The organism is Mixta hanseatica, assembly GCF_023517775.1.
GTDB lineage: Bacteria > Pseudomonadota > Gammaproteobacteria > Enterobacterales > Enterobacteriaceae > Mixta > Mixta hanseatica.
On record NZ_CP082904.1, the window covers coordinates 57672 to 114137 of the forward strand.

Genomic DNA, 56466 nt, shown 5'->3' on the forward strand with positions numbered 1-56466 from the left:
GCGTTAAGCAATCAGCCGCCGGTTCCTACCTCCGCACCGATTGATCAGCCGCCAGCAACAGATAAACCACAGGCAGGCGCGGATGGCGCGGCGATACCGACCCTGCCCTTTAGTCGACAAAAAGATGAAACCACTAACTACGAGCTGAACCGTACGCTTATCCATACCAAGCGCAGCCCCGGCACCATTGAACGCCTCTCCGTAGCGGTAGTGGTGAACTATCAGCCGGACGAAGAAGGCAAGCCGGTCGCGCTGAGTAAAGAGCAAATGGAACAGATTCAGGCGCTGGTGAAGGAAGCGATGGGCTATTCCAGCGAACGTGGCGATAGTTTAAACGTGGTGAACTCCCTGTTTAACGCCGATCCGTCCGAACCTGAAATTCCGTTCTGGCAACGTCCTGCCTTTATCGATCTGATGTTAGCGGCAGGCCGGTATCTGCTGGTGGCGCTGGTGGCGCTGATGCTGTGGCGCAAAATGCTACAACCGTTCTGGATAAAGCATCAAGAACTGGCGCTACAGCGTCTCGAACTGGAAAAAGAGGCGCGCCAGGCCGCGCGGGATGCCCAGCTGCGTAAAGCGGAAATGCGTGAACAGGCGAAAGCGCAGCAGCGTGTGGAAACTGAGGTTAATGTTCAGCAGCTGCGCAGTATGGCCGAGCAGGATCCGCAGGTTATCGCGCTGGTACTCCGTCAGTGGTTGAATAAGGAACAGTCATCATGAATGCATACGACAAAAGCGCAATCATCATGCTAACGCTCGGAGAAGAGCGCGCTGCGGAAGTATTTCGCCATCTTAATACCCATGAAGTAACACAAATCAGTAGCGCGATGGTCAGCATGAGTGGCTTTACCCATGAGCAACTGGCTGAAACGCTAAAAGAGTTCCAACACGATGCGAGCGATTTCGCCGCGCTCACCGTGAATACCAACGATTATCTGCGCAATGTGCTGGTGCAGGCACTGGGTGAAGAACGCGCCTCCAGCCTGCTGGAAGACTTGCTGGATACCCAGGGTAATAACAGCGGCATAGAAACCCTGAACTTTATGGAACCGCTGGCGGTATTCGAACTGATCCATGAAGAGCATCCGCAAATTATCGCCACCATTCTGGTGCATCTGAAACGTGCCCAGGCGGCGGACGTGCTGACCCGCTTTGATGAGCGCGATCGCAACGACATCATGCTGCGTATCGCCACCTTTGGCGGCGTACAGCCAGCGGCGCTGCAGGAACTGACGGAAGTGCTCAATAACCTGCTGCACGGCCAGAATCTCAAGCGCAGCAAAATGGGCGGCGTACGTCCGGCTGCAGAGATCCTTAACCTGATGAAATCGCAGCAGGAAGAAGCCGCTATCGAGGCAGTACGTGAATTTGACCATGAGCTGGCGCAGAAAATCATCGACGAGATGTTCCTGTTCGAAAACTTGCTGGAAACCGACGACCGCAGCATCCAGCGCCTTCTGCAGGATGTGGATAACGAAACGCTGATTATTGCGCTGAAAGGGGCTGAGCCGCCGCTGCGCGATAAATTCTTCAAAAATATGTCGAAACGTCAGGCCGATATTATGCGTGAAGATCTTAGCGCACGCGGACCGGTACGTATGTCGCAGGTGGAGGCCGAACAGAAAACCATTCTGCAAATTGTCCGTCGCTTAGCGGAGAGCGGTGAAATCAATATTGGCGGCAGCGAGGATGTGTATGTCTGATCTCCAGCAGTTAACCGGCTGGCAGGTTTGGCAGCCGGAAGATCTTTGCAAGGCAGATATGCTGCCTGACGATTTACACGTTATGAATGACGATGCGACGCCGGAGCAGCAGCAGGCGGAGCTACAGCGGCTGCGGCGCCAGGCAGAGCAAAAAGGCCTGGCGCAGGGACTGGCGCAGGGTATTGAAGAGGGGCGTAAACAGGGATACGACGAAGGCTATCAGCAGGGGCATCAGACTGGTATTGAACAGGCTTTGACGGAGGCCAAAGAGCGCCAGCAGCAAGCTATCATGCAGTTTGAAAACCTGTTACAAGCCTTTCAGACGGCGATTGATAACCTTGAAAAGGTCATCCCTTCGCGCCTGGTACAGTTAGCGCTAATGGCGGCTCGCGCCACGCTGGGAACCCATGTCGCTTTCGATAATAGCCTGCTGCTGGAAAAAATTCAGTCGCTGTTGCAACAGGAACCGCTGTTTCAGGGACCGGCTCAGCTCTGGGTAAGCGCCGACGAGTTTGCAGCGGTGCAGGAACAGCTCAGCGACGTGCTGGCCAAACATCAATGGGAGCTGCGTGCCGATGAGGCGATATTGCCCGGCGGCTGCCGCATTACCTCGGCGGAATGTGAACTGGACGCTACCGTTTCCAGTAGCTGGCAGGCGCTGTGCCAGCTCAGCCGCGAGGAATATAGCGCATGAGCCAGCGACTTTCACGGTGGCTTCAGGCCATTGACGATAAAGAGCAACAGATGGCGTCGTTGCCCGGCATACGCCGCTACGGCAGGCTAACGCGCGCCACCGGCCTGGTGTTGGAGGCGGTGGGCTTAACGCTGCCGATCGGCACGCTGTGCCGAATAGAGCGTGATGGCGCGCACGGCGGTGACTGCGTAGAAAGCGAGGTGGTCGGTTTCAACGGACAGATGCTTTATCTGATGCCGCTGGAAAATACGGACGGCGTTCTGCCGGGCGCGCGGATCTATGCGCCCGATACCGGCGAGACGAAAGGTAAAATGCTGCCGCTGGGCCGTACATTATTGGGCCGGGTGCTGGATGCGCGCGCCCGGCCGCTGGACAACCTGCCTGCCCCGGAGACGCGCCAGCGCGGCGCACTTTTTTCCATGCCTTACAATCCCTTGCTGCGCGAGCCGATCAAATCGGTGCTGGACGTTGGCGTATGCGCCATCAACGGCCTGTTAACGGTAGGACGCGGCCAGCGTATGGGGTTGTTTGCTGGCTCCGGCGTAGGGAAGTCAGTGCTGCTTGGCATGATGGCGCGCTACACCAAAGCGGATGTGATTGTGGTGGGGCTGATTGGCGAGCGTGGCCGTGAAGTAAAAGATTTTATTGAAAATATCCTGGGCAAAGAGGGACTAAGCCGCGCCGTGGTGATTGCTGCGCCGGCCGATGTTTCACCGATTCTGCGTATGCAGGGCGCCGACTACGCGACGCGTATCGCAGAGGATTTTCGCGACCAGGGTCTGAATGTATTGCTGATTATGGATTCTCTCACCCGCTATGCGATGGCGCAGCGTGAAATTGCGCTGGCAATTGGCGAACCTCCGGCCACCAAAGGCTATCCGCCGTCGGTTTTCGCCCGGTTGCCTGCGCTGGTCGAGCGTGCCGGAAATGGCGTGCAGGGCGGCGGGTCGATTACTGCCTTTTATACCGTCCTGACCGAAGGGGACGACCAGCAGGACCCGATTGCCGACTCGGCGCGAGCGATTCTCGATGGCCATATCGTGTTGTCACGTCGGCTGGCGGAAGCGGGGCACTATCCAGCCATCGATATTGAAGCCTCTATCAGCCGCGCCATGACCGAGCTGATTCCACCAACGCACTATAAAAAAGTACAGCGTTTTAAACAGCTGCTGTCCGCCTGGCAGCGCAACCGCGATTTAATCAGCGTCGGCGCCTATGCCGCTGGCAGCGATCCCCTGTTGGACCAGGCCATTGAACGCTATCCGCAAATGGCGCGTTTTTTACAGCAGGGAATCAACGATCGCAGCGAATATGAAACCTCGTTCGCCGCGCTTTCCGCGCTGTTTCCTGATTTACCTGACCACCAGAAGGAGAGTAGCGAATGACCCAGCGTTCCCCTATGAAGGTGCTGTGCGAGCTGGCGGAGCAGACCTTAAGCGATACCACCCAACAGCTTGGTCAGGTCCGCCAGGTTTACGCCAGCGCTGCCGCGCAGCTTGAACAGCTCACCCGCTATGAACAGGAGTATGGTCGACAGCTGCAAACTACCATGTCGGCCACCGGTATGCCGGTTATCAATCTGCTGAGCCACCAGTTTTTTATTTCGTCGCTTAGCCGCGTGGTGAAACAGCATACCGGTCATGTCGCGGCCTGCCAGCAGTCGGTTGACCATGCGTTGGATCGCTGGAAGAACGATAAGCGGCGGCTGAATGCCTTTGAAACATTGGTTAGTCGGGCCGATACGATACAGCAGGCAAAAGAGAATCGCCTGGAACAGAAGTTAATGGATGAATTCGCGCAGCGTGCAAGCTTAAGGAATAGCGCTTTATGATGATTAACGTAATCGCCGCCCAGCCGGGCACAGCTCCTGTGGGAGCCGCATCGGCGCATCAGGGTGAAAATACCGGTTTTGCCAACCTGTTAGGAACGCAACTCGCCGCCGTCACCGGCAGGGTGGTTACCCCGGCAATGCCGACAAAAGAGGACGACGCCGACAAGCTCTCCGAAGAGGAAATGGATGCGGCTGCGGCAGGATTAATACCGGTTGGCCTGGCGGAAGCCATGATTGCCCCGCTGCCGCCTGAAGCCGTTACAACCTCGCAATCGGCCGCCGTCGACCTGACTACAGCGGCGCCGCAAATAGCGGTATCTGGCAATGTGTACGGCATGCTCAATAACGAAGCCGATGCGCTCGTATCAGAGAATGATGCGGCGCAAAACGTGCGCCACAGCGCTACCGATGGCATGTTGCGGATGATCGCCAGCCCGCAGAGCGCTCATCACGCCGGAAAGGCTGCTACACCGCAAGAACAGTTTATGCCTGCGCCAATGGAGTTTATTAAGCCAGCCATCAACGTCGCCCCGGCGCTGGAAAGTGAGCCTGAGAGCGCCGTTCTGCCGGTTGACAACCATTCACCAGCGATGCCGCTTACCGCCTCGCCGGCCTTTTCACCGGCATCGCTGGCCGCACCGTCGACCGCTGCGCCGTCAGCCGCTAATGCCGCGCTACCGGTTGCTCACGGCATGCTGGAGCCGGAAGTCGGATCGCCAGCCTGGCAGCAGGCGCTTGGGCAGAAACTTAGCGCCTTTACCCGCAACGGCATTCATCATGCGGAGCTGCGTTTGCACCCGGAACATCTGGGGCCGCTGCATATTAAGCTACGTCTGGAACAGGATCAGGTTCAGCTGCACTTTGTTACCGATCAACAGCCGGTACGCGCCGCGTTGGAAGCAGCAATGCCCCACCTGCGTACCTCGCTGGCCGATGCCGGCATTCAACTGGATCAGGGCAGCGTTGGGCGTGATGCCTCTGCCTGGGGCTCTTCAGCCGATTCCCATTCAGGGCAATCCTCCCATTCACAGAACGGGGCTAATGGCTCACCGTTAATTGAAGTGGAAGAGGAAATTACACCACAGCGCATCCATTCTCCGCTGGGAATAAGTATTTTTGCCTGAAAATGAGAATTGACGATTTACCATCAGTAATTTCATCTTCTTGGCGCATTGTCCAGAGGCTCGCTTGTAATAGAATTTGCTATTCAATGGATCTGTATAATTGAACGCCAGGTAGCTTATAACAGGAATTGTTAATTCGATGTCAAATAAAAAAAGTCGACGACGACAGGGAAAAGTAAATTACGTACGCTATTTATACTTGTCATTTTGCTACTGGCGATAGCCGCCTGCGGCATTGCCGCCTGGACCCTGTATGAAATGAAAAATATGCAGGCGCGCTTGCTGTCAGAGAATGGCCTGCCTGAAGTCACGGAAGTTGTCGAGCCGATAGCGCCCGTTTATGTCCCACTGGATACCTTTACCGTCAGCCTGAAGCCCGGTAGTGAAGAATACGACCGGGTACTTTATATCGGCTTAACGCTGCGTGTGGGTAATGAAGAAGATAAATCGAGAATCGAAAAGTATTTGCCGGAAGTCCGCAGCCGTTTATTAATGTTGTTTTCCGGCCGCAGTGCGGAAGAGTTATCGGTTAACGAAGGCAAGTCGCAATTAATCCAGGATATTAAACAGATACTAAGCACGCCTCTTGATGAAAAATCGGGAGTGACGGTGACGGATGTTTTGTTTAACGCCTTTATATTACGGTAACGCTTATGTCTGACAGCATATTATCGCAGGCTGAAATCGATCGCTTGCTAAACGGTGGCGGCAGTAGTGAAGCTGAAAAGCCTGATGAAGAGTTGGTTGATAAAAACACCATCAAGCCTTACGACCCTAATACCCAGCGCCGCGTGGTGCGCGAACGTCTGCATTCGCTGGAGATCATTAACGAACGTTTCGCACGGCAGTTCCGTATGGGGTTGTTTAATTTGCTACGACGTAGCCCGGATATCACTGCCGGCAATATAAAAATTCAGCCCTATCACGACTTTGCCCGCAATCTTCCGGTGCCGACCAATCTTAATTTAGTGCATATGAATCCGCTACGCGGAACGGCGCTGTTTGTTTTCTCACCCAGCCTGGTCTTTATGGCGGTTGATAATTTGTTTGGCGGCGACGGTCGCTTTCTGACCAAGGCGGAAGGGCGTGAATTTACGCCTACCGAGCAGCGTATTATTAAACGCATGCTGTCGATGGCGCTGGAAGCTTATGACTACGCCTGGAGCACGATTTTCAAATTGGAAACCGAATACGTCCGCGCCGAAATTCAGGTTAAATTTACCAATATCACCTCATCTCCCAACGATATTGTGGTGACCACGCCTTTTTATGTGGAAATCGGCTCGCAAAGCGGTGAGTTTGATATCTGTATTCCTTTCAGCATTATCGAGCCGCTACGTGAGCTATTAAGTAATCCGCCGTTGGAAAACTCACAGCAGGAGGACGACCAGTGGCGTACGGTGCTGGCTTCGCAGGTAAAAGATACCGAACTGGAGCTGGTGGCGAACTTCACCGATATGCAAACGCGCCTGTCAAAAATTCTCGCGCTGCAAAAGGGCGATGTTATTCCGTTAGACAAGCCGGAAAGTATTGAAGCATGCGTGGATGGTTTCCCGGTGCTGTCGGGCAGCTATGGTTGTGTTAACGGGCAATACGCCCTCAAAATCGAGAAATTATTAAACCCTACATTACCGTCATTAAATAAGGAGCAATATCCCCATGAGTGACGCAAAACAACCGTCTGAGGCAGACGATCAGTCTGCAGACAGCCTTTGGGGGGAAGCGTTGGCCGAGCAGCAGACTATGGAAAGTCAGGCCAGTGCACCGGTTATAACAAAAGAGACCCAGGTCGCTGCCTTTAGCGAAGATCTTAAGCTTATCCTTGATATCCCGGTAAAAATGACCGTGGAGCTGGGCCGTACCAAAATGACGATTAAAGAGCTGCTGCGGCTGAGCCAGGGCTCGGTGGTCACGCTGGATGGCCTCGCTGGTGAGCCGCTGGATATCTTGATTAACGGCTATCTTATCGCTCAGGGCGAAGTGGTGGTGGTTTCCGACAAATTCGGCATCCGCATTACCGATATTATTACGCCCTCTGAGCGTATGCAGCGTTTAAGTCGATGATGGCTAAACGGAACGCAGAGCTGTTATGAATGATGCCTCTATGACCCTCTCACTGGTCACCCAGGTGAGCGGCGCGTTGGCGGTAGTGGTCCTGCTGATTATCTCCTGCGCCTGGCTGGCGCGCCGTTGCGGATTAGCCGGGCATGCCCGCGCGCATGGGTCATCGATTAAAGTGGAAAGCAGCTATTCGCTCGGCCAGCGTGAACGACTAGTCGTGGTTGAGGTTGATGGTCAGCGACTGCTGCTGGGCGTTACGCCCGGCGCGATTAGCCGCCTTGGCCGCCTTTCCCAACCCACCGAGACGCAGAGCGCAGCTGCGTCAGATTTTCAACTAACCCTGAAGCGCCTGCTAAAACGCCGCAAAGCGGAACCTGAACAATGAGTTTTCTATTGCACGCCGTACGGCGTTATCGGCTGGCGGCTTTGCTGCTGCCTTTACTTTTTCTGCCGCACGGTGTCTGGGCCGCCAATGGCGATATCCTGTTGACGCGGGGCGGCGGCGGTGAAAGCTGGTCATTGCCGATCCAAACGCTGGTCCTGCTCACCTCCCTGACGTTTCTGCCCGCCATTTTGCTGATGATGACCGGCTTTACCCGCATCATTATCGTGCTGGGGCTGCTGCGTAATGCATTGGGAACGCCCTCCACGCCGCCTAATCAAGTACTGTTGGGGCTGGCGCTGTTTATTACCTTTTTTGTGATGTCGCCGGTGTTCAACCAGGTGTATGAGAACGCCTGGCTGCCGCTATCGCAGGATAAGATCACGATGGAAGAGGCGTTGCCGCAGGCGGCGAAGCCGATGCGCGAGTTTATGCTGAGCCACACGCGAGAAGCCGATCTGGCGCTTTATACCCGCATGGCGAAACTGGATAACTACGCCAGCCAGGAAGAGGTGCCGCTGCGTGTCTTGCTGCCCGCGTTTGTCACCAGCGAGCTAAAAACGGGTTTCCAAATCGGCTTCGCGGTATTTATTCCCTTCCTGATTATCGATCTGGTAATCGCCAGCGTGCTGATGGCGCTGGGGATGATGATGCTGCCGCCTGCCACTATCTCCCTGCCTTTTAAGCTGATCCTGTTTGTGCTGGTGGATGGCTGGCAGCTGATTATGGGGTCGCTGGCCCAAACTTTTATCAACTGACGGAATAACAGATGACGCCAGAAAGCGTAATGGCGATGGGATTTCAGGCCATCCGGGTAGGGTTGATGCTGGCGGCGCCGCTGCTGCTGGCGGCGCTGGTCACCGGCCTGATCGTCAGTATTTTGCAGGCCTCCACGCAAATTAACGAAATGACGCTGAGCTTTATCCCGAAAATCCTGATGATTGTCGCAGTAGTGATCGCGCTGGGACCGAGCATGCTTTCGACCATGCTTGATTATATGCGGGCGCTCTATACCAATTTGCCTCAGATGATCGGCTAAGATGCAAAGCCTGCCGCTGGACTCGCTGCCGCTGTTGGTCAGCCACTACTTTTGGCCTTTTATGCGCGTGCTGGCGCTGTTCAGTACCGCGCCGGTATTTAATGACAAAGCGATCGGCAACCGGGTCAAGGTAGGGCTGGCGGCGATTATCGCCCTGTTGCTGGGGCAGAATCTGCCGGAAAATACCATTCCGCTGATTTCCATTATGGGATTATGGGTCGGCTGCCAGCAGCTGCTGATCGGGGCGGCGATGGGGCTGACTATTCAGTTTCTGTTTGTTGCCGTGCGCTACGCCGGTGAGCTTATCGGTTTACAGATGGGGCTCTCTTTCGCCATGTTTTACGATCCTAACGGCGGCGACAACATGCCGGTAGTTTCCCGCATCCTCAATTTGCTGGCGATTCTGCTGTTTTTGCTGTTTAACGGTCATTTGGTCATGCTGGACGCGCTGGGAGAAAGCTTTCAAATGCTGCCGGTCAGCGCCGCGCCCCTGAACCGCGATGCGTTTAACGCCATTGCCAATACCGGCAGCCTGATTTTTCACTACGGTATTGCGCTGGGGCTGCCGGTGATTACGCTGTTGCTGGCGATCAATCTGACGCTGGGATTACTGAACCGTCTAACGCCGCAGCTGTCCATTTTTGTGGTGGGCTTCCCGCTCACGCTTAGCGTCGGGATCCTGGCGCTGCTGCTGATGATGCATCATTTTGCGCCTTACTTTTATCATCTGATGGAAGTGGTTTTTACCCGCCTCTCGCAAATTATGCTGCTGTTTAGTGTGAGCTAAACAAGGCCGCAACGTTAACCGCTGCGGCGCTAATAACCTGTTTATTAACCCGTGGGGTCAGAGGCGGGCTTCACCTCTTTCTTGCCGCGCGTACGCAGCGCTGTCAGCGGCCCTTCTCCGCTGAGGGTAAAAACCGAGAGCAGCGTAAAGGAGAGCGCCACCAGTCCCAGCACCAGATAAGCGCCGTGGAAGCCCATGCTGTCATACATATAGCCCGCAAACAGCGACATAAAAATCATCGACAGCTGCTTAAAGAAGCAGAAGCAGACCAGATAGATGGTGGCGGAGAAACGGACCTCAAACTGGCTGGTGATATATTTAAAGCAGCCAACAATCAGGAACGGCACCTCAAACATATGCAGGGTTTTCAGCACCACCACTTCCAGCGCCGAGGTGGCGAAAGAAGAGCCGATAATGCGTACCGACATAATCAGGCCCGCCAATAGCAGCGCGTTTTTCCCACCGATGCGGTTCACAATCAAAGGCGCAAAGAACATGATGCTGGCATTCAGCAACTCGCCCATGGTGGTAACGTAGCCAAAGACGCGCGTACCCTGCTCGCCGGAGGTAAAAAACGAGGTAAAAAAGTTGGCGAACTGTTGATCAAACACATCATACGTACAGGACACGCCGACAACATACAGCGACAGAAACCAGAGCTTACGGTCTTTAAACAGCTCCAGCGCCAGGCGCAGATTAAAAGGTGAATGGTTAGCGCCCAGCGAGTCGGCGACCTCTGCGGAGGGTTGCGCCTGCGGTTTAGCGATAAACAGCAGAATCGCCAGGATCACTGCACAGCCAGAGCCGAGCCAGAAAACAAACTGGTTATTAATGGTAAACATGATGCCGACAATCGAAGCGCACAGCGCCCAGCCCACACAGCCGAACATGCGCGCGCGCCCAAACTCGAACTGGCTACGCCGGCTGACTTTTTCGATATAGGCTTCGATAGCGGGCGCGCCGCCGTTGTAAATAAAACCGAGATAGATACCGCCCACGATCGCGCCGAGTAAAATGTGGCTTTGTAACAGCGGGCCAAGCACGTAGATAAAAAAGGGTGCGAACATCACCAGCATGCCGGTAATAATCCACAGCAGATGTTTTTTCAAGCCCAGCTTATCGGAAAGCAGGCCGAAAATCGGCTGGAAAAGCAGGGAAAACAAGGATATGGAGGCGAAAACGATACCGGTATCGCTTTTACTGAGATGATTGATGTCATGCAACCAGATCGGGAAAAACGGGAAGTAAGCCCCCATAATGAAAAAGTAAAAGAAGAAGAACAGCCCGAACATCCAGAAGTTGGTATTTTTTAGGTAGTACATAACGTTTTCCTTAAGGTCATCGCGGGGCAGACTAGCCAGACCTGCCCCGGTTAACGCTCAGCGCGTGTTAATCACGTACCCAGCTCACTTCGTAGTGATAATGGTTGTCCTGTAACAGATACTCCGACGAGACGCTGGGGCTCCAGGAGTCATCACCGCCTACGCCCATATGGAATCCGTCCAGGTTCAGCCAGCTTCCCGGCTCCTCCTGCAGTAAATGGCGGTGCGTCGCCTTATGTAGCTGCGCCTGGCTATAGCGGCTGAGATTAAAGTGGAAGCGGCCGCGCCACTGGCTGTCGCCATACTGTAACCACTCGCTATCGCAGCGCAGGCCGTTCTCACTGGGGAAAACGTATGGCGTATAGAGCGCCGCCAACGGCAGCTGCCAGCGATCGTAGCGGGCGGACTGTTTACGATCCGGGTAGTTTTCATGCGGGCCAAGGCCAAGCCAACTGACCTGCGGCTGCACCTGCGCCAGCTGGCAGGTAAGACCAATGCGCGCCGGGGCGGGAATACCGGAAGCGATATCCACGTCCACGCTGATATGCAGTTCGCCGTTATGGTCAATGCGATAGTCCTTACGGCTGATAAACAGGATCTGGTTCCGATAACGCCAGCTGTGTACCGTACGCAGCGTGACTTCACTGCTGAGACGCTCCGCTTCGCACAGTTCCAGTCGCGGCTCCATCTGATAAAAACCCGCCGCTTTCCAGCGTTCAACCCAGGCATTAGGATCGATGCGCGCGGCTTCGCTAACCCCGATATCATTATCCAGCGGCGCACGCGTAAATTGATCCTGCAACGGCTGCAGCAGCGCCGCTTCATCGCCTTTCCACCACTGGGTCAGCAGACCGCTTTCACGGTTAAACTGCCAGCGATGCTCACCAAGCTGAATGTCAAAGGCCTGCTCGCTTACGCTGAGCGCTGGCGCCTTGTCCGCGCGATGCGCCATAGCTGGCAACGCTAATGGCGAGGCCAGCCGCCACTGCTGCCAGGCGCAGATATGACCCGCTGCGGACCAGGCGGTGGCGGCAGGCTGCTGCACCTGTACCGTCAGCCATGCCTGACCGCTGGCGGTAATGGCCGGCAAATTGTCCAGCGTAATCAACTGCGAGCCTTCAGGCGCGATATCCAGCGTAACCGTGCCGCTGGCCAAAGTGCGGCCTTCCTGCGCCAGCGTCCAGATCAGCCGTTCGTTATCGCTGTGGCGGAACAGGTATTCGCTGCTGACTTCCAGCTGTACCGGCGATCTGTTTTTTAGCGTAAAGCGGAAAAACTGCTGCGCCTGCTGCGCTTCAAATAACGCCGGATGCGGTGTGCGATCGGCAAACACCAGGCCGTTCATACAGAACTGACGATCGTTCGGCTTATCACCAAAGTCACCACCGTAAGCGGCATAGGGTTGGCCGTTATCGTCATAGCGGGTCAGCGATTGATCGACCCAGTCCCAGACAAAGCCGCCCTGCAAACGGGGATACTGACGAAACGCCTGCCAGTATTTATGGAAGCCGCCAAAGCTATTGCCCATGGCGTGCGCGTATTCGCACAGGATCAGCGGACGATGCTCATCTGGCATGCCGATCCACTTCTTAATCGACCACTTAGGCACCTGAGGGAAAGGCTGGTCCTGATCGACGCGTGCATACATCGGGCAGATAATATCGGTCGCCGTGCTGTTGGCGCCGCCGCCTTCGTACTGCACCGGGCGGGTTGGATCGTTAGATTTAATCCAGCGGTAGAGCGCGTCGTGATTGACGCCGTGCCCCGACTCATTGCCCAGCGACCAGATAATGATCGAGGGATGGTTACGGTCGCGCTGCACCATACGCGTCACGCGCTCGCTCATTGCCGACAGCCAGACCGGATCGCTGGAAAGGCGATTCATTGGCTCCATGCCGTGCGTTTCGATATTGGCTTCGTCTACGACATACAGTCCGTAGCGATCGCACAGGCGATACCAGAGCGGATGATTTGGGTAATGTGAGCAACGCACCGCATTAAAATTATGCTGCTTCATCAGCAGGATATCGCGGCGCATGGTCTCTTCATCCATTACCTGTCCGTTTTCAGGATGATGCTCATGGCGGTTCGTGCCGCGGATCAGCAGCGGTTTGCCATTCAGCTTCAGCAGGCCCTGCGAGATTTCTACCTTACGGAAGCCCACATCACAGGCTTCCGCCTCCAGTAGCGTGCCGTTAGCGTCATGCAATAGCACCACCAGGCGATAAAGCGTGGGCGTTTCGGCGCTCCAAAGCTGCGGCGCGGTAACCGGCAGACGCAGCGTAGTGCGATCTTTCCAGGCGCCGCGCTCATCAACGATCTCGCTACCCAGCGGCTGCTGGCGCTCGCCCAGCATTTCTGCGCCGAACCAGAGCTGCGCGGTGACCTGTACATCCTGCAACGCTTCGCCGTTAACCACCACCAGCGCATTCAATTCAGCCTGGCTGAAACTTTCATTTAGCTGGGTCACCACCTGGAGATCGCTAATGCTGGTATGCGGCTTATGCAGCAGTGACACATCGCGGAAGATGCCGCTCATGCGCCACATGTCCTGATCTTCCAGATAGCTGCCGTCACTCCAGCGCAACACCATCACCGCCAGACGGTTAGCGCCCGGCAGCAGCACCGCGCTGAGGTCAAATTCAGAGGGTAGACGGCTATCCTGGGCGTAGCCGATCCAGTGACCGTTGCACCACAAATGGAAGGCAGAGTTCACGCCGTCAAAAACGATGCGCGTCTGGCCAGATACCAGCCAGCTCTCATCGGCATTGAATGTGAGCGAGTAACATCCGGTTGGGTTGTCCGCCGGAACAAAGGGCGGATTAACCGGGATAGGATAAGTAACGTTGGTATAAATGGGCGCGTCGTAGCCTGCCATTTGCCAGTTTGACGGTACCTGAATTTCATCTGCGTCGGGGAGATCCTGTTGCAGCCAGCTTTCCGGCACCGCTTCCGGGCGAGAAAAATAGCTGAAAGCCCAGCGCCCGTTCAGGTTCTGCAGACGATCGGAGGGCATATCTTTCCGCGCCGCTTCCGGCGATCGCCAGCTGCAAAATGGTGGGTGGGCGGGCAGCTGATTAAGTTGGGTTACCGCCGGGTTCTCCCAGTCGCGACGTGCCAAAATGGCGCTTAGCGTGGCGGCAGAGGTACCTGCTTTTACGATCATGTCCTTTTTCCTTTTAAAATTGCGATGCGCTCACATTTATTGGCAATATGGTTTTGCCCGCAGGCGTTGTAAAGGCGCGTAACCGGAATCGGTGATGGATTTCACAAATAATCGCGGAAGGCAGTCTGTCACAACGATCACTTTGCGCAGGGAGCGATAGCCTTGTAAAGAAGCATTAAAAGGGTTAATTGACCAGAAAATTGCAGTGAAATAAGCATGAACAGACATAGGGTTAATTTTATGATATTGCTGGCGCAATCAGGGAAAATTAACGCCTATGGCTGTTTTTTTATTAGACTATTGTAGGGTGTCACCCGGTTGTAAACCGCTTCAGTTAATATATTTTCTTTGGAGCAGCAACATGCCGCATGCGAAAATTAGCGTGGAGATAAACGCATGAATAACAGATTTAGCGATTGTCTGTTGATCCCACATATAGATATTCCCCAGCAGCACCAATATAAAAAATATCAGGCTGCCAACGCTAATTCTGGCATATTTTTTACCACCAGCACGTTGCGCCATAACCGGCAGCTCCTCCTAAGCTACCCAGGAATGCGCCAGCCGCCCAGCCAGGAACTGAACCGATGCCAGGGATAGCAACCGCGCCAGATAAAGCTCCGCCAATGCCGCCGCCAATCCCTCCGCTGACGGCCGCCTGCCCCGCGCCTTTCCATGTGCAACCCGCGCCGGCTACTTCTTTTAATTCCCTATAACTTAATTCTTTCATAATTTAAGCTCCATGCTAATTATTTAAAATTAAAATGACGCTGTTTCACTGCGGCTTCATTTAAACAGATAAGAAAAATTGTTTTGTGATACATATTGCAAATATTAAAATTTTTTAATGGAAGTAAAGTTGTAGCTTGGCAAGTTAAAATTAAGCAGGTTATTAATAATTAACTGATATCTATACTAAACAAATAAAACCAACGCTTAATTATGTTGGTCATTTATGATTATATTAATCAACCTTAACTGCTCTGTCTTATTACGGTTAAGGTTTTTCTCTTCATGGTTATTTCAGACGTGCCGCCTGGCGTGCCAGCTGCATTAACGCCTCCGACAGTGCCTGCGGTGAAAGCGTTTCTTTTCCTGGCGCGGCGGTGGTTTTACGTATGACCAGGCTAACCGGCAGCAGATCGGAGCGCATGGGCACGTCCGGCTGTTGGATCATCTCTATCAGCCGCGCGACGCTGTTTTTACCCAGCGTTCTGAAATCCTGTCTGATGGTGGTCAGCGGGGGAATAAAGCAGGCGCTGTCGGCAGTATCGTCATAGCCAATAACCGATATATCATGCGGCACCTTAAGGCCCGCTTCAGTAATCGCCCTTAGCGCGCCTAACGCCATCTGATCGTTAGCCACCAGAAGCGCACCAGGCTGAGTGCCCTCATTCAGCAGCCGGGTTACCTGCTGATAGCCGGAAAGCGCGCTCCAGTCTCCTTCTATTACCGCTATGGGCTGTAGCTGCTGTTGCGCCAACGCCTGCTGCCAGCCTTCAAAGCGCAGGCGCGCCGAAACAGAGCTTTGCGGCCCGGCCAGCAGCGCAATGGCGCGGTGGCCAAGCGCCAGCAAATGGTTCACACCCAAACGCGCGCCTTCATCGGGATCGAAAATGACGCTATTGGCGTCCAGCTGCGGCGAAACGTCAAGAAACAGGAGCGGTACCTCCTGACATAGCGTCATCAGGCTTTGTGCTTCCTCATCCTGTAGGGGAATATTCACAATCAGCCCATCTACGCGCTGCGCCAGCAGATTATTGATTGCCGCTCTGGCAGCCGACGCGCCGCTCTGCTCGGTCATGGAGATCACTACGTTAAAACGTTCTTCACCCGCGCGGGATTTAATGGCAGCGGCAATCTGCGACGGCGCATGCAGCGAAAGGTCAGAGGTGGCAAGCCCGATGGTGTGCCCGGGTTTGCCTGCCAGCTGCTGGGCAACGCGGTTAGGCACATAATTCAGCGCAGCCATCGCCGACTCAACTTTTTGTCGGGTCTTCTCTGATACGTTTCCCGCCTGGTTTATTACTCGTGAAACGGTCTGGTAAGAGACGCCAGCAGATTGCGCCACATCATATAGGGTTGTCGACTTCGCTTTCATCCCGGCTTCCTTAGTACATTCGCGCGGACCGATCGGCCGCTAATGGCGGAATAGTATGCCGGGCAACGGATAAAGTAAAAAAACAGGGGGAGGAAAACAGAGGCAACACCGGGCCCGTGTTGCCTGTATGGCGGCGGCGGTCATCAGGCTCCAGAACGGTTCAGCAACGCCTGCAGTAACGCCCGCTGTGAAGCGGACAAACGCGTTTCGTTGACGCCGCAAAGATCGCAATAGTGACGTACCGTTTTTGCGCTCCAGCTAAACCCGCGATCCTGCCGCATTCGCTGGCGTAGCTGGCGAAAGATACCTTCTATTTCAAAGGCGGCAAGCAGCTGGCGCAGGCTGGTATTTTTGCCGGGCGTTAGCTGGTGGGAAAGTATTTTGCCTACCGTGCGGACATCCGCATGCAGCAGCGCAACTTCCCGACCTTCATAGTCAGGGTGCAGGCGGCTTTCTCCCAACTGCTTGAAAAAAAGCAGGTCCTGATAAAAGCGCGCCTTACGCTTCTCTACCTGAATAAACAGCGTTTCGATCTGCCGATCAAAAATGGCGTATAGCATCATCCATGCATAGAGCGTTCTTAACAGGCTGCTGCCGCGGTAACGCGCATCAATACACAGCGAGCCGATCTCGGCGGTTTTTTCCGGACGGCAATGCGTAGCCGTGATGACATCGGCAAAGATTTTTTCCGCCGGTAATCCCTGCTCGCTTTGCTTAATAAAACCAATGGTGCCGATCACTTCATCCGCGATACGCGCGATAAACAGGCGATTGCCCGGCGAAAAAAACCAGGGAGAGAAAAGCATATCGCCCTGCTGGCGCTTAACCAGTCCGAGACGGAGGTATTCGGTATGAAGCTTTTGCATACTGATATAAAACTCCTGCAGGGTAGTGACCTGAGAAATATCAACGTCATTGAATGCATGTCGTTTATTAAAACGCAGCGTGCGGTGTAACCCGGCCTTATCGCCTGGTTGAGCAACGGTCTTAACGGCTGAACGTAACACGATGAATTTTCCTCGCTGTAGGGGGTAAAAATGCCTGCAGCAAGTATTGATCAATAAATTTATCTAAACAATGGTTTCATTAAAAAGTCATAAATCGTGATTGATACGCCATTTTCATAATGAAACTGGCATCTCTGTGAAATTTTTTTATTAAAATATTTAATGTTTCGGTGGGTGCGACGGGCGGTCTGTTGCCTGGGCTACTATCTGTCCCGGTAGTAAAGGAGCACTGAGGCAGATGAATGTTCGTTGTCACTTCCCAATAGCACCTTTTACTTCATTGACCGGACTAACTGTAAAAACAGATAGATTTATCCTATTGGTTATTTGAATTTAATAGCGAAACACTTGCATGGAATGCTGCCCGCCGAATAAATTTAAATCAACTATGACGCGGGTCAATATCGAGCGCGCCGGTACGCAATAAATTATCGCCAATGTGAGTTTCATCATCCCGCCAGCCTGTAAAGCGTAACATCAAAACTTAAGGCAAATAAAAAGGATTATCTGCCCGATTTTTTGGGCTTATATATGGCAAAGATACTATTTCATTGTTTTAACGATGAGGTTTATTAATTCTCCATCCTGTTTCCAATTACAAATAATGATAATTTTCACTAAATAACTATCAGCAACAAAATAGTTTGATTAAAATGCGCAGGAAATTTTAATGGCCTGAGTGGCAGCATCTAACCCGTAATTTTAACTGTTATAAATAAGGGCGTCAGGCCAAAAGTTTCCATTTATCAATCTATTACTTAAAATGGAGTTCTTATGAAAAAGGTTGTCAGGTTATTAGCCGTATGCGCGGTTATGGGTGCTTTAGCGGGCTGCGCGCGTACTGCGCCGGTTGATAATGTTCATACCACCCTTAGCGCGGGTCATACGCAGACGCAGGTTAAAAACGCAATTTTAAAAGCGGGCGCGCAGCGTCAGTGGATTATGAGCGAAGCGGGTCCGAACGTTATCAAAGCGCGCCAGCAATCACGAGACCATATGGCTGAAGTCCTGATTAATTACTCTGCTACCGGCTACGCCATTAATTATGAAACCAGCAATAATTTATTGGCGTCCGGCGGTAAAATCCACAAAAACTATAACCGTTGGGTGCGCAACTTAGATAAAGATATTCAGGTCAATCTCGCTACCAGCGCCATGTAATAAAAAAATTATCCTAAAGTCGGGCCAGCAATGGTCCGATAACCCTGGTTTACCCAAGACAGGATTGCTCTTCATGTACGAAACGGACACGCTCAGCGCACTGGATGCTATCACTGAAGCGCAACGAATTGCTTTTGCACCCATGCTGTTTCAAACAGCGTTATGTCTGCGCAATGCGGGCGTGCTGGCCTTGCTGGATGTGAAAGGAAAGCAGGGCGCGACGCTGGATGAAATTGTCGCCAACTGTCATCTGAGCGAATACGCTATTAGCGTCTTGCTGGATATGGGATTAAGCGGCCGTATCGTGACCTGCCAGGATGAATATTACCGTCTGGCGAAAGTAGGGCATTTCTTGCTGCATGACACCATGACGCGCGTAAATATGGATTTCACACAGGATGTCTGTTATCAGGGGTTATTCTTTTTAGCGCAGGCGCTAAAAGAATCCAAACCCGCTGGGCTGCAAGTGTTTAGCGACGCCGAAACAATCTATCCGGTGCTGTCGCAGCTGCCTTCCCCCGCGCGCGAAAGTTGGTTTGCATTCGATCATTACTATTCCGATGTCGCCTTTAACGCGGCGCTACCTTATATTTTCGCCAGCGGCCCAAAAAAATTATATGATATTGGCGGCAATACCGGAAAATGGGCGCTGAAATGTTGCCAGTACGATGAAAATATCGCAGTTACGCTTCTTGATCTGCCACAACAAATTGAACTTGCTCGCCAGAATATCGAAAATGCAGGTCTATCGCATCGTATCGGCTTTCACGCGGTAGATATGCTTGGTGACGCGCCGCTCCCTGCGGAAGCCGATATTTGGTGGATGAGTCAGTTCCTCGACTGTTTTTCTCCCGATCAGATTATCGCTATGCTCAGCCGCATTGCAGGTAAAATGAAGCCCGGCGCGCGACTGTGTGTGATGGAGCTCTTCTGGGATGCGCAGAAATTTGAAGCTGCATCGTTCAGCCTGAATGCGACGTCGCTCTATTTTACCTGTATGGCTAACGGCAATAGTCGTTTTTACAGCGTAGAGAAGTTTTATCGCTATCTGGAGATGGCCGGTTTTAGGGTCGAGCAACGCATCGATAATCTCGGCGTTGGTCATACTTTATTGATATGTGAGAGATTTTAATATTCCTGCCGGTTCTTGCGTTGTTTAATGCGCCGCAGAGCTGCTAACCGATTGCGGACGCCGTTGATGAAATTTAGCTTAAACCTTATCGACTGGCAGGCCAGAGCGCCTGGACTCAGTGACGCTACGCAGTGGCAACGTTGGGCGCGTCAGCCGCATGCGATTGACCCCGATGCGCCCCAGGCAAAACTGACGGAACTTCCGATGATGACCGCCCGGCGTCTCTGTTCCGGCAGCAAATTAGCCGTCGAGTGCGGGCTGGCGATGCTGCGCCGTCATAGCATTGACGCGGTGCTTTTTAGCAGTCGTCACGGCGAGCTGGAGCGCAACTATCGCATTCTTCAGGCGCTGGCGCGTAATGAAGATGTTTCGCCGACAGATTTCGCCATGTCGGTACATAACTCTGCGGTGGGCAATTTAACCATCGCCGCAAAGCAGCCGGTGGTTTCTTCCTCACTGTCTGCAGGCATGGATACTTTCCATCAGGGTTTGTGCGAAGTGATGTGTCTGCTACAGGCGGGGTATCAACGCGTATTGATGGTGGATTTCGATGGTTTGCTGCCTGCGTTTTATCACTCCAGGCTGCCGCCGAAAATGCCGACCTGGGCATGGGCCGTGGCGCTGGTATTTGAAACGGGTAGCGCGCTGCACTGTACAACCGAGAGCGGAAGCGACGGGATAGAGCCGCTGCTGCCGCAGAGCCTGCAATTTATGCAGCATTATCTGAGCGATGTCGCTGAATTCACTATCCCAGGTGAAAAAATGCAGTGGCGCTGGAGCCGCGTATGATGCACGTCGTCGCCTGGTTAAACCGCCTTTGGCGTCTGTTAATGACCGGTTTCTGTTTCACGTTATTCGGTCTCGGCGGGCTGTTGCTGTCTCTGGTCTGGTTTAATCTCCTGTTGCTGATAGTGCGTGATAAAAACCGGCGCCGACGCCTCGCCCGCCGCTCTATTTCAGCCAGCTTCCGTTTTTTTCTGGCGGTGGCCAAAGGCGTAGGGGTGCTGGATTATCATATTCACGGCGCAGACATTTTACGTAGCGAGCGCAGTTGTCTGGTGGTGGCGAATCACCCAACCCTGATTGACTACGTGCTGCTTGCTTCAGTCATGCCGGAGACCGATTGCCTGGTAAAAGGGGCGCTGCTGAAAAATCCCTTTGTTAGCGGTGTGATTCGCGCGGCGGATTATCTGGTTAACAGCGAGGCCGATCGCTTACTGGTTCAAAGCCAGACGCGGCTGGCGCAGGGCGACACGCTATTAATCTTCCCTGAAGGCACGCGTACGCGACCCGGAGAAGAGATGACCTTACAACGCGGGGCGGCCAATATCGCGGTGCGCTGCTGTAGCGATTTGCGCATCGTGACCATTCGTTGCAGCGAACATCTGCTCGACAAACAGAGCAAATGGTATAACGTGCCCCCGACAAAACCGTTGTTCGAAGTGACCGCAGGCCAACGGGTGCAAATTGAACATTTCTATCAGGCTAATTTACAAGAACCGGCGCTGGCGGCAAGGCAGCTCAACCGGCATCTTTTAATGCAATTACAAACAGTTGGGAATACTTTCAGGACGCAATAATGCAATCGCTTTATTTAGAAATTAAACATCTCATCATCAATACATTAAATCTGGATGAGCTGACGGCCGAGGATATCGATACTGATGCCGCGTTGTTCGGAGAGGGCTTAGGGCTGGATTCTATTGATGCCCTGGAGCTGGGACTGGCAGTGAAAAACCGGTACGGCATCGTACTCTCCGCTGAGAGCGAAGAAACGCGTCAGCATTTCTTCTCTGTCGCGACGCTAGCCTCTTTCATTCATTCACAACGCGTCTGATAACGAGCCTGCTATGACAGAACAACAAGCAATATATCAGGAAGTCTCCGCGCTTCTGACGAAACTGTTCGAAATCGATCCTGACGATATCAAACCTGACGCCCGTCTGTACGAAGATCTCGAACTGGATAGCATTGATGCAGTCGATATGATTGTGCAACTGCAAAAAAAGACCGGCAAAAAGATCAAGCCGGAAGAGTTTAAAGCTGTGCGCACCGTCCAGGATGTCGTCGACGCGGTAGAGCGTCTGTTACGCGAAGCCTGATTTACCGTGGGTGGCTGCAAAAAACTACCGGGCATTCAGGTAGCAACGGGACTAACACTGCTGGCCTGGCCATTTATGGTCTGGTTCGGCCTGACGCATAACAGCCTGCACTGGCTGCTGCCGTTGATAGCGCTGCTGCTGATTTTACGCTTATGGCAAGCAAAGCGAACAGCGGGGCCAATGCGCGTTGTCATGCAAAGTGCGGCACTGGTTGGCATTGTCCTGTGCATCGCCAGTACGCTGCTAAAAACCCATCAGCTGCTGCTGTTTTATCCGGTAGTTGTCAATTTACTGATGCTTGCCCTGTTTGGGGGATCATTATGGACAGCAATGCCGCTGGTTGAGCGACTGGCGCGCCTGCGCGATCCCCAACTTCCTCCCGAAGGCGTACGCTATACCCGGCGAGTCACCCAGGTATGGTGTCTCTTTTTCATCGTCAATGGCAGCATCGCCCTTTTTACTGCCCTGCAGGGCAACATGCGTCTATGGACGGCATGGAACGGCATTATCGCTTATGGGCTGATGGGATTGTTGATGGCGGTTGAATGGTTGGTGCGTCGTCAGGTAATAAAGCGGAAAATCCCATGAATCAGACCCTCCCTTTGTCACAGTGGCTTAGCGCATCTCGTCCGGATGATACCGTGATCGCCTGGCTTGGCGATCATACCTGGACGCTGGGACAGCTGCGCTATGATGTCGCCCTGTTGGTGAATGAGCTGCAGCGTCAGGAAGGCGAACGCTGGGCGCTCTGCTTCGAAAACAGCTATCTGTTTATTGTCGCGTTGCTGGCGACGCTAAGCGTGGGCAAAACGCCGGTGATCCCCGGGCACTGTCGCGTTTCCCTACTGGAAGAGCAGCGCTCGTTGTTTCACGGCGTGTTGAGTGACCAGACGCTGGAATGGCGCGGCATACTGCACGTAGTCTCTTCGGCAAAAACGAGCGCGCCGACAACGGTGGCGTTGCCCGACATTGTGCCCAGCCGTTGTATCGAACTCTATACTTCCGGCTCTACAGGCCAGCCCAAACGGGTAGTGAAAAGTGTCGCTACGCTTGATAAAGAAGCTGCCCTGCTGGCCGCCCGCTTTGCCGACCGGCTGACGGGATGCCGGGTGGTTGCTTCCGTTGTGCCTCAGCATCTGTATGGGCTGACTTTCCGCATCTTTTTACCCGTATCGCTTGGGATGCCGCTCCATGCCGCCATGCTCTATTATGCCGAACAGCTGGTCGCGCTGGATCATCACTACCGATATCTGTTTGTCAGCAGTCCCGCGTTTCTTAAGCGGCTGGACCCTAATCTGACGCCGCCGCCCGTCAACATGATCCTCTCTGCCGGCGGCATGCTGTCGTGGCAGCATGTCATCGACACGCAGCGCTGGTTTGGCGTCTGGCCTGATGAAATTTATGGCAGCACCGAAACCGGCATTCTTGCCTGGCGCCAGCGTCAGCAAGATATTCTTCCCTGGCTCCCCTTTCCGGATGTACGCATTGTCGCTGAGGGTGATGCTTTCCGCGCCTTCTCGCCGTTGATCGCCTGCGAAGCAGGGCTGCTGCTGGATGATATCTTACAGATTGAGAATAGCGGATGCTTTCATCTGGCCGGGCGGCGTGGGCGGGTAGTGAAAATCGAAGAGAAACGCATTTCCCTAAGCGAAGTGGAACGCCGCCTGATGTCGCTGGAAGGTATCCGCGACGCAGCGGCATTGCCGGTCACACGCGGCGGCCGTCAGGGAATTGGCGCGGTGCTGGTGCTGGAAGAGGCACTGCGCCAGACACTGCAACAGACAAACATCAAAGCGCTGGAACTTTCATGGCGGCGCGCGCTGCTACCCTGGCTGGAACCGGTCGCCGTTCCGCGCTATTGGCGGATCGTCGATGAAATTCCGGTTAATAGCATGAATAAGCGTGTCTATGCGCAATTACAGGAGTCATTTAATGAAAGCCCGTGAAATTGAACGCCATCAGATGCCGCCCGGTCAGGCCGCTATTGTGCTGCATCTTGATCCGACGCTGTTCTGGTTCCGGGGCCATTTTGCCATACAGCCGTTATTGCCCGGCGTAGCGCAGCTTGACTGGGTGATGCACTATGCCGGGATGCTGCTTGCGCCAGGCTTTCGCTTTCACAGTATGCAGAACGTTAAATTTCAGGCGCCGCTGCTGCCAGATAATACCGTTACGTTAACGTTGACCTGGCAGGAGGAGCGCCAGCTCCTGACGTTCAGCTATCAGCGTCACGAGGGAGAGGCGCGCCATACGGCCAGTAGCGGGAAGCTTCGCTTATGCCGTTAAACTTTGCGCCCTGTGTCGTCATCCCCTGTTACAACCACGGCGCCATGATGGCAGGCGTGCTTGCTCGTCTCGCCCCGTTCCAGCTGCCAATTATTATTGTCGATGACGGCAGCAATAAAGAGACGCAGCAGGCGCTGGCGGCGCTTGTCGCCCTTGACCCACAGCTGACGCTTATCCGCCTCAAACAAAACGCGGGCAAAGGCGCGGCGGTGATCCGCGGCCTGGAGGCGGCGGATCGGGCGGGTTTTACCCATGCGGTGCAGGTAGATGCCGACGGGCAGCATGCCATTGAAGATATTTCAGCGCTGTTGGCGCTTGCGACGCAACACCCCGATGCGCTGATTTCCGGTCAACCGATTTATGACGACTCGATTCCGCGCTCGCGCCTGTATGGGCGTTGGATAACGCATATTTGGGTATGGATAGAAACGCTCTCATTGCAGTTAAAAGACAGTATGTGTGGCTTCCGCGTCTACCCGATCGTCCCGACATTGCAGCTGGCGCAACGCGTCGCGCTGGGCCAGCGTATGGATTTCGATACCGAAGTGATGGTACGACTCTACTGGCAGGGCAATACCAGCTACTTTATGCCAACCCGCGTCACCTATCCGCAGGATGGGCTGTCGCATTTTGATGCGCTAAAGGACAACGTTCGCATATCGCTTATGCATACCCGGCTGTTCTTCGGCATGCTCCCGCGTATGCCGTCGCTGCTGATGCGGCGGCGCGCGCAGCACTGGGCAAAGCAGCGTGAAGTGAAAGGGCTATGGGGAATGCGCGTTATGCTGGCGGTCTGGCAATTGCTGGGGCGTCGCGCCTTTTCTCTGCTGCTGTGGCCGGTCGTTGGCGCTTACTGGTTAACGGCCGCTTCTGCCCGACGTGCATCGCAGTCGTGGCTTGCACGCGTGCGTGGCCGGTTGCAGGCACGTCATCTGCCTGTACCGGCGAATCTCAACAGCTATCGTCATTTTCTGCGTTTCGGCGATGCCATGCTGGATAAAGTGGCCAGCTGGCGCGGTGAACTTCAGCTCGGGCGGGATGTGGTTTTCGCTCCGGAGGCGGAGGCGGCGCTCAGCATGGATCAACCGCAGGGTAAATTGCTGCTGGCCTCGCACTTAGGCGATGTTGAAGCTTGCCGCGCCCTGGCGCAGCTACAGGGCGGAAAAACCATCAATGCGTTGGTGTTTAGCGAAAACGCCCAACGCTTTAAGCAGATTATGGCTGAGAGCGTGCCGCAGGCCGGGCTGAACCTGATCCCGGTTACCGATATCGGCCCGGACACGGCCATTATGTTGAAAGAAAAATTGGATCGTGGCGAATGGGTGGCGATCGTCGGCGATCGCATAGCGGTTAATCGCCAGCGCGGCGGGGACTGGCGAGTCGTCTGGAGCCCATTTATGGGCCAGCCCGCGCCTTTCCCGCAGGGGCCGTTTATCCTTGCCGCTCTGCTGCGTTGTCCGGTACTGCTGATTTTTGCTCTTAAACAACAAGGTAAACTCCATATTCATTGCGAGCCGTTCGCCGATCCGCTGCTGCTGCCCCGCGCGGATCGCCATGCGGCGCTGGAACAGGCCGTCAACCGCTACGCTGCCCGCCTTGAGCACTACGCGCTGCAAGCCCCGCTGGACTGGTTTAATTTTTTTGATTTCTGGCATTTACCTGACGCCAACGATAAGGAATGAAAAATGCTTGATGATCCTCGTTTTACCACCGAGATAGAAATCACCGTACCGTTTCATGATGTGGATGTTATGGGCGTGGTATGGCACGGCAACTATTTTCGGTATTTTGAAATTGCCCGTGAAAAATTACTGAACCAGTTCAACTACGGCTATCGCCAGATGAAAGCCTCAGGTTACGTTTGGCCGATAGTCGATACGCGCGTTAAATATCGCGACGCCGTGACTTTTGAGCAGCGTATTCGGGTACGCGCGCAGCTGGAAGAGTATGAAAACCGTCTACGTATCGCCTACCAGATTTTCGATGCTGTCACTGGCAAGCGCACCACGACTGGCTACACCATTCAAGTCGCCGTAGAAGAGAGCAGCCGGGAGATGTGTTTCGTCAGCCCGGCCGTGCTGTTTGAACGCCTGGGAGTCGCCCAATGAAATACTGGCCTTTACTTGCCCTGCTGATCAGTCCGTGGGTCAGCGCCGTTACGCTGGATGAACTGCAGCAGCGCTTTACTGAACAACCGGTCATTCGCGCCCATTTCACCCAGACGCGCGCCATTAAAGATTTGCCGCAGCCGCTGCGTTCGCAGGGAGATATGCTGATCGCCCGCGATACAGGGTTGCTTTGGGATCAAAAAAGCCCGTTCCCGATGCTGCTGATGCTGGATGACGCGCGCATGGTACAAAGGGTCAACGGCCAGCCGCCGCAGGTGATTACCGCAGAAAACAATCCGCAAATGTTCCAGTTTAACCATCTGCTGCGGGCGCTGTTTCAGGCGGACCGTAAAGTGCTGGAGCAAAATTTTCGCATCGAATTTCAGGACAAAGGAGAAGGTTGTTGGTCGCTGCGTTTGACGCCTGTCACTACACCGCTGGATAAAATCTTCGCCACCATAGACCTTGCCGGTCAGACCTACCTTGAGACGATTCAGCTGAATGATAAGCAGGGCGATCGTACCGATATCTCCCTTTCGCAACACCAACTGATGCCCGCCCGGTTAACCGATGATGAACGCCAACGCTTTGCCGCCTGGTAACGCTCGCCGCGCAGCGCTGCTGTGGGGCATCCTGTGTCTGGCGCTGCTGGGCCTGCTATTGCTGTTGTTACCGCAATCCAGGATGAATAGCAGCGTGCTGGCGATGCTGCCAAAACAGGCGCTGGGGACCCTTCCGCCCGCGCTAAATGACGGTTTTATACAGCGCCTGGATCGGCAACTGGCCTGGCTGGTCAGCCCTGGCAAAACCGCCGATCCCGCAGTGGCGCAGGCATGGTACGCGCAGCTTAAAGATTCGCGCATGCTTGCCGATGTAAAAGGGCAAATGGATGCTGCCAGCCAGCAGGCCTGGGGCACGTTTTTCTGGCGACATCGTAACGGATTGATTGATCACGTGACGCGGGCGCGTTTGCAAAATGGCGGCGAAGCGCAGGCGCAATGGGTTCTGTCGCAGCTTTATTCCGCCTTTGCCGGCGTAAGCGGCAAAGAGCTGCAAAACGATCCGCTTATGTTAATGCGTGGCTCGCAGCTGGCGCTGGCGCAAAACGGTCAGCGGCTGCGGTTGATGGATGGCTGGCTGGTGGCTCAGGATGAGGAAGGCAACTACTGGTATTTTTTGCATGGCGAGCTGGCGAATAACGCTTTTGACATGCAGCAAACCCGGCAGCTGGTCACCACGCTGAACGCCATGGAGCAACAGCTCAAGGCGCAATATCCACAGGCGCAGCTGTTATCACGCGGCACGGTATTTTATAGCGACTATGCCAGCCAGCAGGCGAAACGGGATATCTCAACGCTGGGTGTGGCGACCATTCTCGGCGTGATCCTGCTGATCGTAGCGACGTTTCGCTCTCTGCGTCCTCTGCTGTTATGCCTGCTTTCCATTGCCGTCGGGGCGCTGGCGGGAACCGTTGTTACCTTGCTTATTTTTGGCGAGCTCCATCTGATGACACTGGTCATGAGCATGAGCATTATCGGTATTTCCGCCGACTATACGCTTTATTTCCTGACGGAACGTATGGTGCATGGCGCAGAAGCTACGCCGTGGCAAAGCCTGGCAAAGGTTCGCAATGCGTTGCTGCTGGCGCTGCTAACGACCGTGGCGGCTTATGTGATCATGATGATTGCTCCTTTTCCAGGCATTCGTCAGATGGCCGTATTCGCAGCGACCGGGCTGAGCGCCTCTTGTCTGACGGTGCTTTTTTGGCATCCATGGCTGTGTCGCGGCCTGCCGGTGCGTCCGGTCCCCTTGATGACATGGATGTTGCGCTGGCTGGCTGCGTGGCGGCGTAAAAAAGCGCTTTCCATGGGGCTGGTTGCCGTACTGACGCTATTTTCTTTGGCCGGAATCGTTACGCTGCGCATCGATGACGATATTTCACAGCTGCAGGCGCTGCCGCCGTCGCTGCTGGCGCAGGAAAAAGCGATCACGCGTTTGACGGGGCAAAGTGTCGATCAGAAATGGTTTGTGGTTTACGGCGACACGCCGGAACAAACGCTGAGGCGGATGGAAGCCTTTACGTCGACGCTGGAGCAGGCGCGACGCGCAGGCGCGATAGTCAGCTACCGTACTATTCCGCTTAATTCGCTGGCACGGCAGCAGCAGGATTTACAGCTACTGCGCAAGGCTACGCCAGCCATAACGCGGGCGCTGCAAAGCGCCGGGCTTAGCACCGTTAATCCTGACCTTAGCGCCATGCCGGTATCGGTAGAGGCCTGGCTTGGCAGTCCGGCCAGCGAGGGCTGGCGCCTTTTATGGCTGACGTTGCCCAACGGCGCAAGCGGCGTGCTTATCCCTGTGGACGGCGTAAAAAATAGCGTGGCGCTGGGCCAGCTGGCAGATAAGCAGCCGGGAGTGGCATGGGTCGATCGTAAACAGACGTTTGACAGATTATTTGCGCTTTACCGTACGGTCCTCAGCGGTCTGCTGGGCGTCGCGCTGATGATATTTGCCGGTGGCGCTATAGCACGTCTCGGCTGGCGCAAAGGGCTGATAAGCCTGGTCCCCTCTCTGTTGTCGTTAGGCTGTGGGCTGGCGGTGCTTTCATTCAGCGGGCATTCAGTGAACTTATTTTCATTGCTGGCTCTGGTGCTGGTGCTGGGCATCGGTATCAATTACACGCTGTTTTTTAGCAACCCGCGCGGCACCCCGTTAACCTCGCTGTTAGCGATTACGCTGGCGATGATGACCACCCTGCTGACGCTCGGGATGCTGGTTTTTAGCGCCACGCAAGCGATCGGCAGCTTTGGCATTGTTCTGGTCAGCGGAATTTTTACCGCCTGGCTGCTTGCCCCGCTGGCGATGCCCAATAAAAAAAGAGAAAAGAAGAAATGATGACACGTAATTTTTGGCTTGGCGTTAGTCTGCTCGCCGTATCGCTGCTGACCGGCTGTAGCCACGGTTTACAGCAAGAACGCAATAGCAGACCACAGGCCTGGCTGGAGCCAGGTGCGCGCGTTACTTTACCGGCACCGGGTATCTCCCCTGCGGTCAATTCTCAACAGCTGCTAACCGGAACATTTCATGGCCAGACGCAGTCGTTACTGGTGATGCTGAATGCCGATAACAAAAAAATCACGCTTGCAGGCTTGTCATCCGTCGGCATCCGCCTGTTTTTAGTGACCTATGACGAAAAAGGGCTGCATACCGAGCAGTCAATTATCGTGCCGCAGCTTCCTCCAGCCAGTCAGGTATTGGCCGACGTCATGCTGAGCCATTGGCCGATTGCCATCTGGCGTCAGCAATTGCCTGCGGGCTGGACATTGAGCGACAAAGGCGACAGGCGTGAACTGCGCAATGCCAACGGTAAGCTGATCACAGCGATCGTTTATCTGCAGCGGAAAGGCCAGCGTGTGCCCATCAGCATTGAGCAGTACGCCTTTAAATACCACATCACCATTCAATATCTGGGCGACTGATATGATTTATATTTCCGCCTTCGGCATGCTTAATGCGCTGGGGAATAATAGCGCCGAGATCGCCGCCAATCTGGTACGTGGCGTCGCCCCCGGCATGCGCGTTCGGGCTGGCTGGTTACGTAATCATCCTGAGGCTGTATTGGGTGGGGTGGACGGCGAATTACCGGCTATCCCCGAGGCATTCTCTGCGCACCGCAGCCGCAATAATCAGCTGTTGCTGGCAGCGCTGGCGCAAATTCAGCCGCAGCTGGATAACGCGATTGCGCAGTATGGCCGCGACCGCGTCGCCGTGGTCATGGGCACCAGCACCTCCGGGTTGAATGAAGGTGACGAACATGTTCGTCTGACGCTCAACAATGAGGCAAGCCTGAACTGGCAGTATCCGCAGCAGGAGTTGGGCGATCCCTCACGTTTTCTCAGAAACTGGCTGGCGTTGGAAGGTCCCGCTTTCACGCTCTCTACTGCCTGTTCATCCAGTGCCCGCGCCATCATCAGCGGTCGGCGTCTGATCGAGGCTGGTCTGGCGGATGTGGCTCTTGTCGGCGGGGCGGATACGCTGAGCCGTATGCCGGTAGGCGGCTTTCATAGCCTGGAGTCACTATCGCCCAGTTTGTGCCAACCGTTTGGTCGTGACCGTTGCGGCATTACCATCGGCGAAGGCGCCGCTCTGATGCTGCTGACGCGTGAGCCTCAGCCGATTGCACTGCTTGGCGTTGGTGAATCAAGCGATGCCTGGCATATTTCCGCACCGCACCCGGAAGGCGCAGGCGCCATCCGCGCTATTCATCAGGCGCTGACGGATGCCAACCTGCAGCCTGATGACGTGGGTTATATCAATCTGCACGGTACGGCTACCACGCTTAACGATCAGATTGAATCGAAAGTTGTGCATGACCTGTTCGGTGAAAGGGTGCCTTGCAGCTCCACAAAACATCTGACCGGCCATACATTAGGCGCGGCGGGCATTACTGAGGCAGCTATCAGCGCGCTGATTTTGCAACAAAACCTGCCGTTGCCGCCGCAGGATTTTAGCATGTCGCCCATCGATCCGACCCTGCCCGCCTGCGCTATTCTGCGGCAGGCGCAGCCGTTGGAGCGTCCGGTTATTCTGTCAAACTCTTTTGCCTTTGGCGGTAACAATGCCAGCATTCTGCTGGGGAGAAGCGTATGAATCATTATCTGCCGCCGGTGGCGTATCTGCCGCACGATGCGCCGATGCTGCTGTTGGAAGAGGTTATTGGCGTGACGGACAATGCTGCCTACTGTCGGGTGGCGGTGAGCGGCGATGGCGTGCTGCAGCCCTTCCTGGATGCCCAGGGCAATCTACCCGGCTGGTATGCGCTGGAACTGATGGCGCAAACCGTAGGCGTCTGGTCCGGCTGGCAGCGGCAGCGAAACGGTCAGCAAAGCATCGCGCTGGGCATGGTGCTGGGCGCCCGTGAGCTGATTTGCGCCGCGGGACATTTTCCCGGCGGCGCCACGCTGGATATTGACGTCAACTTGCTTATGCAGGATGAACGTTTCGGTAGTTTCGACTGCGCGATTCGCATTGATAAAGAGACAGTGGCGACAGGTCGCGTAAATACTTTTCAGCCCACGGCGGAAGAGTTGAATTCGCTTTTTAATCAGGGGAATAGAGAATGAGTCGTTCAGTACTGGTCACCGGCGCCAGTAAAGGCATCGGACGCGCCATCGCTTGCCAGCTTGCTGCTGATGGCTTCATTGTTGGCGTGCATTATCATCGCGATGAAGCGGGAGCCAGAGAGACGCTGAAGGCGATCGAGCAGGCCAGCGGTCAGGGACGTTTGCTCTGTTTTGACGTCAGCAACCGCCAACAGTGCCGTGAGGTACTTGAGCAGGAGATCGCTACGCATGGTGCCTGGTATGGCGTGGTAAACAATGCCGGTATCGCGCGGGACGGCGCATTTCCGGCACTCAGTGAAAACGACTGGGACGAGGTCATTCACACTAACCTTGATAGCTTTTATAACGTCATTCATCCCTGCATTATGCCGATGGTTAGCGCGCGAAAAGGGGGGCGCATTATTACGCTTTCTTCGGTTTCAGGCGTAATGGGCAACCGCGGCCAGGTAAACTACAGCGCAGCAAAGGCGGGTATTATCGGCGCCACGAAAGCGTTGGCGATTGAACTGGCAAAGCGCAAAATTACCGTTAACTGTATCGCTCCGGGGCTGATTGATACCGGTATGATCGAGATGGAAGAGACCGCATTGAAAGAGGCGATGGCGCTTATTCCAATGAAACGCATGGGACAGGCGGAGGAAGTTGCCGGACTGGCCAGTTATTTAATGTCTGATATTGCAGGATATATTACCCGCCAGGTCATTTCTGTTAACGGAGGGATGCTATGATTCGCCGCGTGGTCATTACCGGTATGGGTGGTGTTACCGCCTTTGGTGAAACCTGGCAGGATGTTTCCCGCCGTCTGCTGGCTTATAAAAATGCGGTACGTAAAATGCCGGAGTGGCAGATTTATGATGGTCTGCATACGCTGCTGGGCGCGCCGATCGATGATTTCAGTTTGCCCGATCACTATACGCGCAAGCGTATCCGGGCGATGGGTCGGGTTTCGCTGCTTTCCACCCGCGCCACCGAACTGGCGCTGGAACAGGCCGGGCTAATCGACGATCCGATACTGGTGAGTGGCCAGACGGGGATCGCTTACGGTTCATCCACCGGCAGTACCGGCCCGGTAAGCGAATTCGCCACCATGCTTACCGAGAAGCACACCAATAACATCAGCGGCACCACCTATGTACAGATGATGCCGCACACCACGGCGGTCAATACCGGACTCTTTTTTGGCCTGCGTGGCCGGGTGATCCCCACTTCCAGCGCCTGCACCTCCGGCAGCCAGGCGATCGGCTACGCGTGGGAAGCCATTCGCCACGGTTATCAAACGGTGATGGTGGCGGGCGGCGCAGAAGAGCTTTGCCCCTCCGAGGCGGCGGTATTCGATACGTTATTTGCTACCAGCCAGCGCAACGATACGCCTGAAATCACGCCGTCGCCTTTCGATCAGCAACGCGATGGGCTGGTTATCGGCGAAGGCGCCGGAACGTTAATCCTTGAAGAGCTTGAACATGCCAAAGCACGCGGCGCGACGATTTATGGTGAAATCGTCGCGTTCGCAACCAACTGCGATGCTGCGCATATTACCCAGCCGCAGCGGGAAACCATGCAAATATGCATGGAGCAATCGCTGCGTATGGCAGGATTGACGCCGCAGGAGATCGGTTATATTTCTGCGCATGGCACGGCCACGGAACGAGGCGATGTTGCAGAAAGCCAGGCGACCGCGATGATTTACGGCAACGGGACCCCCGTTTCTTCACTGAAAAGCTATTTCGGCCATACGCTGGGCGCATGCGGCGCGCTGGAGGCCTGGATGAGTCTGCAAATGATGCGTGAGGGCTGGTTTGCGCCAACGATAAATCTGACGCAGCCGGATGAGCAATGCGGCGACCTGGATTACATTATGGGCGAAGCCCGTTCGATTGACTGCGAATATCTGCAAAGCAATAACTTCGCCTTCGGCGGCATCAATACTTCGCTTGTTATCAAACGCTGGGCTTAAACATGCATCGGGTTGTGCTGGGAAAGATTTCTGATTTGCAACAGCCGCCGCTTCCGCCAGCCCTGTGGCAGTTAGCTCCCCCTGGCCCGCCGCGTGCGGCCTGGCTGGCCGGACGCGTACTGCTTAGCCGCATGCTTTCCCCGCTGCCGTTGCCTGAAATTGTCTACGGCGATAACGGCAAACCTGCTTTTCAAGCTGATGTGCCGCTGTGGTTTAATATCAGCCATAGCGGCGATGATATTGCGCTGATCGTCAGTGATGAAGGTGAGGTTGGCTGTGATATTGAAGTTATTCGTCCGCGTAAAAACTGGACTGGCATCGTTGATGCCGTGTTTAGCTCAGGCGAGCGCCAGCTGATAGCGGCGGAACCGCCATCTGCTCAACTTACTGCATTTTGGCGCATCTGGACGCGTAAAGAGGCTATTTTGAAACAGTCCGGCGGCACCGTATGGCAAATAGCGCAGATTGACAGCACGGCACCCGCTCACTATTTTGTGAGCCAGATAATCATAGCCAATACTTTGATACTGGCGATCTGCACCTCTGCTCCGCATGTCCTGAGCGTTAACGATATTATTCGGTAACGCTTATAGCCTGCGCTAGTTAATCACCGCCGCATTTTGCTGACGATATTCCTTTGGCGTGCTGGCGTAGCTTTTCTTAAATACCGAATAGAAATATTGCAGCGAAGGATAGCCGCACATTTGTGAAATCTCATTAATCGGTATGGAAGAGGAAACCAGCAGCGAACGCGCCCGCTCCAGCTTCTCGCTGTGGATGATGGTGTGAATGGTCTCGCCGGTTTCATCTTTAAAGCGCTTCTCCAGATTGGAGCGCGACATACCTACCGCATCCAGCACCTGCTCAACCTTGATGCCTTTACAGGCGTTAAAGCGGATATAGTGCATCGCCTGAATCACCGCCGGATCGTGCAGCGAACGAAAATCGGTCGAGCGCCGGGCAATCACCTTCACCGGCGGCACCAGAATGCGCTGCAGCTGCATCGCCTGGCGATCCAACAGGCGATGCAGCAGCTTGGCCGCCTGGTAGCCCATCTGCCGTGTGCCCTGCGCCACTGAGGAGAGCGCCACGCGTGATAAATAGCGCGTCAGCTCTTCATTATCAATGCCAATTACACACAGCTTCTCCGGCACCGGGATTTTCAAATGCTCGCACACCTGCAACAGATGGCGGGCACGCGCATCGGTAACGGCGATAATACCGGTCTGTTGCGGCAGGGTTTGCAGCCAGTCGGCCAGCCGGTTCTGCGCATGCTGCCAGTAGGCCGGCGCGGTCTCCATGCCCTGATAGACCACGCCCTGATAACGCTCTTGCGCCACCAGCCGACGAAAGGCATATTCCCGCTCCTGCGCCCAGCGCTTGCCGCAGGAGGCGGGCAGGCCGTAAAAAGCGAAGCGGTTGATGCCTTTCTCTTTCAGATGTAAAAAAGCGCTCTCCACCAGGGCGGCGTTATCAGTGGCGATATAGTGTACGGGCGGATAATCTTCCGGCCGATGATAAGAGCCGCCCACGCCGACGATCGGCACATCCACATTCTGCAACAGCGCCTCGATCTCTTTGTCGTCAAAGTCGGCGATCACGCCGTCGCCGAGGCACTCGTGCATGTTATCGATACGGCAGCGAAAATCCTCCTCAATAAAAATATCCCAGTCGGTTTGCGAGGCCTGCAGATACTCACCGACACCTTCCACCACCTGGCGGTCATAGATTTTATTGGCATTAAACAGCAGGCTGATGCGAAAACGTTTCTCAAACATGATCACTCCTGGTTTTTATTCTGCATCTTGATTACCACAGCGAAACCAGCAGCAGAAAAAAATTGATGAGCCCTGTGATCTGCTTCGACGATTACACGCGCCGCCGGGTGGCGGAATCCATCCATACCGCCAACAGCAGGATGGCGCCCTTAACGATGTACTGCCAGAACGTCGGCACATCCATCATGCTCATACCGTTGTCCAGCGACGCCATGATAAAGGCGCCCATCACCGCGCCCGCGACTGAACCGATACCGCCCGCCAGGCTGGTGCCGCCGATCACGCAGGCGGCGATAGCGTCCAGCTCGGCGATATTCCCCGCCGAAGGCGAACCCGCGCCCAGGCGCGAACTCAGGATCAATCCCGCCACCGCTACCAGCAGGCCGTTAATGGCAAACACCGCCATTTTGTTGCGCGCGACGTTGATGCCGGACAGGCGCGCCGCATCAAGGTTGCCGCCAATCGCGTAGATACGCCGGCCAAACGCGGTGCGCGTCGCCATAAACATCCCGGCCAGCATCAGCAAGGCCAGCAGCAACACCGGCGTGGGTACGCCGCGATAGTCGTTCAGCAGCCAGATCGCGCCCAGCACCAGCAGCGCGGTAATCGTCTGACGCGTTACCGCGCTGCGGGCTGGCGATTGCTCCAGCCCCATCTGCTGGCGCCGCAGCCGCAGCCGCCACTGCCAGGCGATAAACAGGCCGAGGCCGATCACGCCAAAGCCGAAGCCGATGCCGTCCGGCAGATAGCTTTGACCGATTTGCGACATCGCCGGGCTGGTGGGCGCGACCGTCGTGCCGTTGGTGATCCCCACCAGCACGCCGCGAAACGCCAGCATCCCGGCCAGGGTAACGATAAAGGAGGGGACTTTACGGTAGGCGACCCACCATCCGTTCCAGGCGCCCAGCAGCAGGCCGAGCGCCAGCGTCACCACAATTGTCAACGGCAGCGGCCAGCCCAGCCAGACGTCGAAAATCGCCGCCGCGCCACCCAGCAGCCCCATCATCGAGCCAACCGACAGGTCGATCTCCGCAGAGATAATCACAAACACCATCCCCACCGCCAGAATGCCGGTGATTGCCGTCTGGCGCAGCAGGTTAGAAACGTTGCGCGCGCTGAGGTAAGCGCCGTCGGTCATCCAGGTAAAAAACAGCATGATCACCACGATAGCGGCCAGCATTACCAGCACCTGGAGGTTAAGCAGGCGCAGCTTGCCCGGCGCGCCGCCGCCGCTGGCGGGCAGCATAGCGGTATTGGTTTTAAGCATAATGTTCACTCCGCAGAGCCGCTTCCATCACCTGTTCCTGCGTCAGGTTATGGTTCGGCAAGTCAGCTTTGATTTGTCCTTCGTGCATCACCAGTACGCGATCGCTTAATCCCAGTACTTCCGGCAGCTCGGAAGAGATCACAATAATGGCGATGCCCTGTTGCACCAGTTGGTGGATCAACTTGTAAATCTCAACGCGCGCGCCAATATCGATGCCGCGCGTAGGCTCGTCCAGAATCAATATTTGCGGGTTAAGCAGCAGGCATTTGGCGATCACCGCCTTCTGCTGGTTGCCGCCGCTGAGACGACCTACCGCCAGTTCGGCGGAAGAGGTTTTCACCCGCAGCTGACGAATAGACTGGCTAATGGCCACCTGTTCGCGCGCCTCATCCAGCACGGAAAACGGGCTGCTAAACTGGCCGAGCGCCGCCAGCGTGATATTTTTCCCTACGCCCAGCAGCGGCACGATGCCATCTTTCTTTCGATCTTCCGGCACCATGGCGATGCCGTGATGGATCGCCTGCTGGCAGTCCCAGCGGCGCGGGTTAACCTGATAATCTTTGATCGTTACCTGGCCTTCCCAGCGCCCGGGCCACAAGCCGGTAAGGCATTGAACGGTCTCGGTGCGTCCGGCGCCGACCAGCCCGGCGATGCCAAGAATTTCCCCGCGCCGCAGCGTAAAGGAGACATTATTCACCCGCCGCAGATGGCGATTAACCGGATGCCAGGCGGTCAGGTTCTCTACGCGTAGGATCTCTTCGCCCTGTTGATGCGGCTCACGTGGATAGAGCGCGGTCAGTTCGCGTCCGACCATCATGGTGATAATGTCGTCTTCACTCAGCCCCTCTGCCGGGCGGGTAGCGATATGCTTGCCGTCGCGAATCACGCAGATGGTGTCGGATATCGCTTTCACCTCGTTAAGCTTGTGCGAGATATAAACGCAGGCGATGCCGTGATCGCGCAGATCCTTGACGATCTCCAGCAGCACGCCGGTTTCCTGTTCGGTAAGGGAGGAGGTGGGCTCATCCAGAATCAGCAGGCGCACCTGTTTATTCAGCGCCCGAGCGATTTCAACCAGCTGCTGCTGACCAATGCCCAGCTCACCGACGCGCGTATGCGGTGAAATATCCAGCTTGACCTGCTGCAATAGCCGCTGGCAGCGTAGCGCCATGGTTTCATCATCCACTACGCCGCCGCGGCTGATTTCACTGCCGAGAAAGATGTTTTCCAGCACCGTCAGCTGCCGGACCAGCGCCAGCTCTTGATGAATGATCACGATGCCTTTGCGCTCGGTATCGCGGATAGTGGCGGGGCGCAGCGGTTCGCCGGAAAACAGGATCTCGCCCTGATAGTCGCCTGCTGGATAGAGGCCGCACAGCACCTTCATCAGCGTAGATTTACCGGAACCGTTTTCGCCGCACAGCGATACCACCTCGCCCGGCTCAAGGCGCAAAGAAATATCGTCTACGGCCTTTACGGCGCCGAAGCGCTTGGTAATGTTTTTCATTTCCAGTAGCGTGGTCATGACGTTCTCCAGCAAGGGCATTGCCGCCGGGCGGCGGCAGCGCTCTTAGAGTTCACTCTTTTTATGGAAGCCGTCGGCGACGACGGTGCTGTCGATATTGCTCTTATCAACCGGAACGGGCGTTAGCAGCCAGGCGGGAACCTCTTTTTTGCCGTTATTGAGCGTGGCGTTGGACTGCGGCTGTTTATCATTACCGAGTTCAACGGCAATTTTCGCCGCGTCGTCGGCCAGTTTGCTGATCGGTTTATACACCGTCATGGTTTGCGTGCCGTTCATGATGCGCTTAATGGCCGCCAGATCCGCATCCTGCCCGGAAATAGCCACTTTGCCCGCCAGTCCCTGGGCGGAAAGCGCCTGAATCGCGCCGCCGGCGGTGGCGTCATTAGAGGCGACGACCGCATCAATATGGTTATTATTGGCGGTCAGGGCGTTTTCCATAATTTTCAGCGCATTTTCCGGCAGCCAGGCGTCAACCCACTGGTCACCGACCACTTTAATTTTACCTTGCTCAATCAGTGGCTTAAGCACTTTCATTTGCCCGGCGCGGAACAGGCGGGCATTATTATCCACCGGCGAGCCACCCATCAAAAAATAATTGCCCTGCGGCACCTGCTTAACCAGACTTTGCGCCTGAAGTTCGCCCACTTTTTCATTATCAAAAGAGATATAAAAATCAATATCGGCATTATTAACCATGCGATCGTAAGCCAGTACTTTAATGCCTTCCTGCTTTGCTTCGGCAATCACATTACTTAATACCTGCCCGTTGTAGGGAATAATAACCAGCACGTCGACGCCGCGATTAATCATATTTTCAATTTGCGCCATCTGGGTTTCTTCGCTGCCGTTGGCAGACTGGACAAATACGCTGGCGCCCAGCGCTTCAGCCTTTTTGACGAAAATATCGCGATCTTTTTGCCAGCGCTCAAGGCGCAGATCGTCAATAGCCATGCCGATCTTAACCTCTTTAGCGTTGCCGGCGTGGCTAAACAGCGCCAGCGCGGCGCAAACGGCCAGTAAAGTCTGTTTCATTTTCATCATCATTACCCTGTAGGTTGAGGTGTTTTTATCGGAACGTTCCTGAACGGGCTGAGGGATTCTTGACTTGAGTGCCTGCTTTCTTCAATTACAGATTTTTATCCCGGCGTTACGTTTTTTGGTTTATTGCTGGTTTTATGATGGCGATCGATTTTTTAAGGTAAGGATTATTAAGCAAGGTTATTTTTTTGCGCGTTGATACGCGGGAAAGGGGACAGAACGCCTTATTTTGCGAGCTGACGCACAGTTAATAATTATCTTAACGACGGTGTGAAATAACGTAATTGAGAGAGAGGCGGACGCTTATCAGAATAGAGCCATCTTCGCTGACCATTTCCGGTCAACTTGTTAAGGAGTAAACGATGCAGGCTTATTTCGATCAGATTGAACGCATTAGCTATCAGGGGCCGGACAGCAGCGATCCGCTGGCATTTCGTCACTATAATCCTGGGGAGATCCTGCTGGGCAAAACCATGGCGGACCATCTGCGCTTCGCTGCCTGCTACTGGCATACCTTCTGCTGGACCGGCGTGGATATGTTTGGCGTTGGGGCATTCGACCGTCCGTGGCAAAAGGCGGGCGATGCGCTGGAGATGGCGAAACGCAAAGCCGATGTCGCCTTTGAATTTTTCTATAAGCTGAACGTGCCGTTTTACTGCTTCCATGATGTGGATGTCTCGCCGGAAGGCGATTCGCTGAAAAGCTATCAACACAATCTGGCGTTAATGACTGAGGTACTGCAGCAGAAACAGCAGCAAACCGGCGTGAAGCTGCTGTGGGGCACCGCAAACTGCTTTACCCATCCTCGTTACGGCGCGGGCGCTGCCTCCAACCCCGATCCGGAAGTGTTCGCCTGGGCCGCCAGCCAGGTATGCAGCGCCATGCAGGCGACGCATCAGCTCGGCGGGGAAAACTATGTGTTGTGGGGCGGACGCGAAGGCTATGAAACCCTGCTGAATACCGACCTGCGTCAGGAGCGCGAGCAGTTGGGCCGCTTTATGCAAATGGTGGTAGAGCATAAACATAAAACCGGCTTCCAGGGCACGCTGCTGATCGAGCCGAAGCCGCAGGAGCCGACCAAACATCAATATGACTACGATGTAGGCACCGTTTATGGCTTCCTGAAGCAGTTTGGCCTGGAAAAAGAGATTAAAGTTAATGTGGAGGCGAACCATGCCACGCTGGCGGGCCACAGCTTCCACCATGAAATCGCTACCGCTATTGCACTGGGCATCTTCGGCTCGGTGGACGCCAACCGCGGCGATCCGCAGCTGGGCTGGGATACCGATCAGTTCCCAAACAGCGTCGAAGAAAATGCGCTGGTGATGTATGAAATTATCAAGGCGGGCGGCTTCTCCACCGGCGGGCTGAACTTTGACGCCAAAGTGCGGCGTCAGAGCACCGACAAATACGATCTGTTCTATGGCCATATCGGCGCGATGGATACCATGGCGCTGGCGTTAAAGGTCGCGGCGCGCATGATTGAAGCCGGCGAGCTGGATCGCCGCGTCGCGCAGCGCTACAGCGGCTGGAACGGCGAACTGGGCCAGCAGATCCTGCAGGGGGAGATGTCGCTGGCGGCGTTGGCCTCCCATGCGGCACAGCATCAGTTTAATCCACAGCATCAGAGCGGGCGTCAGGAGCAGTTAGAAAACCTGGTGAACAGCTGGCTGTATCGTTAATTAATCAAAGGGAAGCGCAGCATGGTTATCGGCATCGATTTAGGCACCTCCGGCGTAAAGGCGGTGTTGCTGAACGACGAAGGCGAAGTGATTGCGAGCCAGACGGAAAAGCTTACGGTTTCCCGTCCGCAGCCGCTGTGGAGCGAGCAGGATGCCGATAGCTGGTGGCAGGCGACCGATAAGGCGATGCAGGCGCTGCGTCAGCAGCATGCGCTGAGCCAGGTACAGGCCATTGGCCTGAGCGGGCAGATGCATGGCGCAACGTTGCTGGATGCGCAACATCAGCCGCTGCGTCCGGCGATTTTATGGAACGACGGACGCAGCCTGGCCCAGTGCCAACAGCTGGAAGAGGCGGTGCCCGACGCGCGCAAGATTACCGGCAATCTGATGATGCCGGGCTTTACCGCGCCGAAGCTGCTGTGGGTAAAGCAGCATGAGCCGGCGATCTTCGCGCGTATCGCTAAGGTGCTGTTGCCAAAGGATTATCTGCGCTGGCGGCTGACCGGCGATTTCGCCAGCGATATGTCCGACGCGGCCGGCACCCTGTGGCTGGATGTGGCGCAGCGCCGCTGGAGTGAAACGTTGCTTAACGCCTGTGGGCTAACCCTGGCGCAGATGCCGACGCTGTTTGAAGGCAACCAGGTCACCGGCTATTTGCAGCCGCAGCTGGCGCAGCGTTGGGGAATGGAAAGCGTCCCGGTGGTGGCGGGCGGCGGCGATAATGCCGCTGGCGCCGTCGGCACTGGAATGATTAACGCCGGGCAGGGCATGCTCTCGCTGGGCACCTCCGGCGTTTATTTCGTGGTAAGCGACGGTTTTCTGGCGAATCCGGAAAGCGCGGTACACAGCTTTTGCCATGCGCTGCCGGATCGCTGGCATCTGATGTCGGTAATGCTCAGCGCCGCTGCCTGTCTGGACTGGGCCGCCGCGCTTACCCATTGCGCTGATGTGCCCGCGCTGCTGGCCGAAGCCGAACGCGCGCGCGCGGATGTGCCGCCGCTGTTCTTCTTGCCCTATCTTTCCGGCGAGCGCACGCCGCACAATAATCCACAGGCGAAAGGGGTCTTTTTTGGGCTGACGCATCAGCACGGTAGGCCGGAGCTGGCGCAGGCGGTGCTGGAGGGGGTAGGGTATGCGCTGGCGGAAGGAATGGATGCGGTACACGCCTGCGGTATCAGGCCATCGAGCATTATGCTGATCGGCGGCGGCGCACGCAGCGCTTACTGGCGACAGATGCTGGCGGATATTAGCGGACAAACGCTGGATTATTGCCACGGCGGCGATATCGGTCCCGCGCTGGGTGCCGCGCGTCTGGCACAACTGGCGCTGCACCCGGAACAGCCGCCGGAGGCGCTGTTACCTGCGCTACCGTTAGCGCAGCGCCATCAGCCCGATGCGCAGCGCCATCAGTGCTATCAGGCGCGGCGGGCGCATTTTGCCAAAATTTATCAACAGCTGGCATCGCTGATGGATACCGCGTCGCTGTAAGCCTTTACGACTACGAAGGCTCAGCTGCGTCATGGCGCGCAGTTAGACCGGGCCTTCGTATTGATACTGCCGTCCCATTTTATCGTTTCAGTTCACACTCCAGCAATTTAGTTACCCGCCTGCTACAGGTAAACCCACCTTTTTATCCTCGGCGTCGCGTTCAATGATAATAAAATGTTAAATATATGTTTAAATAAAATCATTATTTAACATCTTTGCGCGGCGGTAAGCCGCATGTCAGGAAAATTAAGCAGTAAAATTAACTTTTATTTAACCTAAAAGATCGCAGTATTCAACAAATGTAATCATTGATCACATTTCAATCAATTTCGATTCATGCTCTCTTCCCTTCGTTGATAACCTCCTTGCCAAGACATGCCTCGGTCCCCAAAAAAGGTAGAACTATGAAACTCAAACTTGCCCTGGTCAGCGCCGCCCTGATTTCTGCATGCATGTTGTCTGGTACTTCCGCAGCGGCGGAAAGATATGAAATTGCCGTGGTGGCTAAAGTCACCGGTATCCCCTGGTTTAACCGCATGGAAACTGGCGTCAACGAAGCGGCTAAGAAACTGAACGTTAACGCTTATCAAACCGGACCCGCTACCCCCGATCCGGCGCAACAGGTGAAAGTGATCGAAGATCTGATCGCCAAAAACGTCAATGCCATCATCGTGGTGCCAAACGATGCCAAAGTGCTGGAGCCGGTGCTGAAAAAAGCGCGCGATAAAGGCATTGTCGTGCTGACGCATGAATCGCCCGATCAGCAGATCGGCCAGTGGGATATTGAAACTATCGACAGCGAAAAATATGCCCAGGCCAATATGGATGAGCTGGCAAAAGAGATGGGCAGCAAAGGCGGCTACGCCATTTACGTAGGCTCATTGACCGTGCCGCTGCACAACGCCTGGGCTGATTACGCCATCAAATATCAGAAAGAAAAATATCCGCAGATGTTTGAAGTGACTTCTCGTCTGCCGGTGGCGGAAAGCATCGATAAATCCTACGCCACCACGCTGGATTTGATGAAAACCTACCCGCAAATGAAAGGCATCATCGGCTTTGGATCGCTCGGCCCTATTGGCGCAGGCCAGGCGGTGCAGAAGAAACGCGCAAAAGAGAAACTGGCCGTGGTGGGCATCGCGATGCCTGCACAGGCGGCGCCCTATCTGATGCGCGGCGATATCAAAAAAGCGCTGTTGTGGGATCCGAAAGATGCCGGCTACGCGCTGGTGACCGTTGCTGACCAACTGTTACAGGGCAAAGACGTGACCGCCGATCTGACCATTGATGAATTAGGGAAAGCGGATGTCGATACCGAGAAGAAGGTGATCCGCTTTAACAAGATCCTCGAAGTCACGAAGGATAACGCTAAAACACTTGGTTTCTGAACCTTCCCTTCGCCAACCGACACGCCGGCCGTCTGGCCGGCAATATCAAAAGAGACATTTTAGCGTCCGGATGGGCGCTTCCAGGGGTATTGTCAATGACAGACGCCACCGCATTTATCACTCTTGAGAATATCAGCAAGCAATTTCCCGGCGTGCTGGCGCTGGATAAGGTGAACCTGTCGCTGCAAAAAGGCGAAGTTCACTGTCTGGCGGGGCAGAACGGCTGCGGTAAAAGCACCATTATTAAAGTGATCTCCGGGGTTTATCATCCCGAAAAAGGGGCGCGCATGCTGCTGGATGGCAAACTATTCCATCATCTGACGCCACAGCTCTCCAGCCATTACGGCATTCAGGTAATTTACCAGGATCTTTCGCTGTTCCCTAACTTCAGCGTGGCGGAGAACATCGCGGTTAACCGTTATCTGCCCGGCGGCGATATCTGGGTGCGTCGCGGCGCAATGAAACAGCAGGCGCTGGCGGCGATGAAACGCATTGGGGTCAGGCTCGATCCGGATAAAAAAGTCGAAAAACTCTCTATTGCCGATCGCCAACTGGTGGCTATTTGTCGCGCTATTGCCGCCGATGCCCGTCTGGTGATTATGGATGAACCGACCGCCTCCCTGACGCGGCAAGAGGTTAACGGCCTGCTAAGGGTGGTTAACGAACTGAAAGCCGCTGGCATCTGCGTGGTGTTTGTCAGCCACCGTCTGGATGAAGTGATGGAAGTGGCGGACCGTATTAGCGTCATGCGTGACGGCAAGCTGGTCGGCACTTTTCCAGCGGCGGAACTGAACAGTCATGAACTGGCGTTCCTGATGACAGGACAACGCTTCCACTATAGCCCTCTCCCCGAAAAACCGCCTGCCGAACAGGCGCCGATGCTGGAACTGCATGGCTTAAGCCGCAAAGGCAAATACCACAATATTAACTTATCGCTGCGTAGTGGAGAGATTGTCTCTATTGTCGGCCTGCTGGGCGCCGGACGTACTGAACTCTGTTTAAGCCTGTTTGGCATGACGCAGCCGGAGAGCGGAGAAATTCGCATTAACGGCCGGGCGGTCACGCTGCGCAATAACCGTGATGCGATAAAGCATGGGATCGGCTACGTCTCAGAGGATCGTCTGACGCAGGGGCTGATCATGGAGCAGTCGATCTACGACAACACCCTTGTTACGGTCTTCGATCGGCTGCATACCCGCAGCGGCCTGCTCGATCGTCGCAAAGCGCGCAGGCTGGTGGCCGATCTGATTGGCGAGCTGAATATCAAAGTTTCCGATCCGCACCTGCCGGTGAAAACCCTCTCCGGCGGTAATGCGCAAAGGATAGCCATCGCTAAATGGGTCGCCACCGACCCGCGCATCTTAATTCTCGATTCGCCTACGGTCGGCGTGGATATCGCCAACAAAGAGGGGATTTATCAGATTGCCCGCAAGCTGGCGGAGCAGGGGCTGGCGGTGCTGATGATTTGCGATGAAATTCCGGAAGCTTATTACAACAGCCATCGCGTGCTGGTGATGCGTCGCGGCGAACTGGTGGCGGAGTTTAATCCTCATCGCTGTACGGAACAGGAGATTGCTGAAGTGGTTGAGGTGATCCATGAATAATCGTCTTTCCCATATCGCCGGGCAGCACGAGTTCTGGCTTGGACTGCTGGTTATCGCGCTTGGCGTTGGATTAAGCGTCAGCACTGATGAGTTCCTCTCGCTGGGCAACCTGACGGATGTCGCTACCAGCTATGCCATCCTGGGCATCCTCGCCTGCGGCCTGTTTGTGGTGCTGATTTCCGGCGGGATCGATATTTCGTTTCCGGCCATCACCGCCATTGCGCAGTATGTAATGGCAAGCTGGATCATCGCTCACGGCGGCAACTTCGCGCTGGCGCTGGTGATGTCTATCGCCGTTGGGCTGCTGCTTGGGCTGGTTAACGGCTTTCTGGTTTACTGGCTGCGCGTGCCGGCAATTATCATTACCATCGCCACGCTGAATGTCTATTACGGGCTGTTGGTCTACGCCACCAAAGGCACCTGGCTGTATGGCTTCCCGGACTGGTTTATGAATGGCATTAACTGGTTCTCCTTCACCGCCGCCGACGGCTACGACTATGGCCTTACTCTGCCGCTGTTGTGCCTGGCGGGCACGATTATTGTTACCGCGCTGTTGATGAACTACACCCGTCTCGGTCGTCAGATCTACGCGATGGGCGGCAACCGTGATGCAGCTTCGCGCCTGGGGTTGAACCTGCTAAAGCTGCATTTTTACGTCTACGGCTATATGGGCATTCTCGCCGGGATCGCCGCCGTGGTACAGGCGCAGATTACCCAGTCCGTTGCGCCGAACTCGCTGCTTGGCTTTGAGCTGACGGTACTGGCGGCGGTGGTGCTGGGCGGCACCAGCATGACCGGCGGCCGCGGTACCCTGACCGGTACCCTGCTGGGCGTTGTTCTGCTGGCCTTTTTGCAAAACGGCCTGACGCTGCTTAGCGTCTCCTCTTACTGGCACACTGTATTCAGCGGCGCCATTATCCTGGTCAGTATCAGCGCCACGGCCTGGAATGAAAAACGCAAACTTGCAAGGGAGCTTTGAGATGAAACCATTCGCCAGATTTTTACCCGGTGATGCCATCATCCGTCTGCAATGCGTGATCATTATCGCGGTTGCGCTGGCTTTCGCACTGCTGCTGGGCGGCCGGTTTTTTAGCGTCGCCAACTTTCAATCTATCGGCTCGCAGCTGCCGATCCTGGGCATGCTGGCGTTGGGCATGGGCATAACCATGCTAACCGGCGGCATTAACCTGTCGATTATCGCCGGGGCTAACAGCTGCTCGCTGGTAATGGCGGCGATTATCGTTAGCCATCCTGATAACCCGCTGTTTCTGCTGCTGGCGCTGCTGGCGGGGATGGCGGTGGCAGTCGCTATCGGCACGCTGAACGGGGCGCTGATCGCCTGGGTCGGCGTCTCGCCGATTCTCGCCACGCTGGGCACTATGACGCTGATTTCCGGCCTGAATATCCTGCTTTCCGACGGCACGGTGATTTCAGGTTTTCCAGCGGCGATTCAGTTCCTCGGCAACGCGACGGTTGTCGGCATTCCCGTCGCGCTGTTGCTCTTCCTGGTGGTGGCGCTGCTGCTGTGGGTGCTGCTGGAACATACCACGCTGGGCCGCAGCATTTACCTGGTCGGCTCTAATGAACAGGCGACCCGCTACAGCGGTGTGAATACCGTGCGCGTGCAGATTGCGGTGTATGTCATTTCTGCGCTGCTCGGCTGGGTAGCCGCCATTTTGATGATGGCGAAATTCAATTCGGCGAAGGCCGGCTATGGCGAATCGTACCTGCTGGTCACCATTCTTGCGTCGGTGCTTGGCGGCATCAACCCCGATGGCGGTTTTGGCCGCATCGTCGGTCTGGTGCTGGCGCTAGTGGTGCTACAGATGCTGGAAAGCGGTTTTAACCTGCTGGGGATCAGCAGTTATCTGACGATGGCGCTCTGGGGCACCGTTCTCATTCTTTTTATCGCATTACAGAACCGTAAAGCCTGATTTCAGGAGAAAAAATATGGCGAGTTACTTCATTGGTGTAGATGTGGGAACCGGAAGCGCCCGGGCTGGCGTGTTTGATCTGCATGGTAGAATGGTCGGTCAGGCCAGCCGGGCGATTGAAATTTATCGTCCGCAGGCTGATTTCGTCGAGCAGTCTTCCGACAATATCTGGCAGGCGGTCTGTAATGCGGTGCGCGATGCGGTAAACCAGGCGGATATTAATCCCATTCAGGTGAAAGGGCTGGGATTTGACGCGACCTGCTCGCTGGTAGTGCTGGATAAAGAGGGGAAGCCGCTGAGCATCAGCCCTTCCGGGCGCAGCGAGCAGAATATTATCGTCTGGATGGATCATCGGGCAATTACCCAGGCCGATCGTATTAATGCGCTGCATCATCGGGTACTGGATTATGTCGGCGGCATTATCTCGCCGGAAATGCAGACGCCGAAACTGCTGTGGCTGAAACAGCATATGCCGAACACCTGGGCCAACGCCGGTTACTACTTTGATCTGCCGGACTTTCTCACCTGGCGCGCCACGGGTGACGATACGCGCTCGCTCTGCTCTACCGTCTGTAAGTGGACCTATATGGGCCATGAAGATAAATGGGACGCCAGCTATTTTCGCCAGATTGGGCTGGAGGATTTGCTGGAGCACGATGCGGAAAAAATTGGCCGTTACGTAAAAACCATGGGGGAACCGCTCGGATATGGATTGACGCAGCGTGCCGCCAGCGAAATGGGGCTGATCCCCGGTACGGCGGTCAGCGTGTCGATTATCGATGCGCATGCCGGCACGCTCGGCACGCTCGGTGCCTGCGGCGTTTCCGGCGAGGTCGCGGATTTCGATCGCCGCATCGCGCTGATTGGCGGCACGTCAACGGGCCATATGGCTATCTCCAGGCAACCGCGTTTTATCAACGGCGTTTGGGGGCCATACTACTCGGCGGTGTTGCCGGAATACTGGCTCAATGAGGGCGGTCAGTCGGCCACCGGCGCGTTAATCGATCATATTATTCAGTCGCATCCCTGCTATGAATCCCTGCTGGCGCAGGCGAAAACCCAGGGACAAACCATTTACGAATTGCTCAATGCGCTGCTGCGTAAAATGGCCGGCGAGCCGGAAAATATCGCCTTCCTGACGCGGGATATTCATATCTTGCCTTACTTTCACGGCAACCGCTCGCCGCGTGCCAACCCCACCTTAACCGGTGTCATTAGCGGGCTTAAGTTGTCACGCACGCCGGAAGATATGGCGCTGCACTATCTGGCGACGATTCAGGCTATCGCGCTGGGGACGCGCCATATCATTGAAACCATGAACCAGAGCGGCTATGCCATCGATACCATTATGGCCAGCGGCGGCGGCACTAAAAATCCGGTGTTTGTGCAGGAGCACGCCAATGCCACCGGTTGCGCCATGCTGTTGCCGGAAGAGAGCGAAGCGATGCTGCTGGGTAGCGCCATGATGGGCACCGTTGCGGCAGGGGTTTTCGACTCCTTTCCGGAGGCGATGTCGCTAATGAGCCGTATCGGTAAAACGGTTACGCCGCAGACTAACCACATCAAGCGCTACTACGATCGCAAGTATCAGGTATTTCATGAGATGTATCAGGACCATATGAAGTACCGTCAGCTGATGCAGGAGGGCGCATGAACCCTTCATGGCAGCAGGCCACCGATGTATGGCGCCTTTACAGCGAAGCGCTGAATGCGCTGGAGCAGCATTTAACCGAGCCGCTCTGGGCAGCATTGCTGGCAGAGCTGCGCGGCTGTAAAGGGAAGATAGTGGTGACGGGCGTGGGCACATCGGGCATTGCGGCGCGGAAAATCGCCCACATGCTGGCCTGCGTCGAGCGTCCGGCCATTTACCTTAACGCCACCGATGCCGCTCATGGCGATCTCGGCTTTTTAGACGGCGACGATCTGATGATTATGCTCTCGCGCGGCGGCAACTCTGATGAACTGACCCGGCTGCTGCCTGCACTGGCGGCGAAAAAGGTGCCCTTGATCAGCGTAACTGAAAATCCCGCGTCGGCGATTGCCCGCGCCGCCCGGCTGGTTATCTCAACCGGCGTGCAGCGCGAGGCCGATCCGCTAAATATGCTCGCCACCACCTCAATTGTTCTGGTGCTGGCGATATTCGATGCGGCCTGCGCCTGTCTGATGAGCGAAAGCGGCTATTCGCATCAGACGCTGCTGGCGGTACATCCGGGCGGCGATGTCGGGCTAACGCTCAGCCAGAAAAAATAGTCTGCTTAACTCACCAGATGGCGCCGATCGAGGCGGCGCAGCGCCAGCGCCAGCAGCAGGCTGCCCGCCAGCGTAACGCTGAAAACCAGCGCGATATCCAGCAGCGGCCACTGCTTATGATCCAGATAGTGTGTCCGCATAAAGTGGATAAACAGCGCGTGAAAGCCGTAGATCGGCAGAGAATTGCGTGAGATCAGCGCCAGTGCCGGCAGCGGCTGGCTCAGGCAGTTTTTAAACAGCACAAACAGGCTCAGCGCGCCGATAAACACCAGCGGCCCGCAGTAGAGATACCAGAGATCGGAGAAAGCGCCGTTAATATGCAGCTCTTTTTTGGTACCGACTGAGATGCCCGCCACGCAGACGATAAACAGCAGCGCCGCCAGCCAGCTTACGCCGCGCCGTTCGGTATGCATGGTGCCAAGCGCGCGGCCCAGCAGGGCATACAGCAGATAATAGATGCTGTCGCCGCTGATATAGAGGTTAATCGGCAGCCATTGAAAGCGGCCGGTCGCCTGGTCGGCGGTATTGGGGTTCGCCAGCACCGCTGCCACCAGCACCATGATGATGACGTAGCGCGCCGTGATGGGTTTCACCTGAATCAGCGGCGAGAACAGATAGATAGTGATAATCGCAAAGAAAAACCACAGGTGATAAAAAACCGGTTTTTGCAACAGATGCAGCAGCGAGAGCGTCTCGCTGATCGGCGTTAGCAGGGTGATATAGAGCAGCGCCACGGCGCTGTAAAACAGTAGGCAGAGCACAATGCGCAGAAAGTGGCGCGGCTGCGCGCTGCGTTCGCCAAAAAACAGGTAGCCGGAAATCATAAAGAATAGCGGAACGCAGACGCGCGACGTGGAATTCAGCAAATTTGCGCTATCCCAGGCGGATTCCGCGACCTGACCGCTGTTAGTGATATACCAGGTGGTGGTATGAATCATGATGACCATCAGGCAGGCCACCGCACGTAAATTATCTATCCAGCCAATCTTTTGCGCCGACATTTTTTCCTCATAAAGCGAGCACTTACGCTTATCAGGGTAGCCAGGCCACCGCGCTTCAACAACTTTCCGCCCGTTGGATTCAGATTTCACCCGCCCGTCGTCCGTCTTTGAACCCTAATGAAACAAAGCGGCAGCCAGACGAGATCACAGGCTGCATAACGCCCGGTCAAAGGGTATACTGACGCACACTTTTTTAACTCACCCGTATCGCGTGCGAATTCAACATGCAAAAGTTTGATACCAAGACCTTTCAGGGCCTGATCCTGACCTTGCAGGATTACTGGGCGCGTCAGGGCTGCACCATCGTTCAACCGCTGGACATGGAAGTAGGCGCTGGCACTTCTCACCCGATGACCTGCCTGCGAGCGCTGGGCCCGGAGCCTATCGCCGCTGCCTATGTGCAGCCTTCACGCCGTCCTACCGACGGGCGCTACGGGGAAAACCCGAACCGTCTGCAGCACTATTACCAGTTCCAGGTGATCATTAAGCCGTCGCCGGACAACATTCAGGAGCTCTATCTTGGCTCGCTGAAAGAGCTGGGCATCGATCCTGGCGTTCACGATATCCGCTTCGTGGAAGATAACTGGGAAAACCCGACGCTGGGCGCCTGGGGTCTCGGTTGGGAAGTCTGGCTGAACGGCATGGAGGTGACGCAGTTCACCTATTTCCAGCAGGTTGGCGGCCTGGAGTGCAAACCGGTTACCGGCGAAATCACCTACGGCCTGGAGCGTCTGGCGATGTATATCCAGGGCGTTGACAGCGTTTACGATCTGGTCTGGAGCGACGGCCCGCTGGGTAAAACCACCTACGGTGACGTGTTCCATCAGAACGAAGTGGAGCAGTCCACCTATAACTTCGAATATGCCGACGTAGATTTCCTTTTCACCTGCTTCGAGCAGTATGAAAAAGAGGCGCAGAAGCTGCTGGCGCTGGAAAAACCGCTGCCGCTGCCGGCCTACGAGCGCATTCTAAAAGCGGCGCACAGCTTTAACCTGCTGGATGCCCGCAAAGCGATCTCGGTTACTGAACGTCAGCGTTATATTCTGCGCATTCGCACCCTGACCAAAGCCGTGGCTGAAGCCTACTACGCCTCCCGCGAGGCGCTGGGCTTCCCGATGTGCAATAACAACAAATAAGAGGCAGCCATGACTGACAAAACTTTTCTGGTGGAAATCGGCACCGAAGAGCTGCCACCCAAGGCGCTACGCAACCTGGCGGAATCTTTTGCCGCTCAGCTGACCGCTGAACTGGATAGCGCCGGCCTCGCTCACGGCGAGGTGACGTGGTACGCCGCGCCGCGCCGTCTGGCGCTGAAGGTCGCCAATCTGAGCGCGGCTCAGCCGGATCGCGAAATCGAAAAACGCGGCCCGGCGATCGCCGCGGCTTTTGACGCCAGCGGCGCGCCGACCAAAGCGGCTGAAGGCTGGGCGCGCGGCTGTGGTATCACCGTCGATCAGGCCGAGCGCCTGAAAACCGACAAGGGCGAATGGCTGATGTATCGCGCTCAGGTGCAGGGCGAAAGCGCGCAAAAACTGCTGCCGGGCATGATCGCCGCGGCGCTGGCTAAGCTGCCGGTGCCGAAGCTGATGCGTTGGGGCGACAGCGACGTGCAGTTTGTGCGTCCGGTGCATACCGTTACCCTGCTGCTGGGCGACGAGCTGATTCCGGCCACCATTTTAGGTATCGAATCAGGCCGCACGCTGCGCGGACATCGCTTTATGGGCGAGCCAGAGTTCACCATCGATCACGCCGACCAATATCCGGAGATTCTGGAGACGCGCGGCAAAGTGATGGCGGATTACGACGCGCGTAAAGCCAAAATCAAAGCGGACGCCGAAGCGGCGGCACGTCAGATCGGCGGCAACCCGGATCTGAGCGACAGCCTGCTGGAAGAGGTAACCTCACTGGTGGAATGGCCGGTGGTGCTAACCGCTACCTTTGAGGAAAAATTCCTCGCGGTGCCGGCAGAAGCGCTGGTCTACACCATGAAAGGCGATCAGAAATATTTCCCGGTTTACGGCAACGACGGCAAACTGCTGCCGCACTTTATCTTTGTCGCTAACGTAGAATCGAGCGATCCGCAGCAGATTATCGCCGGTAATGAGAAGGTGGTGCGTCCGCGTCTGGCCGATGCCGAATTCTTCTTTAATACCGACCGCAAAAAGCGTCTGGAAGATAACCTGCCGCGTCTGGAAACCGTACTGTTCCAGCAGCAGCTGGGCACGCTGCGCGATAAGACTGACCGCATTCAGGCGCTGGCGGGCTGGATTGCCGCCCAGATCGGTGCTGACGTCAACATGGCGACCCGTGCCGGCCTGCTCTCCAAGTGCGACCTGATGACCAATATGGTGTTTGAGTTTACCGACACCCAGGGCGTGATGGGCATGCACTACGCACGTCATGACGGCGAAGCGGAAGAAGTTGCCGTGGCGCTGAATGAGCAGTATCAGCCGCGTTTCGCCGGCGACGATCTGCCATCAAGCCCGGTCGCCTGCGCGCTGGCGATCGCCGATAAGATGGATACGCTGGCCGGCATCTTCGGCATTGGACAGCATCCGAAAGGCGATAAAGACCCGTTTGCGCTGCGCCGTGCCGCGCTGGGCGTGCTGCGTATCATTGTTGAAAAGCATCTGCCGCTGGATCTGCAAACCCTGACTGAAGAAGCGGTGCGCCTGTATGGCAGCAAGCTGAGCAACGAGAAGGTAGTGGATGAGGTAATCGACTTTATGCTGGGTCGCTTCCGCACCTGGTATCAGGAAGAGGGCCACAGCGTCGATACGATTCAGGCGGTGCTGGCGCGTCGTCCAACCCGCCCGGCCGATTTCGATGCGCGCATGAAGGCGGTTTCGCACTTCCGCACGCTGGAGGATGCCGCAACGCTGGCCGCCGCCAACAAGCGCGTCTCTAACATTCTGGCAAAAGCCACCGAGCCGCTGAATAGCAGCGTGCAGGCGTCGCTGCTGAAAGAGAATGAAGAGATCAAGCTGGCGACCTTCGTCACCGCGCTGGAAAGCAAGCTGCAGCCGTGGTTCGCTGAAGGGCGTTATCAGGATGCGCTGATCGAGCTGGCGCAGCTGCGCGAGGCAGTGGATAACTTCTTCGATAAAGTGATGGTGAACGCTGAAGATCCGGCGGTGCGTATTAACCGCCTGACGCTGCTGGCGAAGCTGCGTCAGCTGTTCCTGCAGGTAGCGGATATCTCCCTGCTGCAGTAACCGCGCTTTTGCGATGAATCACGCCGGGCCATCCTTACGGGTTGCCCGGCGTAAGCGACTGCCTGTTCACCGCGTATTGAGGCTGTTTGTACCGGGGCGCAATGATTTAATCAGGCAATGTGCGCAGCGGCGGGCGGCACCGTACGGGCAAAACTTTCGCGCTGAAACATTTTTTCTACCAGCTTCACCAGCGCCGGGCGATTAACGCACCAGCTCGGCGCCACATGGCGAAAATTAAGATAGCCAATAGCGCAGGCGGCAGCGATATCCGCCAGATTGATCTGTTCGCCGTTCAGCCAGGTTTGGCTTGCCGCTTCGCGCTCCAGGGCATCCAGCCCGCGCTGGATTTTATGGCGCTGGCGCAGCATTTCCTCCGGCGACTGCTGTTCGATCGGGCGTAGCTGCTCACGTACGATAATCAGCGCCGCATCGCAGATACCATCGGCCAGCGTTTCCAGCTGCCTGACCTTGACCGCCGAAAACGCCTCTTCCGGCAACAGTTTTGGCGCCTGAGGCAGGGTTTCCAGCCGTGCGGCGATAATCGACGAGTTATACCAGCACTCACCGTGATCATCGACCAGCGCCGGAACTTTGCCTAACGGATTGTACTGTGGAACCTGACTCTCTTCGGTCCAGGGTGATTCGTTAACAAACTCAAAAGTCAGGCCCTTTTCCAGCATTATCACGGAAATCTTACGCACATAGGGGCTGGTGTAATTGCCGATAAGCTTCATAAGGGTCATTTCCTGCCAGCGAATAGTTAAAATGGCCAGACCCTTTACCGTGGCCTGACCGTAAGCATTTAATCGGTACCGGGAAACAAAAACGGGTTAAGGCTGCTGCGGGCAAAGCCTTCCTGCTCCATGCGCGCATCCAGAATCAGCGAGGCGAGATCGTCCGCCACCGGCTCAACCGCCGGATCCTTCTCCTGCCACAGCATTTTCAGGTAGGTGCCGCAGTCGCCGCAACTTTCCGCTTTGATCGCCGCCTGCTCGTTCTCCAGCGACCAATAGTGCAAATCGCGCGTCTGTTCGCAGTTAGTGCATTTGGCGCGCAGTACATACCATTCGCTTTCGCACAGGTTGCAGTGCAGATAACGCAGGCCGCCGCCCTGGGTGCCCATATGCACCACGCTGGATACCGGCACGCTGTTGCAAACCGGGCAAAACTGTCGCTGTTCGCCATACTCAGCGCGCGCCTTGCCGGGGATCAACGCCGCCATTTGCGCCCAGTAAACCGACAGCGCCGCCCAGATAAAGGGCGCTTTGTCGCTGCTTACCTGAGCGAAATCATGCTCCAGCAGGGCAGAGGCCAAAGCATCCAGTTCCGGCGCCGAGGTTTTTTCCAGGTTCTCCAGCACCGCCAGCGCCTGACCGGTCATCTCCGGCTTCAGTTCGGCAATCAGCGAATGCAGCAGACGCTGCCAGTGAGGATCGCGCGATAAGGTGTGAATATCCAGCGGCGGCTTCCCGCTGGCGGCGGTCTCTACCAGGCGGGCATGAAGGTCCATATGCAGCGGATGATCGTAAAGCACGATTTCCTGCGCTTCGGCAATAAAAGCGGCAAAGCGCAGATAGTCGCCCAGCGGATTTTTTTCCGCCAGCTGGCGCAGACGCGCGCTCCGGCGGCTGTATAAATTTTTCAGCCTGGGGAAAAGTAACGGCGGAATCATATCCGCCGTGGTTTTGTCGCTCTTCTCCAGCTGTTCTTGCGGGATGATGCGAATAGTCATCAGGGACGTTTTTCCTGTTTTGTCGGTTGGCTCTGCTGTTCACGCACAGCACGATACCAGCGCGGATGGTGCTGCTTTGCCCACAGCGGCGTTACCCAACCTTCCACCATGGCGGTTAGCGTGCCTTTGACCCACAGCGCGGCATAAATATGCACCATAATCACCACGATCAGGCCCACCGCCGCCAGCGAATGCACCAGTAAGGCCAGCCGAATCAGCGGAATGGGAAAGGCAGCGGCAAAGTAAGGACGCCAGATGACAATACCACTCGCCAGCAGCAGCAGCAGACTGATGATAGCAGCCCAGAATACACACTTCTGCCCAAAATTATAACGGCCGGTATCGCCGACCTCCTCATTCATGGCAACTTTATGGATATTTTTTGCCCAATCGAGGTCGTCACGGTTAACCAGGTTGTGCTTCCAGTAGCGGAAAAACATCAGCATAAAGGCGAGGAACATCGCAACGCCGATAAAGGGATGCAGAATGCGCGCCAGCTGCGGTGTGCCGAGCAGATTTAACAGCCAGTTAAACGATGGGAAGAAAAAGCCCAGGCCGCTAACGGCGGCGAACATAAAGCAGAACGCCACAATCCAGTGATTGATGCGTTCCGGTGCGCTGTAACGCACGATCAGGTCGCGTTTTTTCATCATTTCCGATCCTCTTTTTCTTGCTGAGCGTCATCCTCATCTTCTTTGACACGGTTCGGGCCGACCCCCACGTAATGGAAGAGCGAACCGGCAAACGTCGCCGCGAAGCCAATAGCCGCCAGCGGTTTCCAAATCCCTTTCCAGAAACTGACCGTCGGGCTGATACAGGGATTTTCCGGCAGGCCGTGATAAAGCTGTGGTTTGTCGGCATGATGCAATACGTACATCACGTGCGTCCCGCCAACGCCTGGCGGATCGTAAAGACCGGCATTTTGATAGCCGCGCGTTTTCAGCTCATCGACGCGCTCTGCCGCCAGCTGCTGCATCTCCGCTTTGCTGCCGAAGTGGATAGCGCCGGTAGGGCAGGTTTTCACGCAGGCAGGTTCCTGGCCGGCGGTCACGCGATCGACGCACAGGGTGCATTTGTAAACACGGTTATCTTCCTTGTTCAGACGCGGCACATTGAAAGGACAGCCCGCAATACAGTAGCCGCAGCCAATGCAGTGCTCAGACTGAAAATCGACGATGCCGTTAGCGTACTGAATGATGGCGCCTTCAGCCGGACAGGCTTTCAGACAGCCCGGATCGGCGCAGTGCATACAGCCATCTTTGCGGATCAGCCACTCCAGCTTGCCGTTCTCTTCCACTTCCGAGAAGCGCATCACCGTCCAGGCTTTGGCGGTCATATCGATCGGGTTATCGTACACCCCGATATTCGTGCCGGGTTCTTCCCGAATATCATTCCACTCGGAACAGGCGACCTGGCAGCCTTTACAGCCGATGCAAGTCGTTACGTCGATCAGCTTCGCCACTTCCTGTTGATGGTCACGC

55 protein-coding genes and 1 pseudogene (2 of these 56 running past the window's edge) are annotated in these 56466 nt (G+C 55.6%); 42 read left to right on the forward strand and 14 right to left on the reverse strand.

Going from position 1 to position 56466, the window contains the following annotated elements; translation table 11 throughout:
- The 13 genes from fliF to fliR form a co-directional block, all read left to right on the forward strand.
- Positions 1 to 720: the 3' portion of a flagellar basal-body MS-ring/collar protein FliF gene (gene fliF, locus K6958_RS00280; RefSeq protein WP_249892810.1), read on the forward strand. 945 nt of this gene lie to the left of the window's left edge; 720 of the gene's 1665 nt are visible here — the last part of the coding sequence; its start codon lies off the left edge, out of view; the stop codon is at positions 718 to 720.
- On the forward strand, positions 717 to 1703 hold the full coding sequence (fliG, locus tag K6958_RS00285) for a flagellar motor switch protein FliG (protein ID WP_249892811.1): 987 nt from the start codon (positions 717 to 719) through the stop codon (positions 1701 to 1703). Before fliF ends, fliG begins: the two co-directional genes overlap by 4 nt.
- Positions 1696 to 2397 carry a flagellar assembly protein FliH gene (locus K6958_RS00290; protein WP_249892812.1) on the forward strand — a complete coding sequence of 234 codons (702 nt, stop codon included), beginning with the start codon at positions 1696 to 1698 and terminating at the stop codon, positions 2395 to 2397. Before fliG ends, K6958_RS00290 begins: the two co-directional genes overlap by 8 nt.
- Complete coding sequence (gene fliI, locus K6958_RS00295) at positions 2394 to 3782, forward strand: flagellar protein export ATPase FliI (protein WP_249892813.1); 1389 nt, start codon at positions 2394 to 2396, stop codon at positions 3780 to 3782. Before K6958_RS00290 ends, fliI begins: the two co-directional genes overlap by 4 nt.
- On the forward strand, positions 3779 to 4228 hold the full coding sequence (gene fliJ, locus K6958_RS00300) for a flagellar export protein FliJ (RefSeq protein WP_249892814.1): 450 nt from the start codon (positions 3779 to 3781) through the stop codon (positions 4226 to 4228). The genes fliI and fliJ overlap by 4 nt, the downstream gene beginning before the upstream one ends.
- Positions 4225 to 5352 carry a flagellar hook-length control protein FliK gene (locus K6958_RS00305; protein WP_249892815.1) on the forward strand — a complete coding sequence of 376 codons (1128 nt, stop codon included), beginning with the start codon at positions 4225 to 4227 and terminating at the stop codon, positions 5350 to 5352. The genes fliJ and K6958_RS00305 overlap by 4 nt, the downstream gene beginning before the upstream one ends.
- 207 nt (positions 5353 to 5559) lie before the next feature.
- Complete coding sequence (gene fliL / locus K6958_RS00310) at positions 5560 to 6000, forward strand: flagellar basal body-associated protein FliL (RefSeq protein WP_249892816.1); 441 nt, start codon at positions 5560 to 5562, stop codon at positions 5998 to 6000.
- A gap of 5 nt (positions 6001 to 6005) precedes the next feature.
- Complete coding sequence (gene fliM / locus K6958_RS00315) at positions 6006 to 7019, forward strand: flagellar motor switch protein FliM (protein ID WP_249892817.1); 1014 nt, start codon at positions 6006 to 6008, stop codon at positions 7017 to 7019.
- Positions 7012 to 7416, forward strand: a complete 405-nt coding sequence (gene fliN / locus K6958_RS00320) for a flagellar motor switch protein FliN (RefSeq protein ID WP_249892818.1) — start codon at positions 7012 to 7014, stop codon at positions 7414 to 7416. Before fliM ends, fliN begins: the two co-directional genes overlap by 8 nt.
- A 25-nt stretch (positions 7417 to 7441) precedes the next feature.
- Complete coding sequence (fliO, locus tag K6958_RS00325) at positions 7442 to 7798, forward strand: flagellar biosynthetic protein FliO (RefSeq protein WP_249892819.1); 357 nt, start codon at positions 7442 to 7444, stop codon at positions 7796 to 7798.
- Positions 7795 to 8553, forward strand: a complete 759-nt coding sequence (gene fliP, locus K6958_RS00330; RefSeq protein ID WP_249892820.1) for a flagellar type III secretion system pore protein FliP — start codon at positions 7795 to 7797, stop codon at positions 8551 to 8553. The genes fliO and fliP overlap by 4 nt, the downstream gene beginning before the upstream one ends.
- 11 nt (positions 8554 to 8564) lie before the next feature.
- Entirely contained in the window at positions 8565 to 8834 is a 270-nt protein-coding gene (gene fliQ / locus K6958_RS00335; protein ID WP_249892821.1) for a flagellar biosynthesis protein FliQ, read from the forward strand.
- Position 8835: 1 nt separating this feature from the next.
- Positions 8836 to 9621 (forward strand): flagellar biosynthetic protein FliR, encoded by a 786-nt coding sequence (fliR, locus tag K6958_RS00340; RefSeq protein ID WP_249892822.1) that lies wholly within the window; start codon positions 8836 to 8838, stop codon positions 9619 to 9621.
- 44 nt (positions 9622 to 9665) lie between these two features.
- Here the strand turns inward: fliR and K6958_RS00345 are convergent, their stop codons facing one another.
- The 5 genes from K6958_RS00345 to K6958_RS00365 form a co-directional block, all read right to left on the reverse strand.
- Complete coding sequence (locus K6958_RS00345; RefSeq protein ID WP_249892823.1) at positions 9666 to 10943, reverse strand: MFS transporter; 1278 nt, start codon at positions 10941 to 10943, stop codon at positions 9666 to 9668.
- A 67-nt stretch (positions 10944 to 11010) separates the two neighbouring features.
- Positions 11011 to 14109 carry a beta-galactosidase gene (locus K6958_RS00350; RefSeq protein ID WP_249892824.1) on the reverse strand — a complete coding sequence of 1033 codons (3099 nt, stop codon included), beginning with the start codon at positions 14107 to 14109 and terminating at the stop codon, positions 11011 to 11013.
- Between the two features lie 330 nt (positions 14110 to 14439).
- Positions 14440 to 14634: a hypothetical protein gene (locus K6958_RS00355; RefSeq protein WP_249892825.1), complete on the reverse strand. Its 195-nt coding sequence runs from the start codon at positions 14632 to 14634 to the stop codon at positions 14440 to 14442.
- Between the two features lie 493 nt (positions 14635 to 15127).
- On the reverse strand, positions 15128 to 16210 hold the full coding sequence (locus tag K6958_RS00360) for a LacI family DNA-binding transcriptional regulator (protein WP_249892826.1): 1083 nt from the start codon (positions 16208 to 16210) through the stop codon (positions 15128 to 15130).
- Positions 16211 to 16353: 143 nt separating this feature from the next.
- A complete protein-coding gene (locus K6958_RS00365; protein WP_249892827.1) occupies positions 16354 to 17217 on the reverse strand; it encodes a GNAT family N-acetyltransferase in 864 nt (287 codons plus the stop codon).
- Between the two features lie 774 nt (positions 17218 to 17991).
- Between K6958_RS00365 and K6958_RS00370 the strand changes: the two genes are divergently transcribed.
- The 19 genes and pseudogenes from K6958_RS00370 to acpT all read left to right on the forward strand — a co-directional run bounded on the left by K6958_RS00370 (position 17992) and on the right by acpT (position 33667).
- On the forward strand, positions 17992 to 18378 hold the full coding sequence (locus K6958_RS00370; protein ID WP_249892828.1) for a lipoprotein: 387 nt from the start codon (positions 17992 to 17994) through the stop codon (positions 18376 to 18378).
- Between the two features lie 73 nt (positions 18379 to 18451).
- The gene (locus K6958_RS00375; protein WP_249892829.1) at positions 18452 to 19510 is read left to right on the forward strand and encodes a methyltransferase; all 1059 of its coding nucleotides are present in this window, start codon (positions 18452 to 18454) and stop codon (positions 19508 to 19510) included.
- Between the two features lie 66 nt (positions 19511 to 19576).
- The gene (locus K6958_RS00380; RefSeq protein WP_249892830.1) at positions 19577 to 20299 is read left to right on the forward strand and encodes a beta-ketoacyl synthase chain length factor; all 723 of its coding nucleotides are present in this window, start codon (positions 19577 to 19579) and stop codon (positions 20297 to 20299) included.
- Positions 20278 to 21115: pseudogene (locus tag K6958_RS00385) on the forward strand (lysophospholipid acyltransferase family protein). Before K6958_RS00380 ends, K6958_RS00385 begins: the two are co-directional and overlap by 22 nt.
- Positions 21090 to 21347, forward strand: a complete 258-nt coding sequence (locus tag K6958_RS00390; protein WP_249892831.1) for a phosphopantetheine-binding protein — start codon at positions 21090 to 21092, stop codon at positions 21345 to 21347. The pseudogene K6958_RS00385 and the gene K6958_RS00390 overlap by 26 nt, the downstream one beginning before the upstream one ends.
- Before the next feature lie 13 nt (positions 21348 to 21360).
- On the forward strand, positions 21361 to 21612 hold the full coding sequence (locus K6958_RS00395) for an acyl carrier protein (RefSeq protein ID WP_249892832.1): 252 nt from the start codon (positions 21361 to 21363) through the stop codon (positions 21610 to 21612).
- A 75-nt stretch (positions 21613 to 21687) separates the two neighbouring features.
- Positions 21688 to 22200 (forward strand): COG4648 family protein, encoded by a 513-nt coding sequence (locus tag K6958_RS00400; protein WP_434085229.1) that lies wholly within the window; start codon positions 21688 to 21690, stop codon positions 22198 to 22200.
- The gene (locus K6958_RS00405) at positions 22197 to 23558 is read left to right on the forward strand and encodes an AMP-binding protein (protein WP_249892834.1); all 1362 of its coding nucleotides are present in this window, start codon (positions 22197 to 22199) and stop codon (positions 23556 to 23558) included. The genes K6958_RS00400 and K6958_RS00405 overlap by 4 nt, the downstream gene beginning before the upstream one ends.
- Complete coding sequence (locus K6958_RS00410) at positions 23545 to 23898, forward strand: ApeI family dehydratase (RefSeq protein WP_249892835.1); 354 nt, start codon at positions 23545 to 23547, stop codon at positions 23896 to 23898. Before K6958_RS00405 ends, K6958_RS00410 begins: the two co-directional genes overlap by 14 nt.
- On the forward strand, positions 23889 to 25580 hold the full coding sequence (locus K6958_RS00415) for a glycosyltransferase family 2 protein (protein WP_249892836.1): 1692 nt from the start codon (positions 23889 to 23891) through the stop codon (positions 25578 to 25580). The genes K6958_RS00410 and K6958_RS00415 overlap by 10 nt, the downstream gene beginning before the upstream one ends.
- A 3-nt stretch (positions 25581 to 25583) precedes the next feature.
- Entirely contained in the window at positions 25584 to 26006 is a 423-nt protein-coding gene (locus K6958_RS00420; RefSeq protein ID WP_249892837.1) for an acyl-CoA thioesterase, read from the forward strand.
- The gene (locus K6958_RS00425; RefSeq protein ID WP_249892838.1) at positions 26003 to 26608 is read left to right on the forward strand and encodes an outer membrane lipoprotein carrier protein LolA; all 606 of its coding nucleotides are present in this window, start codon (positions 26003 to 26005) and stop codon (positions 26606 to 26608) included. Before K6958_RS00420 ends, K6958_RS00425 begins: the two co-directional genes overlap by 4 nt.
- Positions 26577 to 28901, forward strand: a complete 2325-nt coding sequence (locus K6958_RS00430) for an MMPL family transporter (protein WP_249892839.1) — start codon at positions 26577 to 26579, stop codon at positions 28899 to 28901. Before K6958_RS00425 ends, K6958_RS00430 begins: the two co-directional genes overlap by 32 nt.
- Complete coding sequence (locus tag K6958_RS00435) at positions 28898 to 29485, forward strand: DUF3261 domain-containing protein (RefSeq protein WP_249892840.1); 588 nt, start codon at positions 28898 to 28900, stop codon at positions 29483 to 29485. Before K6958_RS00430 ends, K6958_RS00435 begins: the two co-directional genes overlap by 4 nt.
- Position 29486: 1 nt before the next feature.
- Positions 29487 to 30656, forward strand: coding sequence for a beta-ketoacyl-[acyl-carrier-protein] synthase family protein (locus tag K6958_RS00440; RefSeq protein ID WP_249892841.1), 1170 nt, complete (start codon positions 29487 to 29489; stop codon positions 30654 to 30656).
- Positions 30653 to 31129, forward strand: coding sequence for a hotdog family protein (locus tag K6958_RS00445; RefSeq protein ID WP_249892842.1), 477 nt, complete (start codon positions 30653 to 30655; stop codon positions 31127 to 31129). The genes K6958_RS00440 and K6958_RS00445 overlap by 4 nt, the downstream gene beginning before the upstream one ends.
- Positions 31126 to 31857 carry a 3-ketoacyl-ACP reductase FabG2 gene (locus K6958_RS00450; RefSeq protein WP_249892843.1) on the forward strand — a complete coding sequence of 244 codons (732 nt, stop codon included), beginning with the start codon at positions 31126 to 31128 and terminating at the stop codon, positions 31855 to 31857. Before K6958_RS00445 ends, K6958_RS00450 begins: the two co-directional genes overlap by 4 nt.
- Positions 31854 to 33083 carry a beta-ketoacyl-ACP synthase gene (locus K6958_RS00455; protein ID WP_249892844.1) on the forward strand — a complete coding sequence of 410 codons (1230 nt, stop codon included), beginning with the start codon at positions 31854 to 31856 and terminating at the stop codon, positions 33081 to 33083. Before K6958_RS00450 ends, K6958_RS00455 begins: the two co-directional genes overlap by 4 nt.
- Positions 33084 to 33085: 2 nt before the next feature.
- Positions 33086 to 33667, forward strand: coding sequence for a 4'-phosphopantetheinyl transferase AcpT (gene acpT, locus K6958_RS00460; RefSeq protein WP_249892845.1), 582 nt, complete (start codon positions 33086 to 33088; stop codon positions 33665 to 33667).
- A 15-nt stretch (positions 33668 to 33682) separates the two neighbouring features.
- Here the strand turns inward: acpT and xylR are convergent, their stop codons facing one another.
- The 4 genes from xylR to xylF all read right to left on the reverse strand — a co-directional run bounded on the left by xylR (position 33683) and on the right by xylF (position 38691).
- The gene (gene xylR / locus K6958_RS00465) at positions 33683 to 34861 is read right to left on the reverse strand and encodes a D-xylose utilization transcriptional activator XylR (RefSeq protein ID WP_249892846.1); all 1179 of its coding nucleotides are present in this window, start codon (positions 34859 to 34861) and stop codon (positions 33683 to 33685) included.
- 91 nt (positions 34862 to 34952) lie between these two features.
- Complete coding sequence (gene xylH / locus K6958_RS00470; protein ID WP_249892847.1) at positions 34953 to 36128, reverse strand: xylose ABC transporter permease XylH; 1176 nt, start codon at positions 36126 to 36128, stop codon at positions 34953 to 34955.
- A complete protein-coding gene (locus K6958_RS00475) occupies positions 36121 to 37653 on the reverse strand; it encodes a xylose ABC transporter ATP-binding protein (protein WP_249892848.1) in 1533 nt (510 codons plus the stop codon). Before K6958_RS00475 ends, xylH begins: the two co-directional genes overlap by 8 nt.
- A gap of 45 nt (positions 37654 to 37698) precedes the next feature.
- Complete coding sequence (xylF, locus tag K6958_RS00480; RefSeq protein WP_249892849.1) at positions 37699 to 38691, reverse strand: D-xylose ABC transporter substrate-binding protein; 993 nt, start codon at positions 38689 to 38691, stop codon at positions 37699 to 37701.
- A gap of 362 nt (positions 38692 to 39053) precedes the next feature.
- Here xylF and xylA point away from each other — a divergent pair, with 362 nt between their 5' ends.
- From xylA to K6958_RS00520, 8 genes are all read left to right on the forward strand, one after another.
- Positions 39054 to 40373, forward strand: coding sequence for a xylose isomerase (gene xylA / locus K6958_RS00485; RefSeq protein ID WP_249892850.1), 1320 nt, complete (start codon positions 39054 to 39056; stop codon positions 40371 to 40373).
- Between the two features lie 21 nt (positions 40374 to 40394).
- The gene (xylB, locus tag K6958_RS00490) at positions 40395 to 41861 is read left to right on the forward strand and encodes a xylulokinase (protein WP_249892851.1); all 1467 of its coding nucleotides are present in this window, start codon (positions 40395 to 40397) and stop codon (positions 41859 to 41861) included.
- A gap of 404 nt (positions 41862 to 42265) precedes the next feature.
- A complete protein-coding gene (locus K6958_RS00495) occupies positions 42266 to 43249 on the forward strand; it encodes an autoinducer 2 ABC transporter substrate-binding protein (RefSeq protein WP_249892852.1) in 984 nt (327 codons plus the stop codon).
- 95 nt (positions 43250 to 43344) lie between these two features.
- Positions 43345 to 44853, forward strand: a complete 1509-nt coding sequence (locus K6958_RS00500; RefSeq protein WP_249892853.1) for a sugar ABC transporter ATP-binding protein — start codon at positions 43345 to 43347, stop codon at positions 44851 to 44853.
- Positions 44846 to 45832, forward strand: coding sequence for an ABC transporter permease (locus K6958_RS00505; RefSeq protein ID WP_249892854.1), 987 nt, complete (start codon positions 44846 to 44848; stop codon positions 45830 to 45832). The genes K6958_RS00500 and K6958_RS00505 overlap by 8 nt, the downstream gene beginning before the upstream one ends.
- A 1-nt stretch (position 45833) precedes the next feature.
- Positions 45834 to 46787: an ABC transporter permease gene (locus tag K6958_RS00510; protein WP_249892855.1), complete on the forward strand. Its 954-nt coding sequence runs from the start codon at positions 45834 to 45836 to the stop codon at positions 46785 to 46787.
- A 16-nt stretch (positions 46788 to 46803) separates the two neighbouring features.
- Positions 46804 to 48441, forward strand: coding sequence for an FGGY-family carbohydrate kinase (locus K6958_RS00515; protein WP_249892856.1), 1638 nt, complete (start codon positions 46804 to 46806; stop codon positions 48439 to 48441).
- Positions 48438 to 49037, forward strand: coding sequence for a KpsF/GutQ family sugar-phosphate isomerase (locus tag K6958_RS00520; protein ID WP_249892857.1), 600 nt, complete (start codon positions 48438 to 48440; stop codon positions 49035 to 49037). Before K6958_RS00515 ends, K6958_RS00520 begins: the two co-directional genes overlap by 4 nt.
- Positions 49038 to 49042: 5 nt before the next feature.
- Here the strand turns inward: K6958_RS00520 and K6958_RS00525 are convergent, their stop codons facing one another.
- Positions 49043 to 50038: an acyltransferase gene (locus tag K6958_RS00525; protein WP_249892858.1), complete on the reverse strand. Its 996-nt coding sequence runs from the start codon at positions 50036 to 50038 to the stop codon at positions 49043 to 49045.
- A gap of 224 nt (positions 50039 to 50262) precedes the next feature.
- Here K6958_RS00525 and glyQ point away from each other — a divergent pair, with 224 nt between their 5' ends.
- Positions 50263 to 51174: a glycine--tRNA ligase subunit alpha gene (gene glyQ / locus K6958_RS00530; RefSeq protein WP_249892859.1), complete on the forward strand. Its 912-nt coding sequence runs from the start codon at positions 50263 to 50265 to the stop codon at positions 51172 to 51174.
- Between the two features lie 9 nt (positions 51175 to 51183).
- Positions 51184 to 53253, forward strand: coding sequence for a glycine--tRNA ligase subunit beta (gene glyS, locus K6958_RS00535; RefSeq protein ID WP_249892860.1), 2070 nt, complete (start codon positions 51184 to 51186; stop codon positions 53251 to 53253).
- A gap of 110 nt (positions 53254 to 53363) precedes the next feature.
- Here the strand turns inward: glyS and K6958_RS00540 are convergent, their stop codons facing one another.
- The 4 genes from K6958_RS00540 to fdxH all read right to left on the reverse strand — a co-directional run.
- On the reverse strand, positions 53364 to 53987 hold the full coding sequence (locus K6958_RS00540) for a glutathione S-transferase (protein ID WP_249892861.1): 624 nt from the start codon (positions 53985 to 53987) through the stop codon (positions 53364 to 53366).
- A gap of 68 nt (positions 53988 to 54055) precedes the next feature.
- On the reverse strand, positions 54056 to 54985 hold the full coding sequence (fdhE, locus tag K6958_RS00545) for a formate dehydrogenase accessory protein FdhE (protein WP_249892862.1): 930 nt from the start codon (positions 54983 to 54985) through the stop codon (positions 54056 to 54058).
- Positions 54985 to 55635 carry a formate dehydrogenase cytochrome b556 subunit gene (gene fdoI, locus K6958_RS00550; RefSeq protein WP_249894752.1) on the reverse strand — a complete coding sequence of 217 codons (651 nt, stop codon included), beginning with the start codon at positions 55633 to 55635 and terminating at the stop codon, positions 54985 to 54987. Before fdoI ends, fdhE begins: the two co-directional genes overlap by 1 nt.
- Positions 55635 to 56466, reverse strand: partial view of a formate dehydrogenase subunit beta gene (gene fdxH / locus K6958_RS00555; RefSeq protein WP_249892863.1) — the 3' portion only. 68 nt of this gene lie beyond the right edge of the window; 832 of the gene's 900 nt are visible here — the last part of the coding sequence; its start codon lies off the right edge, out of view; the stop codon is at positions 55635 to 55637. The genes fdoI and fdxH overlap by 1 nt, the downstream gene beginning before the upstream one ends.

What these genes read in the sequence shown, in the direction of transcription:
- fliG (WP_249892811.1), top strand. Translation starts at nt 717, where the DNA reads ATGAATGCATACGACAAAAGCGCAATCATCATGCTAACGCTCGGAGAA.
- K6958_RS00290 (WP_249892812.1), top strand. Translation starts at nt 1,696, where the DNA reads ATGTCTGATCTCCAGCAGTTAACCGGCTGGCAGGTTTGGCAGCCGGAA.
- fliI (WP_249892813.1), top strand. Translation starts at nt 2,394, where the DNA reads ATGAGCCAGCGACTTTCACGGTGGCTTCAGGCCATTGACGATAAAGAG.
- fliJ (WP_249892814.1), top strand. Translation starts at nt 3,779, where the DNA reads ATGACCCAGCGTTCCCCTATGAAGGTGCTGTGCGAGCTGGCGGAGCAG.
- K6958_RS00305 (WP_249892815.1), top strand. Translation starts at nt 4,225, where the DNA reads ATGATGATTAACGTAATCGCCGCCCAGCCGGGCACAGCTCCTGTGGGA.
- fliM (WP_249892817.1), top strand. Translation starts at nt 6,006, where the DNA reads ATGTCTGACAGCATATTATCGCAGGCTGAAATCGATCGCTTGCTAAAC.
- fliN (WP_249892818.1), top strand. Translation starts at nt 7,012, where the DNA reads ATGAGTGACGCAAAACAACCGTCTGAGGCAGACGATCAGTCTGCAGAC.
- fliO (WP_249892819.1), top strand. Translation starts at nt 7,442, where the DNA reads ATGAATGATGCCTCTATGACCCTCTCACTGGTCACCCAGGTGAGCGGC.
- fliP (WP_249892820.1), top strand. Translation starts at nt 7,795, where the DNA reads ATGAGTTTTCTATTGCACGCCGTACGGCGTTATCGGCTGGCGGCTTTG.
- fliQ (WP_249892821.1), top strand. Translation starts at nt 8,565, where the DNA reads ATGACGCCAGAAAGCGTAATGGCGATGGGATTTCAGGCCATCCGGGTA.
- fliR (WP_249892822.1), top strand. Translation starts at nt 8,836, where the DNA reads ATGCAAAGCCTGCCGCTGGACTCGCTGCCGCTGTTGGTCAGCCACTAC.
- K6958_RS00345 (WP_249892823.1), bottom strand. Translation starts at nt 10,943, where the DNA reads ATGTACTACCTAAAAAATACCAACTTCTGGATGTTCGGGCTGTTCTTC.
- K6958_RS00350 (WP_249892824.1), bottom strand. Translation starts at nt 14,109, where the DNA reads ATGATCGTAAAAGCAGGTACCTCTGCCGCCACGCTAAGCGCCATTTTG.
- K6958_RS00355 (WP_249892825.1), bottom strand. Translation starts at nt 14,634, where the DNA reads ATGGCGCAACGTGCTGGTGGTAAAAAATATGCCAGAATTAGCGTTGGC.
- K6958_RS00360 (WP_249892826.1), bottom strand. Translation starts at nt 16,210, where the DNA reads ATGAAAGCGAAGTCGACAACCCTATATGATGTGGCGCAATCTGCTGGC.
- K6958_RS00370 (WP_249892828.1), top strand. Translation starts at nt 17,992, where the DNA reads ATGAAAAAGGTTGTCAGGTTATTAGCCGTATGCGCGGTTATGGGTGCT.
- K6958_RS00375 (WP_249892829.1), top strand. Translation starts at nt 18,452, where the DNA reads ATGTACGAAACGGACACGCTCAGCGCACTGGATGCTATCACTGAAGCG.
- K6958_RS00380 (WP_249892830.1), top strand. Translation starts at nt 19,577, where the DNA reads ATGAAATTTAGCTTAAACCTTATCGACTGGCAGGCCAGAGCGCCTGGA.
- K6958_RS00390 (WP_249892831.1), top strand. Translation starts at nt 21,090, where the DNA reads ATGCAATCGCTTTATTTAGAAATTAAACATCTCATCATCAATACATTA.
- K6958_RS00395 (WP_249892832.1), top strand. Translation starts at nt 21,361, where the DNA reads ATGACAGAACAACAAGCAATATATCAGGAAGTCTCCGCGCTTCTGACG.
- K6958_RS00400 (WP_434085229.1), top strand. Translation starts at nt 21,688, where the DNA reads ATGGTCTGGTTCGGCCTGACGCATAACAGCCTGCACTGGCTGCTGCCG.
- K6958_RS00405 (WP_249892834.1), top strand. Translation starts at nt 22,197, where the DNA reads ATGAATCAGACCCTCCCTTTGTCACAGTGGCTTAGCGCATCTCGTCCG.
- K6958_RS00410 (WP_249892835.1), top strand. Translation starts at nt 23,545, where the DNA reads ATGAAAGCCCGTGAAATTGAACGCCATCAGATGCCGCCCGGTCAGGCC.
- K6958_RS00415 (WP_249892836.1), top strand. Translation starts at nt 23,889, where the DNA reads ATGCCGTTAAACTTTGCGCCCTGTGTCGTCATCCCCTGTTACAACCAC.
- K6958_RS00420 (WP_249892837.1), top strand. Translation starts at nt 25,584, where the DNA reads ATGCTTGATGATCCTCGTTTTACCACCGAGATAGAAATCACCGTACCG.
- K6958_RS00425 (WP_249892838.1), top strand. Translation starts at nt 26,003, where the DNA reads ATGAAATACTGGCCTTTACTTGCCCTGCTGATCAGTCCGTGGGTCAGC.
- K6958_RS00430 (WP_249892839.1), top strand. Translation starts at nt 26,577, where the DNA reads ATGATGAACGCCAACGCTTTGCCGCCTGGTAACGCTCGCCGCGCAGCG.
- K6958_RS00435 (WP_249892840.1), top strand. Translation starts at nt 28,898, where the DNA reads ATGATGACACGTAATTTTTGGCTTGGCGTTAGTCTGCTCGCCGTATCG.
- K6958_RS00440 (WP_249892841.1), top strand. Translation starts at nt 29,487, where the DNA reads ATGATTTATATTTCCGCCTTCGGCATGCTTAATGCGCTGGGGAATAAT.
- K6958_RS00445 (WP_249892842.1), top strand. Translation starts at nt 30,653, where the DNA reads ATGAATCATTATCTGCCGCCGGTGGCGTATCTGCCGCACGATGCGCCG.
- K6958_RS00450 (WP_249892843.1), top strand. Translation starts at nt 31,126, where the DNA reads ATGAGTCGTTCAGTACTGGTCACCGGCGCCAGTAAAGGCATCGGACGC.
- K6958_RS00455 (WP_249892844.1), top strand. Translation starts at nt 31,854, where the DNA reads ATGATTCGCCGCGTGGTCATTACCGGTATGGGTGGTGTTACCGCCTTT.
- acpT (WP_249892845.1), top strand. Translation starts at nt 33,086, where the DNA reads ATGCATCGGGTTGTGCTGGGAAAGATTTCTGATTTGCAACAGCCGCCG.
- xylR (WP_249892846.1), bottom strand. Translation starts at nt 34,861, where the DNA reads ATGTTTGAGAAACGTTTTCGCATCAGCCTGCTGTTTAATGCCAATAAA.
- xylH (WP_249892847.1), bottom strand. Translation starts at nt 36,128, where the DNA reads ATGCTTAAAACCAATACCGCTATGCTGCCCGCCAGCGGCGGCGGCGCG.
- K6958_RS00475 (WP_249892848.1), bottom strand. Translation starts at nt 37,653, where the DNA reads ATGACCACGCTACTGGAAATGAAAAACATTACCAAGCGCTTCGGCGCC.
- xylF (WP_249892849.1), bottom strand. Translation starts at nt 38,691, where the DNA reads ATGAAAATGAAACAGACTTTACTGGCCGTTTGCGCCGCGCTGGCGCTG.
- xylA (WP_249892850.1), top strand. Translation starts at nt 39,054, where the DNA reads ATGCAGGCTTATTTCGATCAGATTGAACGCATTAGCTATCAGGGGCCG.
- xylB (WP_249892851.1), top strand. Translation starts at nt 40,395, where the DNA reads ATGGTTATCGGCATCGATTTAGGCACCTCCGGCGTAAAGGCGGTGTTG.
- K6958_RS00495 (WP_249892852.1), top strand. Translation starts at nt 42,266, where the DNA reads ATGAAACTCAAACTTGCCCTGGTCAGCGCCGCCCTGATTTCTGCATGC.
- K6958_RS00500 (WP_249892853.1), top strand. Translation starts at nt 43,345, where the DNA reads ATGACAGACGCCACCGCATTTATCACTCTTGAGAATATCAGCAAGCAA.
- K6958_RS00505 (WP_249892854.1), top strand. Translation starts at nt 44,846, where the DNA reads ATGAATAATCGTCTTTCCCATATCGCCGGGCAGCACGAGTTCTGGCTT.
- K6958_RS00510 (WP_249892855.1), top strand. Translation starts at nt 45,834, where the DNA reads ATGAAACCATTCGCCAGATTTTTACCCGGTGATGCCATCATCCGTCTG.
- K6958_RS00515 (WP_249892856.1), top strand. Translation starts at nt 46,804, where the DNA reads ATGGCGAGTTACTTCATTGGTGTAGATGTGGGAACCGGAAGCGCCCGG.
- K6958_RS00520 (WP_249892857.1), top strand. Translation starts at nt 48,438, where the DNA reads ATGAACCCTTCATGGCAGCAGGCCACCGATGTATGGCGCCTTTACAGC.
- K6958_RS00525 (WP_249892858.1), bottom strand. Translation starts at nt 50,038, where the DNA reads ATGTCGGCGCAAAAGATTGGCTGGATAGATAATTTACGTGCGGTGGCC.
- glyQ (WP_249892859.1), top strand. Translation starts at nt 50,263, where the DNA reads ATGCAAAAGTTTGATACCAAGACCTTTCAGGGCCTGATCCTGACCTTG.
- glyS (WP_249892860.1), top strand. Translation starts at nt 51,184, where the DNA reads ATGACTGACAAAACTTTTCTGGTGGAAATCGGCACCGAAGAGCTGCCA.
- K6958_RS00540 (WP_249892861.1), bottom strand. Translation starts at nt 53,987, where the DNA reads ATGAAGCTTATCGGCAATTACACCAGCCCCTATGTGCGTAAGATTTCC.
- fdhE (WP_249892862.1), bottom strand. Translation starts at nt 54,985, where the DNA reads ATGACTATTCGCATCATCCCGCAAGAACAGCTGGAGAAGAGCGACAAA.
- fdoI (WP_249894752.1), bottom strand. Translation starts at nt 55,635, where the DNA reads ATGAAAAAACGCGACCTGATCGTGCGTTACAGCGCACCGGAACGCATC.